54 protein-coding genes and 1 tRNA gene (1 of these 55 only partly in view) are annotated in these 56,220 nt (G+C 74.0%); 24 read left to right on the forward strand and 31 right to left on the reverse strand.

All coding sequences use genetic code 11. The annotated features are described in order from the left end of the window. The first annotated feature begins 362 nt into the window (after positions 1-362). From ectA to LEP48_RS05560, 3 genes are all read left to right on the forward strand, one after another. Complete coding sequence (gene ectA / locus LEP48_RS05550) at positions 363-914, forward strand: diaminobutyrate acetyltransferase (protein ID WP_225564584.1); 552 nt, start codon at positions 363-365, stop codon at positions 912-914. Positions 915-1,073: 159 nt separating this feature from the next. Then, a complete protein-coding gene (gene ectB / locus LEP48_RS05555; protein ID WP_225564844.1) occupies positions 1,074-2,381 on the forward strand; it encodes a diaminobutyrate--2-oxoglutarate transaminase in 1,308 nt (435 codons plus the stop codon). Further along, a complete protein-coding gene (locus LEP48_RS05560) occupies positions 2,378-2,782 on the forward strand; it encodes an ectoine synthase (protein WP_225564585.1) in 405 nt (134 codons plus the stop codon). Before ectB ends, LEP48_RS05560 begins: the two co-directional genes overlap by 4 nt. Before the next feature lie 78 nt (positions 2,783-2,860). On the opposite strand, the gene LEP48_RS05565 is transcribed toward LEP48_RS05560, so the two are convergent. The 7 genes from LEP48_RS05565 to LEP48_RS05595 form a co-directional block, all read right to left on the reverse strand. Then, the gene (locus LEP48_RS05565; protein ID WP_225564586.1) at positions 2,861-4,135 is read right to left on the reverse strand and encodes an RNA polymerase sigma factor; all 1,275 of its coding nucleotides are present in this window, start codon (positions 4,133-4,135) and stop codon (positions 2,861-2,863) included. Beyond that, positions 4,132-4,476 carry a YciI family protein gene (locus LEP48_RS05570; RefSeq protein WP_225564845.1) on the reverse strand — a complete coding sequence of 115 codons (345 nt, stop codon included), beginning with the start codon at positions 4,474-4,476 and terminating at the stop codon, positions 4,132-4,134. Before LEP48_RS05570 ends, LEP48_RS05565 begins: the two co-directional genes overlap by 4 nt. Beyond that, a complete protein-coding gene (locus tag LEP48_RS05575; protein ID WP_225564587.1) occupies positions 4,476-4,889 on the reverse strand; it encodes a YciI family protein in 414 nt (137 codons plus the stop codon). The genes LEP48_RS05570 and LEP48_RS05575 overlap by 1 nt, the downstream gene beginning before the upstream one ends. Beyond that, entirely contained in the window at positions 4,889-5,059 is a 171-nt protein-coding gene (locus LEP48_RS05580) for a hypothetical protein (RefSeq protein ID WP_225564588.1), read from the reverse strand. The genes LEP48_RS05575 and LEP48_RS05580 overlap by 1 nt, the downstream gene beginning before the upstream one ends. Before the next feature lie 102 nt (positions 5,060-5,161). Then, the gene (gene ilvA / locus LEP48_RS05585) at positions 5,162-6,382 is read right to left on the reverse strand and encodes a threonine ammonia-lyase (RefSeq protein ID WP_225564589.1); all 1,221 of its coding nucleotides are present in this window, start codon (positions 6,380-6,382) and stop codon (positions 5,162-5,164) included. Between the two features lie 2 nt (positions 6,383-6,384). Beyond that, positions 6,385-7,632: an AI-2E family transporter gene (locus LEP48_RS05590; protein WP_225564590.1), complete on the reverse strand. Its 1,248-nt coding sequence runs from the start codon at positions 7,630-7,632 to the stop codon at positions 6,385-6,387. 38 nt (positions 7,633-7,670) lie between these two features. Beyond that, positions 7,671-8,264: a YdeI/OmpD-associated family protein gene (locus LEP48_RS05595; RefSeq protein WP_225564591.1), complete on the reverse strand. Its 594-nt coding sequence runs from the start codon at positions 8,262-8,264 to the stop codon at positions 7,671-7,673. A 147-nt stretch (positions 8,265-8,411) separates the two neighbouring features. Between LEP48_RS05595 and msrA the strand changes: the two genes are divergently transcribed. After that, on the forward strand, positions 8,412-9,086 hold the full coding sequence (msrA, locus tag LEP48_RS05600) for a peptide-methionine (S)-S-oxide reductase MsrA (protein ID WP_225564592.1): 675 nt from the start codon (positions 8,412-8,414) through the stop codon (positions 9,084-9,086). A gap of 9 nt (positions 9,087-9,095) precedes the next feature. Here the strand turns inward: msrA and LEP48_RS05605 are convergent, their stop codons facing one another. Continuing rightward, positions 9,096-10,379 (reverse strand): acyltransferase family protein, encoded by a 1,284-nt coding sequence (locus tag LEP48_RS05605; RefSeq protein ID WP_225564593.1) that lies wholly within the window; start codon positions 10,377-10,379, stop codon positions 9,096-9,098. A gap of 110 nt (positions 10,380-10,489) precedes the next feature. Between LEP48_RS05605 and LEP48_RS05610 the strand changes: the two genes are divergently transcribed. Together LEP48_RS05610 and LEP48_RS05615 are read left to right on the forward strand one after the other, a co-directional pair. Then, positions 10,490-12,013 (forward strand): ATP-dependent DNA ligase, encoded by a 1,524-nt coding sequence (locus tag LEP48_RS05610; RefSeq protein WP_225564594.1) that lies wholly within the window; start codon positions 10,490-10,492, stop codon positions 12,011-12,013. A 197-nt stretch (positions 12,014-12,210) separates the two neighbouring features. Continuing rightward, a complete protein-coding gene (locus tag LEP48_RS05615; RefSeq protein ID WP_225564595.1) occupies positions 12,211-12,807 on the forward strand; it encodes a biotin transporter BioY in 597 nt (198 codons plus the stop codon). A gap of 87 nt (positions 12,808-12,894) precedes the next feature. Here LEP48_RS05615 and LEP48_RS05620 read toward each other — a convergent pair whose 3' ends face one another. Beyond that, positions 12,895-13,830, reverse strand: a complete 936-nt coding sequence (locus LEP48_RS05620; protein WP_225564596.1) for a LysR substrate-binding domain-containing protein — start codon at positions 13,828-13,830, stop codon at positions 12,895-12,897. Positions 13,831-13,881: 51 nt separating this feature from the next. On the opposite strand from LEP48_RS05620, the gene LEP48_RS05625 reads away from it, so the two are divergent. Then, positions 13,882-14,289: a DUF5997 family protein gene (locus LEP48_RS05625; protein ID WP_225564597.1), complete on the forward strand. Its 408-nt coding sequence runs from the start codon at positions 13,882-13,884 to the stop codon at positions 14,287-14,289. A gap of 78 nt (positions 14,290-14,367) precedes the next feature. Further along, positions 14,368-15,636 carry a class I SAM-dependent methyltransferase gene (locus tag LEP48_RS05630; RefSeq protein WP_225564598.1) on the forward strand — a complete coding sequence of 423 codons (1,269 nt, stop codon included), beginning with the start codon at positions 14,368-14,370 and terminating at the stop codon, positions 15,634-15,636. 98 nt (positions 15,637-15,734) lie between these two features. Here the strand turns inward: LEP48_RS05630 and LEP48_RS05635 are convergent, their stop codons facing one another. Both LEP48_RS05635 and LEP48_RS05640 read right to left on the reverse strand, forming a co-directional pair. Continuing rightward, positions 15,735-16,136 (reverse strand): FKBP-type peptidyl-prolyl cis-trans isomerase, encoded by a 402-nt coding sequence (locus tag LEP48_RS05635; protein WP_225564599.1) that lies wholly within the window; start codon positions 16,134-16,136, stop codon positions 15,735-15,737. Positions 16,137-16,245: 109 nt separating this feature from the next. Beyond that, positions 16,246-17,151 (reverse strand): LysR family transcriptional regulator, encoded by a 906-nt coding sequence (locus LEP48_RS05640; RefSeq protein WP_225564600.1) that lies wholly within the window; start codon positions 17,149-17,151, stop codon positions 16,246-16,248. Between the two features lie 85 nt (positions 17,152-17,236). Between LEP48_RS05640 and LEP48_RS05645 the strand changes: the two genes are divergently transcribed. Beyond that, positions 17,237-18,166 carry a DMT family transporter gene (locus LEP48_RS05645; RefSeq protein WP_225564601.1) on the forward strand — a complete coding sequence of 310 codons (930 nt, stop codon included), beginning with the start codon at positions 17,237-17,239 and terminating at the stop codon, positions 18,164-18,166. Positions 18,167-18,301: 135 nt separating this feature from the next. Here LEP48_RS05645 and LEP48_RS05650 read toward each other — a convergent pair whose 3' ends face one another. Then, positions 18,302-19,552 carry an RNA polymerase sigma factor gene (locus LEP48_RS05650; RefSeq protein WP_225564846.1) on the reverse strand — a complete coding sequence of 417 codons (1,251 nt, stop codon included), beginning with the start codon at positions 19,550-19,552 and terminating at the stop codon, positions 18,302-18,304. A 104-nt stretch (positions 19,553-19,656) separates the two neighbouring features. After that, a complete protein-coding gene (locus LEP48_RS05655; RefSeq protein WP_225564602.1) occupies positions 19,657-20,091 on the reverse strand; it encodes a YciI family protein in 435 nt (144 codons plus the stop codon). Between the two features lie 148 nt (positions 20,092-20,239). Between LEP48_RS05655 and LEP48_RS05660 the strand changes: the two genes are divergently transcribed. The 3 genes from LEP48_RS05660 to LEP48_RS05670 are packed head-to-tail and all read left to right on the forward strand — an operon-like array spanning position 20,240 to position 22,345. Then, entirely contained in the window at positions 20,240-21,091 is an 852-nt protein-coding gene (locus LEP48_RS05660) for an alpha/beta fold hydrolase (RefSeq protein WP_225564603.1), read from the forward strand. Then, on the forward strand, positions 21,084-21,677 hold the full coding sequence (locus tag LEP48_RS05665; protein WP_225564604.1) for a TetR/AcrR family transcriptional regulator: 594 nt from the start codon (positions 21,084-21,086) through the stop codon (positions 21,675-21,677). The genes LEP48_RS05660 and LEP48_RS05665 overlap by 8 nt, the downstream gene beginning before the upstream one ends. Next, the gene (locus LEP48_RS05670) at positions 21,674-22,345 is read left to right on the forward strand and encodes a hypothetical protein (protein ID WP_225564605.1); all 672 of its coding nucleotides are present in this window, start codon (positions 21,674-21,676) and stop codon (positions 22,343-22,345) included. The genes LEP48_RS05665 and LEP48_RS05670 overlap by 4 nt, the downstream gene beginning before the upstream one ends. Positions 22,346-22,466: 121 nt before the next feature. On the opposite strand, the gene LEP48_RS05675 is transcribed toward LEP48_RS05670, so the two are convergent. After that, on the reverse strand, positions 22,467-23,312 hold the full coding sequence (locus LEP48_RS05675; protein ID WP_225564606.1) for a Bax inhibitor-1/YccA family protein: 846 nt from the start codon (positions 23,310-23,312) through the stop codon (positions 22,467-22,469). A 258-nt stretch (positions 23,313-23,570) separates the two neighbouring features. Here LEP48_RS05675 and LEP48_RS05680 point away from each other — a divergent pair, with 258 nt between their 5' ends. Together LEP48_RS05680 and LEP48_RS05685 are read left to right on the forward strand one after the other, a co-directional pair. Beyond that, on the forward strand, positions 23,571-24,563 hold the full coding sequence (locus tag LEP48_RS05680) for an ABC transporter ATP-binding protein (RefSeq protein ID WP_225564607.1): 993 nt from the start codon (positions 23,571-23,573) through the stop codon (positions 24,561-24,563). A 59-nt stretch (positions 24,564-24,622) separates the two neighbouring features. Continuing rightward, complete coding sequence (locus LEP48_RS05685; RefSeq protein ID WP_225564608.1) at positions 24,623-25,438, forward strand: ABC transporter permease; 816 nt, start codon at positions 24,623-24,625, stop codon at positions 25,436-25,438. A 131-nt stretch (positions 25,439-25,569) separates the two neighbouring features. Here the strand turns inward: LEP48_RS05685 and LEP48_RS05690 are convergent, their stop codons facing one another. Next, entirely contained in the window at positions 25,570-28,920 is a 3,351-nt protein-coding gene (locus LEP48_RS05690) for an efflux RND transporter permease subunit (protein ID WP_225564609.1), read from the reverse strand. Between the two features lie 242 nt (positions 28,921-29,162). Here LEP48_RS05690 and LEP48_RS05695 point away from each other — a divergent pair, with 242 nt between their 5' ends. Both LEP48_RS05695 and LEP48_RS05700 read left to right on the forward strand, forming a co-directional pair. Continuing rightward, positions 29,163-29,771 carry a ClpP family protease gene (locus LEP48_RS05695; protein ID WP_225564610.1) on the forward strand — a complete coding sequence of 203 codons (609 nt, stop codon included), beginning with the start codon at positions 29,163-29,165 and terminating at the stop codon, positions 29,769-29,771. Next, complete coding sequence (locus tag LEP48_RS05700; RefSeq protein ID WP_225564611.1) at positions 29,771-30,379, forward strand: ClpP family protease; 609 nt, start codon at positions 29,771-29,773, stop codon at positions 30,377-30,379. The genes LEP48_RS05695 and LEP48_RS05700 overlap by 1 nt, the downstream gene beginning before the upstream one ends. Positions 30,380-30,492: 113 nt before the next feature. On the opposite strand, the gene LEP48_RS05705 is transcribed toward LEP48_RS05700, so the two are convergent. Together LEP48_RS05705 and LEP48_RS05710 are read right to left on the reverse strand one after the other, a co-directional pair. Beyond that, on the reverse strand, positions 30,493-30,900 hold the full coding sequence (locus LEP48_RS05705) for a helix-turn-helix domain-containing protein (protein WP_225564612.1): 408 nt from the start codon (positions 30,898-30,900) through the stop codon (positions 30,493-30,495). Between the two features lie 10 nt (positions 30,901-30,910). Continuing rightward, positions 30,911-31,843: an EamA family transporter gene (locus LEP48_RS05710; protein WP_225564613.1), complete on the reverse strand. Its 933-nt coding sequence runs from the start codon at positions 31,841-31,843 to the stop codon at positions 30,911-30,913. A gap of 77 nt (positions 31,844-31,920) precedes the next feature. Here LEP48_RS05710 and LEP48_RS05715 point away from each other — a divergent pair, with 77 nt between their 5' ends. After that, the gene (locus LEP48_RS05715; protein WP_308009986.1) at positions 31,921-32,856 is read left to right on the forward strand and encodes a LysR family transcriptional regulator; all 936 of its coding nucleotides are present in this window, start codon (positions 31,921-31,923) and stop codon (positions 32,854-32,856) included. On the opposite strand, the gene LEP48_RS05720 is transcribed toward LEP48_RS05715, so the two are convergent. The 7 genes from LEP48_RS05720 to LEP48_RS05750 all read right to left on the reverse strand — a co-directional run bounded on the left by LEP48_RS05720 (position 32,816) and on the right by LEP48_RS05750 (position 38,621). Further along, a tRNA-Leu gene (locus LEP48_RS05720) sits at positions 32,816-32,889 on the reverse strand. The genes LEP48_RS05715 and LEP48_RS05720 overlap by 41 nt on opposite strands. A 211-nt stretch (positions 32,890-33,100) precedes the next feature. Then, on the reverse strand, positions 33,101-34,567 hold the full coding sequence (locus LEP48_RS05725; RefSeq protein WP_225564614.1) for an NAD(P)/FAD-dependent oxidoreductase: 1,467 nt from the start codon (positions 34,565-34,567) through the stop codon (positions 33,101-33,103). Between the two features lie 76 nt (positions 34,568-34,643). Then, positions 34,644-36,122, reverse strand: coding sequence for a hypothetical protein (locus tag LEP48_RS05730; protein WP_225564615.1), 1,479 nt, complete (start codon positions 36,120-36,122; stop codon positions 34,644-34,646). Continuing rightward, positions 36,119-36,454 (reverse strand): PadR family transcriptional regulator, encoded by a 336-nt coding sequence (locus LEP48_RS05735; protein WP_225564616.1) that lies wholly within the window; start codon positions 36,452-36,454, stop codon positions 36,119-36,121. Before LEP48_RS05735 ends, LEP48_RS05730 begins: the two co-directional genes overlap by 4 nt. 121 nt (positions 36,455-36,575) lie before the next feature. Further along, entirely contained in the window at positions 36,576-37,541 is a 966-nt protein-coding gene (locus tag LEP48_RS05740) for a Ppx/GppA phosphatase family protein (RefSeq protein ID WP_422723801.1), read from the reverse strand. A gap of 66 nt (positions 37,542-37,607) precedes the next feature. After that, positions 37,608-38,135: a DUF501 domain-containing protein gene (locus LEP48_RS05745; RefSeq protein ID WP_225564618.1), complete on the reverse strand. Its 528-nt coding sequence runs from the start codon at positions 38,133-38,135 to the stop codon at positions 37,608-37,610. Positions 38,136-38,204: 69 nt separating this feature from the next. Next, the gene (locus LEP48_RS05750) at positions 38,205-38,621 is read right to left on the reverse strand and encodes an FtsB family cell division protein (RefSeq protein ID WP_225564619.1); all 417 of its coding nucleotides are present in this window, start codon (positions 38,619-38,621) and stop codon (positions 38,205-38,207) included. On the opposite strand from LEP48_RS05750, the gene LEP48_RS05755 reads away from it, so the two are divergent. Beyond that, a complete protein-coding gene (locus LEP48_RS05755; protein WP_225564620.1) occupies positions 38,590-38,859 on the forward strand; it encodes a hypothetical protein in 270 nt (89 codons plus the stop codon). The genes LEP48_RS05750 and LEP48_RS05755 overlap by 32 nt on opposite strands. Positions 38,860-39,019: 160 nt before the next feature. On the opposite strand, the gene eno is transcribed toward LEP48_RS05755, so the two are convergent. Then, positions 39,020-40,303 (reverse strand): phosphopyruvate hydratase, encoded by a 1,284-nt coding sequence (eno, locus tag LEP48_RS05760; RefSeq protein ID WP_225564621.1) that lies wholly within the window; start codon positions 40,301-40,303, stop codon positions 39,020-39,022. A 229-nt stretch (positions 40,304-40,532) separates the two neighbouring features. On the opposite strand from eno, the gene LEP48_RS05765 reads away from it, so the two are divergent. Beyond that, a complete protein-coding gene (locus LEP48_RS05765; RefSeq protein WP_225564622.1) occupies positions 40,533-41,222 on the forward strand; it encodes a hypothetical protein in 690 nt (229 codons plus the stop codon). A gap of 113 nt (positions 41,223-41,335) precedes the next feature. Here LEP48_RS05765 and mfd read toward each other — a convergent pair whose 3' ends face one another. From mfd to LEP48_RS05785, 4 genes are all read right to left on the reverse strand, one after another. Next, a complete protein-coding gene (gene mfd, locus LEP48_RS05770; protein WP_225564623.1) occupies positions 41,336-44,962 on the reverse strand; it encodes a transcription-repair coupling factor in 3,627 nt (1,208 codons plus the stop codon). A 226-nt stretch (positions 44,963-45,188) separates the two neighbouring features. Next, on the reverse strand, positions 45,189-46,421 hold the full coding sequence (locus tag LEP48_RS05775) for a DUF4190 domain-containing protein (protein ID WP_225564624.1): 1,233 nt from the start codon (positions 46,419-46,421) through the stop codon (positions 45,189-45,191). 158 nt (positions 46,422-46,579) lie between these two features. Further along, positions 46,580-50,032, reverse strand: coding sequence for an endo-1,4-beta-xylanase (locus tag LEP48_RS05780; protein WP_225564625.1), 3,453 nt, complete (start codon positions 50,030-50,032; stop codon positions 46,580-46,582). A gap of 261 nt (positions 50,033-50,293) precedes the next feature. After that, positions 50,294-50,986, reverse strand: a complete 693-nt coding sequence (locus LEP48_RS05785; protein WP_225564626.1) for a DUF4190 domain-containing protein — start codon at positions 50,984-50,986, stop codon at positions 50,294-50,296. A gap of 185 nt (positions 50,987-51,171) precedes the next feature. On the opposite strand from LEP48_RS05785, the gene lhgO reads away from it, so the two are divergent. Beyond that, the gene (gene lhgO, locus LEP48_RS05790; RefSeq protein WP_225564627.1) at positions 51,172-52,377 is read left to right on the forward strand and encodes an L-2-hydroxyglutarate oxidase; all 1,206 of its coding nucleotides are present in this window, start codon (positions 51,172-51,174) and stop codon (positions 52,375-52,377) included. On the opposite strand, the gene LEP48_RS05795 is transcribed toward lhgO, so the two are convergent. After that, complete coding sequence (locus tag LEP48_RS05795) at positions 52,292-53,521, reverse strand: glycosyltransferase family 4 protein (protein WP_225564628.1); 1,230 nt, start codon at positions 53,519-53,521, stop codon at positions 52,292-52,294. The two genes, lhgO and LEP48_RS05795, sit on opposite strands and share 86 nt — an antisense overlap. Positions 53,522-53,684: 163 nt before the next feature. Beyond that, positions 53,685-53,951: a PqqD family protein gene (locus LEP48_RS05800; protein ID WP_225564629.1), complete on the reverse strand. Its 267-nt coding sequence runs from the start codon at positions 53,949-53,951 to the stop codon at positions 53,685-53,687. A 185-nt stretch (positions 53,952-54,136) separates the two neighbouring features. On the opposite strand from LEP48_RS05800, the gene LEP48_RS05805 reads away from it, so the two are divergent. The 4 genes from LEP48_RS05805 to LEP48_RS05820 form a co-directional block, all read left to right on the forward strand. Continuing rightward, positions 54,137-54,256 (forward strand): lasso RiPP family leader peptide-containing protein, encoded by a 120-nt coding sequence (locus LEP48_RS05805; protein ID WP_225564630.1) that lies wholly within the window; start codon positions 54,137-54,139, stop codon positions 54,254-54,256. Positions 54,257-54,347: 91 nt separating this feature from the next. Further along, positions 54,348-55,463 (forward strand): asparagine synthase-related protein, encoded by a 1,116-nt coding sequence (locus LEP48_RS05810; RefSeq protein WP_225564631.1) that lies wholly within the window; start codon positions 54,348-54,350, stop codon positions 55,461-55,463. Beyond that, complete coding sequence (locus LEP48_RS05815; RefSeq protein ID WP_225564632.1) at positions 55,460-55,906, forward strand: lasso peptide biosynthesis B2 protein; 447 nt, start codon at positions 55,460-55,462, stop codon at positions 55,904-55,906. The genes LEP48_RS05810 and LEP48_RS05815 overlap by 4 nt, the downstream gene beginning before the upstream one ends. Beyond that, positions 55,903-56,220, forward strand: partial view of a hypothetical protein gene (locus tag LEP48_RS05820; RefSeq protein WP_225564633.1) — the start only. It continues 687 nt past the right edge of the window; the window shows 318 of its 1,005 coding nt (coding positions 1-318); its start codon is at positions 55,903-55,905; the stop codon falls past the right edge of the window. Before LEP48_RS05815 ends, LEP48_RS05820 begins: the two co-directional genes overlap by 4 nt.

Raw genomic sequence — 56,220 nt, forward strand, 5'->3', positions numbered from 1 at the left:
CGCCCGCCGGGCCCCCCCCCCCCCGGGGCCCCCCCCCCCCCCCCCCCCCCCCCCCCCGGGGGGGGGCCCCCCCCCCCCCCCGCCCCCCCCCGCCCGTCGTCGTCCGTACCGGGCCCCCGCTGTCGGCAATGCTGCCGGCGCCCGTACCCGCGCCCCCCGGTCGCACTGAGACCGCCGTCACTATGGACACCTTGCTTCTCGCCATGTGAGACGACATGACGTGGGAAATACCCGGGCTCGACGATCCGGGGGAAACCGTGACCTGACAACGATTCTTCCGGGGTGGAGCGCACCCCGTCGAGGCCGGTCGGTCATGAGAGAGGTGTTGCTCGGCCTCGAGAACGCCTATGGTCGATGGCGGTATGGACACGACGGACACCGCAACGACCGACCACCCGACCGACAGCACGACGCTCGAGCTGACCGTCCGGCCACCGACGACGGCGGACGGGGGCGCCATGTGGCGCCTCGCCCGCGACTCGGGGACCCTGGACCTCAACACCTCCTACGCCTACCTCCTGCTCGCGACGCACTTCGCCGACACGTGCAGGGTGGCGTTCGCCGGCGACGACGCGGTCGGCTTCGTGGCCGCCTACCGGCTCCCGCAGGATCCGAGCGCCCTCTTCGTGTGGCAGGTCGCCGTCGACGAGCGGCTCCGCGGCCGGCGTGTCGCAGCGCGGCTGCTCGACGCGGCCGTCGACGAGACCGACGGCATCACCCGGCTCGAGACCACCGTGACCACGGACAACGCCGCCTCGCGGCGTCTGTTCAGCCGCTGGGCGCAGCGGCGCGGCGCCGCGCTCACCGAGCGCGAGGGCTTCACCGCCGCGCACTTCCCGGACGGGCACGACGCCGAGCCCCTGCTCGTCATCGAGCCGCTGGTGCCGCTCGCCGGCGCCGATCCCGGGCACTGACCCACCTTCCTTCCTGACGGCGCCCGTCCTGGGCGCCCTCACGACTCGGGCTGCGCCGGTTCGGCGCGCAGGTGACGACGCAGCCCACCCCTCTCCCATCACCGCACCGGCGCGCACCACCCCATAGGAGGGTCCTTCGTGACCACCCCGACCGTCCCGATGACCGAGGCCGACGCCGCTGACGACCCGACCGGTTTCACAGCGCTCGAGTCCGAGGTCCGCAGCTACTCCCGAGCCTGGCCCGTGGTGTTCGACCGTGCCCAGGGCTCCACCGTGTACGCGGAGGACGGCACCGCGTACCTCGACTTCTTCGCCGGCGCGGGGTCCCTCAACTACGGGCACAACGAGCCGCGGCTCAAGCAGGTGCTGGTCGACTACCTCATGGACGACCGCATGGTGCACACCCTGGACATGCTGACGACGGCGCGCCGGGAGTTCCTCGAGACGTTCCGCGACCACGTGCTCGCCCCGCGGGGCCTGGACCACAAGGTCGTCTTCCCCGGCCCGGGCGGTGCCAACGCCGTCGAGGCCGCGCTCAAGCTGGCGCGCAAGGTGACGGGCCGCGAGTCCGTCATCAACTTCACCAACGCGTTCCACGGCATGACCCTGGGCGCGCTGTCCGTCACCGGCAACTCCATGAAGCGCGGCGGCGCCGGCATCCCGCTGGTGCACGCCACCCCCATGCCGTACGACGACTACTTCGACGGCGACGTCCCCGACTTCGTCTACCTCGAGCGGCTGCTCGAGGACGGGGGCAGCGGTCTCAACGAGCCGGCCGCCGTCATCGTGGAGACGGTGCAGGGCGAGGGCGGCATCAACGCGGCGCGCGCCGAGTGGCTCCGCGGCCTCGCGGACCTGTGCAAGCGCCACGGCATCCTGCTCATCCTCGACGACATCCAGATGGGCTGCGGCCGCACGGGCGGGTTCTTCTCGTTCGAGGAGGCCGGCATCGTCCCGGACATCATCTGCCTGTCGAAGTCGATCTCCGGCTACGGCCTGCCGATGGCCCTGACCCTGGTGCGCCCCGACCTCGACATCTGGGAGCCGGGCGAGCACAACGGCACGTTCCGCGGGTTCGCCCCGGCGTTCGCCACCGCGTCGGAGGCACTGCGCCTGTTCTGGTCGGACGACACGCTCGAGAAGGAGACCCTGCGCAAGGGTGCCTTCATCGAGGCGCACTTCAACTCGCTCGTCGCGCGCTACGGCGACGACCAGATGGTCGCGAAGGGCCGAGGCCTGGCGCGCGGGCTGCAGCTGTCCGACGGCGAGCTCGCCGACCGCGTGACCACCGAGGCGTTCGAGCGCGGGCTGCTGCTGGAGACGTCCGGCCCGCGGGGCGAGGTGGTCAAGCTCCTGCCGCCGCTGACGATCACCGACGACGAGCTGCAGCGCGGGCTGAAGATCCTCAGCGAGTCCGTCGGCGCCGTCCTGACCCCCCTCGCCCCCTACACGAAGGAGGACGCATGATCGTCCGCAACCTCGACGAGATCACCGACACCGACGCCGACGTCAAGAGCGAGAACTGGCGCTCCAAGCGCATCGTCCTCGCCAAGGAGGGCGTCGGGTTCTCGGTGCACGAGACGACCCTCTACGCGGGCACGGAGAGCTTCTTCTGGTACGCGAACCACATCGAGGCGGTGTTCATCACCTCGGGCGAGGGCGAGATCGAGGACCTCGCCACCGGTGAGGTGCACCAGCTGCGGCCCGGGTCGCTGTACCTGCTGAACGACCACGACAAGCACAAGGTGCGCCCGCGCACCGAGATCACGTGCGTCTGCGTCTTCAACCCGCCGGTCACCGGCCGCGAGGTCCACGACGAGAACGGCGTCTACCCGCTCGTCACCGAGCCGGAGACCGCCACCGTCTGACGGCGCCCCGCGCCCCTCGAGACGTGGTGAGCGGACGGCATGCCCTGTGACCGGTCGGTCACAGGACATGCCGTCCGCTCACCACGTTGTCAGGGCGGCCAGGCGGCGACGCAGCAGGCGGCGGTCGCCCTCGCGGTCGACCACGTCGAGCGCGGCCCGCAGAGCGGCGGCGGCCTGGTCGGGCCGGCCCGCCCGGGCGAGCAGCTCCGCCCGGACGGCGGGCAGCAGGTGGTAGCCCACGAGCGCCGGCTCCTCGGCGAGGTCGTCGATCGCGGCGAGCCCGGCCGCAGGCCCGTGGACCTCGGCGAGGGCGACGGCGCGGTTGAGCGCCACCACGGGCGACGGCGTCATCGCCAGCAGCACGTCGTAGAGCGCGAGCACCTCGGCCCAGTCCGTCGCGGCGGCCGTGGGCGCCCGGCAGTGCAGGGCCGCGATCGCCGCCTGCACCTGGTACGGCCCGGGCCGCCCGACGGCGAGGGCCGTGTCCAGCTCGCGCAGCCCGTCGGCGATCTCGTCGTCCCGCCAGAGCGACCGGTCCTGCTCGGCGAGCGTGCTCGTCGTGCCGTCGGGGCCGCTGCGGGCGTCGCGACGGGCGTGCTGCAGGAGCAGCAGCGCGAGCAGCCCGCGCACCTCCGGCTCGTCGGGCAGCAACCGCGTCGCGAGCCGCACCAGTCGTACCGCGTCGTCGGCCAGGGCTCGGCGCTCGACTCCCCCGGCGACGTCGTGGGCGGGCTCCGCCCAGGCGTCGTAACCCTCGGTGAACAGCAGGTACAGGACGACCAGGACGTCGGCGGTGCGCTCGCCCCGCAGTGCCGGCGGCGGCACGCGGAACGTGATGCCGGTGGCACGGATGCGCCGCTTGGCCCGCACCAGGCGCTGCGCCATCGTGGCCTCCGGGACGAGGAACGCCCGCGCCACCTGGGCCGTGGTCATGCCGGTGAGCGAGCGGAGCGTCAGGGCGACCCGCCCCTCGAGCGGCAGCGCAGGGTGGCAGCAGGTGTACAGCAGCCGCAGCAGGTCACCGTCGGGGTCGCTCGGGCCGTCGTCAGGGGCGGCATCCTGGAGCGGGGCCTGGAGCGGGGCCGCGAGCCGGGCCGCCGTCGCGGTCTTCTCGCTCTCCGTCCGGCGGCGGCGCAGCACGTCGATCGCGTGCCGGCGCGCCGTCGTCGTGAGCCACGCGCCCGGAGCGTCGGGGACGCCGTCGCGCACCCACGTGCGCAGCGCGGTCGCGAACGCCTCCTGCGCCGACTCCTCGGCCAGGTCCAGGTCGCCGGTGCTGCGCGCCACCGCACCGAGGACGCGCCCCCACTCGCTGCGGAACGCGTCCTCGGCGGCGGCGGCCGCCGCCGTCACTCCGCCCCGGCCTCCTCGGTCGGCCAGAACGGGTGCACCTCGACGGTCCCGCCGCCCCACGAACCGGGGTGCTCCGCGGCGATCGCGAGCGCCGCGGCGAGGTCGGGGGCCTCGACGACGTCGAACCCGCCGATCACCTCCTTCGCCTCGGCGAACGGCCCGTCGGTCACCACGGTCCGCCCGCCCGACACCCGCACCTGGCGGACGTCCGCGGCGGGCCGCAGCCGCTCCCCCAGCACGCGCGAGCCGTCGGCGTCGTGCCGGCGCACCCAGTCCTCGATGTCCGCGTCGGGCCCACGGTCGGGCGTGTCGGGCTCCCGCACCAGGAAGAGGTACCGCATCACGCGCCGCCCTTCCCCGCGCCGGCGGGTTCGCCGCCGGCCGTGACATCGCCGCCGGCCGCATCAGCGACCTCGAGGGGCCAGAACGGCCGGAGCTCGATCGCGCCCGCGTAGGCCATCGGGTGCTCGGACGCGATGGCGATCGCGGTGTCCAGGTCCGGCGCGTCCAACACGTCGAACCCGCCGATGGCCTCCTTGGTCTCGGAGTACGGGCCGTCGGTGACGACGACGCGCCCGCCCCGCACCCGCACGCCGACGGCGTCCTCCGGGGGGCGCAGGCGGTCGCCCAGCACGGCGGCGCCGCTGCCGTAGTGACGGTCCACCCAGTCCTCGATGCGGGGCACGCCGTCCGTGCCCTCGCTGCCCACCTCGGCGTCGTCCGGCGTGCTCAGCACCAGCATCAGGTAGCGCATCAGTCCTCCTGGGTCCCGGTCGTCGTGGGCCGGCGGAGCACCATCGGCCCGTAGAACGCCACGTCGGCGGCCTCGATGCCGTCGCCGACGACGCGCCCGTCACGGTAGCCGCCGCGCCAGCCCGGCCGCACGATGCGGTCGGCATCCAGGATCGCTTCCAGAAAGCTCATCGCGCACCCCTTCCCTCCTGCACGGCCCGTGCGGCCGTGTCATCAGGACGACGAACGGGGAGCGACCGGATCGACACCTCGCCGCTCACGAAGACAAAGAGCTCAGGCGACGTCGAAGCCGGCGCCTCGCAGCTTGTCGACGACCGCGGTGCAGTGCTCCAGCCCCTTGGTCTCGAGCTGGACGTTCACGAGCACCTGCGACACCGTCAGGGACGTGTCCGTCCGGGTGTGCTCCACCTGCACGATGTTGGCTCCCGTGCCGGCGATGGTGTCGAGCAGGACGGCGAGGGAGCCCGGCCTGTCGTCGATACGCACGTGCAGCTGCAGGTACCGGCCGGCGGCCACCAGGCCGTGCTGCACCACCCGCACGAGCAGGAGCGGGTCGATGTTGCCGCCGGTGAGGACCGGGACGACGGTGCCCGGCAGCGACCCCGGCTCGGCGGCCACCACGGCCGCGACCCCCGCCGCCCCCGACGGCTCGACGATCTGCTTGCCCCGCTCCGCGACGAGCAGCAGCGCGCGGGACATCTGCTCCTCGGAGACGGTGCGGACCTCCACGCCGAGGCGCACCAGCACCTCGAACGGCACGTCGCCCGGGGTCCCGATGGCGATGCCGTCCGCCATGGTCGTGCCGAGGGACGCGGACAGCGGGCGGCCGGCCGCGAGCGACGCCGGGTACGCCGCGGCGGACTCGGCCTGGACGCCGATGACCCGCACGTGCGGCGCGGCCTCGGCGAGCACGGTGGCGATGCCCGCCACCAGGCCACCGCCGCCGAGCGGCACGACGACCGTGCCGACGTCGGGCACCTGCTCCAGGATCTCGAGCGCGACCGTGCCCTGCCCGGTGACGACGTCCAGGTGGTCGAACGGGTGGATGAGGGTGCGTCCGGAGCGGGCGGCCTCGGCCCGGGCCGCGACCAGCGCCTCGTCGACGCTGGTGCCCACCTGGCGCACCTCGGCGCCGTAACCGCGCGTGGCGACGAGCTTGGGCACCGACGCGTCGGTCGGCATGTACACGATGGCGTGGATGCCGAGCATCTGCGCCGCGAGCGCCACGCCCTGGGCGTGGTTGCCGGCGCTGGCGGCGACCACGCCGCGTGCCTTCTCCTCGTCCGACATGCGGCTCAGTCGCGTGTACGCGCCGCGGATCTTGAACGACCCGGCGCGCTGGAGGTTCTCGCACTTGAGGACGACGGGCGCCCCGGCGATCTCGGACGCGGCGCGGAACGGCTCGATCGGCGTCCTGGTGATGACGCCGTCCAGCAGCCGGGCCGCGGCCCGCACGTCGTCGAGGGTGACTCGGTCGATCGGGGGGTGGTCCACTACTACCTGTTCTCTCCTGGGTTGCCCGCGTCAGGGGCGGGCGCGGCAGCGGCGCCGTCCCGAGGGCCCGCCGTGTCGCCCGGCGCGTCGCCGCGCGACGTCGACCGCCCTGACCAGAGCAGGGTACCGGGCAGCTGGGGTCTTCTCCGGAGCAGCGGCAGATGGTCCTCGGTGCCGAGCTCGGGGAACTTGTCGTGGCCGTGCAGGTAGAGCAGCACGGTGTTGAGCACGGCAGCGACCGGCACGGCGAACAGCGCCCCGACGATCCCCGCGGCCAGCGAGCCCGCCGCCACCACGAGCACCACGGCCACGGGGTGCAGCGACACGGCGTGACCCATGAGGAACGGCTGCAGGATGTGGCTCTCCGCCTGCTGCACCAGCAGCACGATGCCGAGCATGATCAGGGCGGCGACCCAGCCGTTGGCCACGAGCACGACGGCGGTGGCGATCGCGCCGGTGACGATCGCGCCGATGATCGGCACGAACGACCCGATGAAGACGAGGACGCCGATCGGCAGCGCGAGCGCCGGGACGAAGAACGCAGAGCCGACCCCGATGCCGACGGCGTCGACGAAGGCCACGAGGATCTGCGTGCGCACGTAGGCGGACAGCGTGACCAGGCCGCGACGGCCCGCCTGGTGCACGGGCTCGCGGGCCCCCACGGGCAGCAGGTTGACCAGCCAGGTCCAGATGCTGCGGCCGTCGAGCAGGAAGAAGATCGTGCAGAACAGCGCGATGAGCGCCCCCACGAGGACGTGCCCCACGGTCGTGGCGGCGCCCAGGGCGCCGGAGACCAGGCCGGAGCCCGCCACGGCGGAGTCCTGCAGCTGCTGCCCATACTCGGAGATCTGCTTGGAGTCCAGGCTCAGCGGGCCTTCGGCGAGCCAGGTGGTGAACTGCTCGAAACCGGCGACCGCCTGGTCGGCAAGGTCCTGGAAGCCCCCCACGATCGACCGGCCGGCGAGCGTGATCAGGGCGCCGACCAGCACGATGAGGCCCACGACCGCGATGGCCGTGGCGAGGCCCCGCCGCACGTGCCAGCGCTCCAGCGTCCGGCGCGCCGGCGCGAGCAGGACGGTGAGCAGCAGCGCGATGGCCACCGGCACGACGATCGTCTTGAGGACCGCCAGCAGCCACAGCACCCCGGCGACGGCCGCGGCGATGAGCAGCAGCCGCCAGGACCACCCGGCCGCGGCACGGACGCTTCGCGGCACGGTCTCTTCGCCCGAGGACGTCGTTGGTGCGTTCACGTGCCACACCTTAAGCGGCAAGGTCAGGGCGACGCCCGTCAGGTGCGGCGCGGCGGGTGCGGGGTCTCGCCCCGCTCGAGCATGGCGACGTACTTGGCGATGTTGCGGGTGCGTGTCTCCGGCTTCTTCGCCGTCGCCAGGCGGTACAGGATCGCGTACCGGTTCTGGGACGACAGCGCGGCGAACGCCTCCTGCGCCACCGGGTTCTCCCCGAGCGCCTCCGCCAGCTCCGGCGGCACCTCGATGGTCGCCGGCCCCTGGTACGCCGCCTCCCAGCGCCCGTCCTCCTGCGCGCGGGCGACCTCCGCCAGGCCGCGAGGCCGCATCCGGCCCTCCTCGGTGAGCCGGCCGACGATCTCCACGTTGCGTGCCGACCACCGGCTGCGCGACCGGCGCGGGCAGAACCGCTGGAGCATCGTGTCGGCGCCGAGGCCGCGACCCTGCGCGTCGATCCAGCCGCTGCACAGCGCCTCCGCGAGCGCGGTGGCGTGCGTGAGCGTCGTCGGTGCCGGGCGCCCCTTCTTGGCGAGCACCAGCCACACCCCGTCGGGGCAGGTGTCCTCGTGCTGGTCGAGCCACGCGCGCCACGCCGCGGCGTCCGGCAGGACCAGCTGGTCCGGGAGGTCTGTCACGTGCGTCACGCTAGCGGACGGCGACCTCGTCGGGCTCGCGGTTCCGGCAGGCACGCACCGCTCGGAACATCCGGGCCGACGACGCCGTTGCGACTGTCGGGCCCGGAGTGCGCTTCCGGCCCCTGGACGACCTATGGAGGTAACGCGATGAGCTCGATCTTCGACCAGCTGCTCGGCCGTTCCGGCAGGACCACGATGATCGCGCCCGAGGACGCTCTGCCCGGCCGCGCGTCGCCGGTGCTGCCCGCCCCGCGCCCGCACACGGTGCTGGGCACGTCGATCACCGGCCCGTGGCCCGTCGGCACGCGCGTGCTCTACCTGGCGATGGGGTGCTTCTGGGGCGCCGAGGAGATCTACTGGCAGGTCCCCGGCGTCGTGACCACCGCCGTCGGGTACATGGGCGGCGCGACGCCGAACCCGACGTACGAGGAGGTGTGCAGCGCGCGCACCGGACACGCGGAGACCACGCTCGTGGCGTACGACCCCACGCAGGTCACCGAGGCAGAGCTGCTCAAGCTCTTCTGGGAGCGGCACGACCCGACGCAGGGCTACCGGCAGGGCAACGACGTCGGCACCCAGTACCGGTCCGCCGTCTACTGGACCACGCCCGAGCAGGAGCAGGCGGTGCGCGAGACCGCGGAGACCTACGCCGAGGTGCTCGCCGCGAAGGGCTACGACCCCATCACCACCGAGCTGCGTCCGGCCGCCGAGGCGGGGCCGTTCTACTACGCCGAGGACGCCCACCAGGAGTACCTCGACAAGAACCCGCACGGCTACCGGTGCCACGCCACCACGGGCGTCCCGTTCCCCGACGCCGCCTGAGCCGCGGGCTCAGGGGCGCATGCCGAACGCCCGGCGTGTGACGCGCCAGCGTCGCACGCCGAGGTCGTACACCACCAGCAGGACGGCGGAGGACGCGAGCACGACGACCGCCAGCTCGACGGCGATCGGGGCCCGCCACGGGACGACGAGCGCGGCCACGCCCACCACGACCGGCTGGTGCAGCACGTACAGCGGGAGGACGGCAGCGAGCAGGTAGGCGTACGCGCGCCCGCTCGTGCCGGGCCGGTACCCCGCCGCGTCCTCCGCCGCTCCCTGGGCCCCTCCCTCCGCCGCGGAGATCCGCGCGGCCGAGCGGCGCAGGGCGCGGCGGTCCAGGCCGCCGAGGATCGCGACGACGAACAGCCAGCCCGCGGCGCCGAACAGCGCACGGAAGGCCACGGACGCCCCGGCGTCGCCGGTGAACGGGTCGGAGCCTGCGGCGTCGGCCGTGAGGAACGCCGCCAGCCCGCCGCCGTACACGACCGCGCCCGCGGCGCCCGCGAGCGCGGCGTCCCGGCGCAGCACCGCCCGGAGCCGCTCGTCGCCGCCCAGCACGACGCCCCCGGCGAAGAACGCGAGGTAGGTCCAGCGGGGCCAGCCGGCGTACTCCTGCTCCAGGCCCCCGACCGCGCACACGAGCGCCAGCACCAGGGCCGGGAGCAGGACGGCGCCGCGCGTCCGCACGGCCCGCACCACGCCGTCGTGCCCGCCCGGGGCCGCCAGCCGCGGAACCACGGCGACCGCGAGCGCCAGCAGCGACGACCACGCGAGCAGCAGCACCACGAACCACAGGTGCCCCGACTCGAAGTGCTCGCCCTGCACGACGAACGGCGCCTCGGCGAGCTCGACCCGGACGTCGAAGAACCGCGGGTAGAACTCCGGGTAGGACAGGTCGGAGGCGGACCGCGTGCGCTCACGCACCCACACCGGGAACGGCAGCAGCAGCACGGTCGCGACGAGCAGCGGTACCCCGAGCCTCAACAGGCGCTCCCGCACGAACCCCGCCGTCGTCCGGTGGGCCAGCGAGCGTCGCGCCGCCCAGCCCGAGACCGTGAACAGCGCGGGCATCGCCCACACCACCACCAGGCCCGCGAGCACGGTCGTGACGTCGGTCGTGGTCTCGTTCTTGACGTAGAAGTCCGGGTCGCTCGCGTCGAACACCAGGGCGGAGTGGAACAGCACGAGCCCCAGCACGACGACCGCCCGCAGCGCGTCGAGCTCCGGTCGCCGCGCGGGTGCCCGGACGGACCCGTCGGCGGCCGCGCCGGGGACCACGCCGTCCGGTGGCTGCACGACAGCCATCGTCCTGCACCGCTCGTCGTGCGAGCAAGAGCCGCCACCGGCCCGGTGTGGCGAGGACCACACGACGCGACGTTGTCGGGTGCCGGTGCGACGATCGACGCGTGCTCCTCTCCGAGGTCGTCACCACGCACGCCGCCGTCGCCGCGACGCGCTCGCGGCTGCGCAAGCGCGAGCTGCTCGCCGGTGCGCTCCGGTCGGCCGACCCGGGCGACGAGGTCGAGGTGGTCGCGGCGTTCCTGTCCGGGCGCCCGCGGCAGCGGCGCACCGGGCTCGGATGGCGGACGCTGGCCCGGCTCCCCGCCCCGGCCCTCGAGCCGTCGCTGAGCCCGCTCGACGTCGACGAGGCGCTGTCGCGGTTCGCCGCGTTCGCGGGCGCGGGCTCGCAGACGGCGCGGTTGGCCGCCGTCGCCGAGCTGTTCGCGCTGGCCACCGCCGACGAGCAGGACTTCGTACGTCGGCTCGTCCTGGGCGAGCTGCGCCAGGGCGCGCTCGACTCGCTCCTGCTCGACGCGATCGCCGCGGCGGCCGAGGTGCCCCTCGCACGGGTACGGCGGGCGGCGATGTTCAGCGCCTACTCCGGGCCCATCGCCCGGGCCGCGCTGGCGGGGGGCGCGGACGCGCTCGCCGCGTTCCGGCTCGAGCCGGGGCGCCCGGTCCGGCCCATGCTGGCGTCGTCCGCGCCGGACGTCGCGGCCGCGCTCGAGCGGTTCGGCGGCGCACAGGTCGCCGCCGACACCAAGCTCGACGGCATCCGGGTGCAGGTGCACCGCACCGGGGACGACGTCGCCGTCTTCACCCGCTCGCTGGACGACATCACCGAACGCCTGCCCGAGGTGGTCGCGCTCGCCCGGTCGCTCGACGTGCGCGCGGTCGTGCTCGACGGCGAGGCGCTGCTGCTCGACGACGCCGGCCGCCCCCGGCCGTTCCAGGACACGGCGGCACGCACCGGCACCCACGAGACGGACGGCGTCACGACCATGCCGCTCACCGTCCGGTTCTTCGACGTGCTGCACCACGACGGCACCGACCTGATCGACGCCCCCACCTCCGAGCGGCTGGCGGTGCTGGACGACGTCGTGCCGCCCGACGCGATCGTGCCGCGGCTGTTCTCCGCCGACCTCGACGACCTCGCGGAGTACTTCACGGCGACCGTCGCCGCCGGCCAGGAAGGCCTGGTGATCAAGGCCCTCGACGCGCCGTACGAGGCCGGGCGCCGCGGCACCGCGTGGGTGAAGGTCAAGCCGCGGCACACCCTGGACCTCGTCGTGCTCGCCGTCGAGTGGGGCTCCGGGCGCCGGCAGGGGTGGCTGTCGAACATCTGGCTGGGTGCGCGCGACCCCGCGTCGGGAGACTTCGTGATGCTCGGCAAGACGTTCAAGGGCATGACCGACGAGATGCTCACCTGGCAGACCGAGCGGTTCCTGGGGCTGGAGACGCACCGCGAGGGGCACGTCGTGCACGTGCGGCCCGAGCAGGTGGTCGAGATCGCCTTCGACGGCGTCCAGCGCTCCACCCGCTATCCCGGCGGGATGGCGCTGCGGTTCGCCCGCGTGCTGCGCTACCGCGACGACAAGCCCGCCGCCGAGGCGGACACGCTCGACACCGTGCGAGCGCTGGGCTCCTGAGCGAGCCCGGAGCCACGTGGTGGATCCCCACAAGCAACGTCGGCGCCGGTGGTGGGGGCCGCACCAAGACCGTCCTCACCGACAACGAACGGGGTCGAAGCCAGGAGGTTCTCCACTCGTGACCTGGGGCGTCACGGTCGCTAGCGTCGAGGGGTCGGCGCCCGCCGGCGGCCACAGTCCCCACCGAGAGGCAGCCCGTGACCACGATCGCCCAGCACCCCGCCCTGCTCGCCGACCGGGTGCTCCCCCGGTCGCTCGCCACCGACGCCGGCCTCGTGCTGGGCGGAGCGGCGATCACCGCCCTCCTCGCCCAGGTCTACGTGCCCCTGCCGCTGGTCCCGATCACCGGTCAGACGATGGCCGTGCTGCTCGTGGGAGCCACGCTCGGCGCCACCCGCGGCGCGATGTCGATGAGCGTGTACGCGCTGCTCGGCCTGGTCGGGTTCCCGGTCTTCTCCGAAGGATCCAGCGGCATGGCCGTGGTGCTCGGGCCCACGGGGGGCTACATCGTCGGGTTCGTCCTCGCCGCCGCCCTCGTGGGTCGGCTCGCCGAGCTCCGCTGGGAGCGCACCTTCGCCAAGGCGCTCCTGACGTTCGTCGCCGGCACCGGCGTCACCTTCCTCGTCGGCCTGCCGTGGCTCGCCGCGGTGGCCGGGCTCGACCTGCAGGCCACGCTGGCGGCGGGTCTCTTCCCGTTCGTCCTGCCCGGCCTGGTCAAGGCGGCCATCGTCGCCGGGCTCATGCCCCTGGCGTGGAAGGGCGCCGAGGCGATCACCGCGCGCCGGGACCGCTGAGCCGCCGCTGATCCCCACGCCGCCCGACGGCGCGCGGCCGGGCAGCGTGGGGACCGGCCAGCGTGGAGACCGGCCAGCAGCCGCCGGCTAGCGACGGCCGCGGGGCGGCTTGCCGCCGGACCGCATGCCCGGCTTGCCACCGGACCGCCCGCTCGGCGGACGCCCGCGGCCCGCACCTCGCGCCTGCGGCCTGCCGCCGGGCTGTCCTGCCCGCGGCTCGCGGACCTTCTTCGGCACCGCCGCGGCCGCCGCGGCCGCCTCCTCGGCCCGCGCCCGACCCGCCCGGCCGCGCGAGCTGTTCGCCGTGCGGCCCCGCACGATGCCGACCAGCTCCTCGACCAGCTCCGAGGTCTCGTCGTCCAACCCGTCCACGAGCCAGCCCAGACCCACCGGAGCGGTGGGGCCGCCGTCGAGCACGCGGAACGTCACGTCCTTGCGGTGGTGCAGCCGCGCCAGCGACATCGGTACCACGGTGACGCCGACCCCGGTGGCGACCAGCGCGATCGCGTCCGCCGTGGTGGCCGGCCGCTCGGGCTGCGTCACCCCACCCGCGCCGTCGTCGTATCCCTCCGGGGCCCGGCCGGGCACGGGGCCGCCGCCGGCGAACAGGACGTCGTCGAGAGGCAACCACACGACGTCGTCCGCCAGGTCCGCGGGCGCGACCGTCTCGTCCTCGCCCGCGGCGGCCAGCAGGTGGTCGCGCGAGACCACCACGACCGGCAGCTCGTCGTACAGCGGGATGGCGTGCAGCACATCCGGGTCCACGGGCAGCCGCAGGATCGCCGCGTCCGCGCGTCGCTCGGCGAGCTCGGCCGCGACGTCGTCGGCGGGCACCTGCACGAGGTCCAGGTAGACGTCCGGCAGCCGGTCCCGCCAGGTCCGCGCCCATTTTCCGGGGGTGGCGCCCGGCACGTACGCCAGCCGGAACACGCGCCGTCCGTCGTCGCGTGCGGCGTCGGCCGCCCCCTCACCGGTGGCGTCGTCGTCGGCGGGGAGGTCGGCACCCGTGGGGTCGTCGGTCACGGGATCAGGCTACGGCGCTGCGGGACGGACGCTCCCGACTACCCTGTACCCATGGCCGGAACCCCCTTCTCTCAGCAGGTCCTCAAGCCGACGAACGCGGCGAAGAAGCTCGGGGTGTACCTGCCCGCGACACCCTCCGAGTTCCAGGAGCACGGGATCACCCGCGCCCAGCTCGAAGAGCTCGAGACCGACCCGCCGCAGTGGCTCGCGGACCTGCGCCGCAACGGCCCGCACCCGCGTCCCGTCGTCGCCGGGCGGCTCGGCATCTCCATCGCCGGGCTCGCGCGCGGCGGCATCACCGACCCGCTGACCACCGAGCAGATCGACGAGCTGCGCCAGGACCCGCCCGCGTGGCTGGTCACCGAGCGCGAGGTCGCGGCGAAGGTGCGCGAGGAGGAGGACCGCCTGACCACCCGGGCGGCCGAGCAGGCGCAGCGCGAGGCGCGCAAGGCGCGCTGACCCCCGCTGACCGCCGCTGACCGCGTGGTCCGGCGGCGACTGCGCGCCGCGCAGGGTCGCGTCGGGGAGACTGGTGCCGTGCACCCTCACCCCGACCCGTCCGCCACGCCGCCCGCCACGCCGCCCGCCACGCCGTCCTCGGCCGACCGGCTCGCCGCCGTCCTGGACGCGATGGCCCCCTGGCCGGAGGACGGCTCGCGGCCCGACGGCCCCGTCGCCGTCGACGCGACCGACCGGCTGCTGCTCGACGAGGCGGCCCCCCTGCTCGCGACGGCCGGGCCCGGCGACGTCGTGGTCCTCGGTGACCGGTTCGGCGCGCTCACGCTCGGGGCCGTGACCCTCGGCGCCCCGGACGTGCGGTCGTGCGTCGACACCGTCACCGCCGAGGCCGCCGTCGAGCACCACCTGGCCGACGCCGACCTGCTCGACGTCGCGCGCGGCGGGCGCGAGACCGCCGAGGTCACGCTGCACGACACCCTCGACGAGGAGCTGCTCGCCGGTGCGCGCGTCGTCCTGCTGCAGCTGCCGCCGTCGCTCGCGGAGCTCACCGAGATCGCGGAGCACGTGGCCCGGTACGCCGCCGACGACGTCACCGTCCTCGCGGGCGGGCGCGTCAAGCACATGACGCGCACGATGAACGAGGTGCTGGCGGCGTCGTTCACGGACGTGCACGCCACGCTGGCCCGCCAGAAGTCGCGCGCGCTCGTCGCGACGGGCGTCCGGCCGGGTGCTCGCGACGCCGCACCGACCTATCCCGCGACCGCGCGGCTGACCGACGCCGAGCTGGTCGACGCGTCCGGGGCACCGTACGTCGACGTGGTCGCACACGGCGGGGTGTTCGCGGGCACCGGGCTGGACCTGGGCACGCGGTTCCTGCTGACGACGGCCGACCGGTGGCCGGCGCCCGACCGCGTGCACGACGCCGTCGACCTGGGCAGCGGCTCCGGACTGCTCGCCGCCGTGCTGGCGCTGCGCTACCCCGAGGCCAGGGTCATCGGCGTCGACAGGTCGGCGGCCGCGACGGCCTCGACGCGTGCGACCGCTCGGGCGAACGCCGTCGGCGACCGCGTGCAGGTGCTGCGCGACGACGCCGGCACCGCCCTGCCCCGCGCGGGCGCGGACCTGATCCTGCTCAACCCGCCGTTCCACGACCGTGCCGCCGTGCGCACCGACGCCGCCCATAGGATGTTCCGCGCGGCGGGCAAGGCGCTGCGCCCGGGCGGCGAGCTGTGGTGCGTCTTCAACACGGCGCTGCACTACCGGCAGGCGCTGCAGCGCGACGTCGGGCCCACCGTCCACATCGTCCAGAACCCGAAGTTCACGGTCACCCGGTCCCGCCGCCGCTGACCCCCTGAGCGACGCACAGGTGGCCGGCGCCGGTCTGCGGCCTCACGAGGCGGCAGAGCGGTGCCGACCACCTGTGCGGCGATCGGAGGCGGTGCGGGTCAGCGCACGTCGACCACGTCGACGACGAAGACGAGCGTCGCACCGCCCGGGATGCCGGCCTGCGGAACGCCGCGCTGGCCGTAGCCGTGCTCGGCCGGGATGGACAGCAGCACGCGGTCGCCCACGTTGCGGCCCACGAGACCCTTGTCCCAGCCGCCGATGACGGCGCCGACGCCGATCGGGAAGTCGATGGTGGCGCCGCGGTCGTACGAGTTGTCGAAGACGCCGCCGCCCCAGGTCTGGCCGAGGTAGTTCACGACGATGGTGCGGCCGGCGTCGACCACCGGGCCCGTGCCCTCCTCAAGCACCTGCACCTGCAGGCCGGCGGGCGCGTCGGGGGTGGGGAACGTGATCTCAGGCTTGTCGCCAAAGCTGCCGGTGGCGGTGGGGAGCGTGGTCACGGAGGTACCTCATCTTCGTCCGGGGGCCGCCGGTTCCCCGGCGGCGGTGCGCCGTCAAGCCTACGCGGACACGTCGGCGAGCACGTCGGCGAGCACGCCAGGCGCCACGTCAGGCAGCGACGCGCACCGACGTCCGCGCGGCGTCCCGCAGGGCGGCGAGCGCCGTCCGGACGGGCGGCGTGTCGGCGACGGCGTCCTGCACCAGCGCGTAGATGGACCGCACGGGGACCGGGCGCTCCACCGGGACCGCCACCGTGCCGGGTGCCGGGTGCGCCGCCCCGAGCGCGGGCAGCACGGTGATGCCGATGCCCGCCGCGACGAAGGCGACGGCCGTCGGATAGTCGTGCGCCTCGACCGCGAACGACGGCGCGAAACCCGCCGACCGGCACGCCTCGAGCAGGTTGCGGCGGCACCAGCCCCGCGCGAAGTCGTTGTCGATCCACCGCTCGCCCACCAGCTCGACGAGCTCGATCTCGGACCGGCCGGCCAGCGGGTGCGTCCGCGGCAGGACGGCGACGTACGGGTCGTCGAGCAGGTGGTGCGCCGTGGTGCCCGCCGCCGCCACGAAGCCGGACGAGGCCACGCTGAGCTGCAGGTCGGCTCGCCGCGCGGGGTCGCTCGGGATCTCCTCCGTGAGCTCGAGGTCGAGCCGCACGCCGGGATACCCCGCCGTCAGCGCGCTCACCACGGACGGCAGCCAGGCCGCGCCGACGGACGCGAAGTACGCGATGGACAGGCTGCCCGAACGCCCGGAACGCAGGTCCGCGACGAACGTCTCCACCTCCCCCAGCCGTGCCAGCAGGCCGTCCGCCTGGGCGGCGAGCGCCGTGCCCGCCGCCGTCGGGCGCACGCCCCGTCCGTGCCGGGCCAGCAGCTGGAGCCCGGTCTCGCGCTGCAGGGCCGTCACGTGCTGGCTCACCGCCGACGGCGTGTAGCCGAGGTTGGCGGCCGCGGCGGCCACCGAGCCGCTGGCGACGACCGACCGGAAGATGCGGAGCCTGTGGACGTCGATCATGGGTCACGACGTTACAGCGCGACTGAACGATGCAGTAGATATATGAACTGGTGCTCACGCATGCGGTGGATGGAGGATCGTCGTCATGACAACCATGCCCACGCCCACGCAGCAGGGGACGGCGAGCCCTCGCACCTCCGGCAACGCGCTCACCGTCATCGCGATGGCGGTCACGGTCGTCCTGTGGGCGTCGGCGTTCGTCGGCATCCGGGCGGTGGGGCACGACCTGGACGCCGGGGCCCTCACCCTGGGCCGGGTCGCCGTCGGCACGCTCGCGCTCACCGTGATGCTCGGGGTCGTGCACCTGCGCCGCGGCACCCCGGTGCGCCTCCCGCGGGGCCGCGTGCTGGCGCTCGTCGTCGTGTGGGGCGTGGCGTGGTTCGGCGGGTACAACCTGGCGCTCAACGCCGCCGAGCAGCACCTCGACGCCGGCACCACCGCCCTGCTCGTCAACCTGGCGCCGATGCTGGTCGCCGTCCTCGCCGGGTTCCTGCTCGGCGAGGGCTTCCCCCGCCGGCTCCTCGTCGGGATGGCCGTGGCGTTCGCGGGCGTCGTCGTCATCGCCGTCGCGACGTCGGCCGGCCGCTTCGACGCGGTCGGCGTCCTCCTCGGCATCGCCGCTGCCGTGCTCTACGCGGGGGCCGCCACGCTGCAGAAGCGCCTGCTGCCCCGCCTCGACGCGCTCACCATGACCTGGCTGGGCTGCCTGGCCGGCACGGTCGCGTCGCTGCCGTTCCTCCCGGGGCTGGTCAGCCAGCTCTCGGTCGCCCCGACGTCGTCCGTGCTGGGCGTGGTCTACCTCGGCATCTTCCCGACGGCGATCGCCTTCAGCACGTGGGGCTACGTGCTGACGCGCGCCAGCGCCGGCCGCACCGCGGCGTCGACCTACGCCGTGCCCCCGCTGGTGGTGCTGATGTCGTGGGTGCTCCTCGACGAGGTCCCCACGCCGATCGTCCTCGGGGGCGGCGTGCTGGCCCTCACCGGCGTCGCCATCGCCACCCTGCGCCGCCGTTAGCCCCCGGGCCGGCGAGCTGTCAGGACCAGGTGCACCGCACCGTGCACGTGGGCCTGACAACTCCCGAGCCCGGCGAGCTGTCAGGACCAGGTGCACCGCACCGTGCACGTGGGCCTGACAACTCCCGAGCGCGGCTCAGAGTGCAGCGGCCTTGCGCACCAGCACGCCGCGCTCGCGCTCGTTCTCGCACAGGCTCGCGGCGAGCTCCAGCTCACGGCGGGCCTCGGGCGCACGCCCCAGCCGCGCCAGCAGCTCTCCGCGCACGGACGGCAGCAGGTAGGACCCGCGCAGCGCGTCGCGCGCGACCAGGTCGTCGACGAGCGGCAGGGCCGCGGCCGGGCCGTGCGCCATCGAGACGGCCACCGCGCGGTTGAGCTCCACGACCGGCGACGGCGCCACCCGGCCCAGTGCCTCGTACAGCACGACGATGCGGTCCCAGTCGGTGCCCGGCACCGACGGCGCCACGTCGTGCTGCTCCGCGATGGCGGCCTGCAGACCGTACGGCCCGAGGCCCCTGCCGACGGCCACCGCCCGCGCCAGGGCGGCCCGCCCCCGCTGGATCGCGGACCGGTCCCACCGCCGACGGTTCTGGTCGGTGAGGAGGATCGGCTCGCCGTCCGGCCCGGTGCGCGCCGGGAACCGCGCGGCCGTGAGCTCGAGCAACGCCAGGAGCCCTTGCGCCTCGGGCTCGTCAGGGGCGAGCCTCGTGAGCACGCGCGCGAGCCGGATCGCCTCGGACGCGAGGTCGGTGCGCATCCACTCGGACCCGCCGGACGCCGTCGACCCCTCGGTGAAGATCAGGTACAGCACGTTGAGGACGGAGCCGAGCCGCTCGGCGCGGTCCTGCGCGGCGGGCACCTCGAACGGCACGCGCGCGGCCGCGAGCGTCTTCTTCGCCCGCGTGATGCGCGCCTGCACGGTGGGCACCGGGACCAGGAACGCCCGCGCGATCTCCTCGCTGCTCAGGCCACCCACGACCCGCAGCGTCAGCGCCACCCGTGCCTCCTTGGACAGCACCGGGTGGCAGGCGACGAACAGGAGCGCGAGTCGGTCGTCGCCGATGCGGTCCGGGTCCCACAGCAGGTCGGGATGGTCGTCGGCGCGTGCCGCCGAGCCCGGCCCTCCGGTGACGACGCCGCCCTCCCCGAGATCGCGGGCGAGGGCTGCGTAGCGCTCGTCGCGCCCGGCACGGCGCCGGAACGCGTCGATCGCCCGACGCCGCCCGGTCGCCAGCAGCCACGCGGTGGGGTCACGCGGGACCCCGTCGCGCGGCCAGGCGACCAGCGCCTCCGCGAGCGCCTCGGACGCGACGTCCTCGGCGAGCGCGAAGTCGTTCGTGTACCGGGCGAGGGCACCGACGATCCGGCTGGACTCGATGCGCCACACCGCCTCGACGGCGCGACGGGAGGCCGCGTCGTCGACGACGCGACCTCCCTCGTCCGGGTCAGGCCCGGAGGCCGGCTGCGCAGTGCTCACGACGCTCACGACGCTCACTGGGCGCGCTGCGCCTGCTCCTGCTCCTGGCGCCAGCCCTCCTCCTTGGCGATCCACTCGTCGTCCTGGGGGAAGTCCTCCGGGCCGTTGATCCGGCGCACCTCGAGCTTGGTGCCGGGGCCGCTGAGCGGGGCACGCTTGGCCCACTCGATCGCCTCCTCCTTGGTGGCGACGTCGACGATCCAGAAGCCGTTGAACAGCTCCTTGGTCTCGCCGTAGGGGCCGTCGGTGACGACGGGCGTCTCGGAGGAGAAGTCGACCACCGACCCCTCGGAGGCGTCGGAGAGCCCCTCCCCGGCGGCCAGGACGCCGGCGTCCATCATCGACTCGTTGTAGCGGCCCATGTCCGCGATGACCTGGGCGAAGTCGAGCTGCTCGTAGGCCGCCGCGCCCTCGTCCGTGGCCCGCATGATCAGCATGTACTTGCTCATCGTCCTGCTCCCTGTCGTGGTCGCGGTCACCCTTCTGGTGACCTTCTCATCCCCAGGTCGAACGGGGAACCGCGGGATCGACACCGGCCCAGAGCTTTTTTCAGATCCGCTCTTGCACTCTTTGGCTAATGGTGTTAGCTTCACGGCTATGGATACGACCCGGTACCTCACCCGCCCCGAAGGACGCCTCGCCTACACCGATGCCGGTACAGGACCGCTCGTGGTCGCCGTCCCCGGGATGGGCGACCTGCGTTCCACCTACGACGACCTGGTCCCCGCGCTCGTCGCCGCGGGCCACCGCGTGGTCGTCACCGACCTGCGCGGCCACGGCGACTCCGACACCACCTTCACGACGCACGGGGACGTCGCGACGGGCACCGACCTCCTCGCCCTCGTCGAGCACCTCGACGCCGGGCCCGCGGTGCTGGTCGGCAGCTCCATGGGCGGTTCGGCCGCCGTGTGGGCCGCCGCCGAGCGTCCCGACCTGGTGCGCGGGCTGGCCCTCGTCGCCCCGCACCTGCGCGAGCCGTCCTCGCCGGCGATGATGCGCGTCCACCGCCTGCTGTACCGGGCGGCGTTCGCCCGCCCGTGGGGTGCCGCCGCCTGGTCCCGGCTCTACACCTCGATGTTCTCCAAGGGGCGCAAGGGGCCCCGGCACACAGAGCACGTGGCCGCGATCCGGCACAGCATGGCCGACCCGGCGCGCCTGCGCTCCTTCCGCGACCTCGCCCTCGCGCTCGACCACTCCCCCGTCGAGCCGCAGGTGGCCCGGGTCCAGGCCCCCGCGCTCGTCGTCGTCGGCGAGCTGGACCCCGACTACTCCGACGCCGCCGTCGCCCTCGCCGAGATGCGCGACGCGCTGGGGGCGCAGGGCGTGCTGGTGCCGGGCGTCGGGCACTACCCCCAGCACCAGGCGCCCGACGTCGTGACCCCCGCGGTCCTCGACTTCCTCGCCGGTCTTCCCGTCGCCGTGGCCGACGAGCGGAGCACCCGTGCCTAGGGCCGGACTGTCCCAGGACGCCGTGGTACGCATCGCCGCCGACCTGGTGGACGCCGGCGGCCCCACCGGGCTCGCCGACCTCACCCTCGCGAAGGTCGCCGCGACCGCAGGCGTCGCGACGCCCAGCCTCTACAAGCACGTCGGCTCCCTGGCCGCGCTGCGGCGGCACGTGGCGCTCGTGGCCCTCGCGGACCTCACCACCCGCAGCGCCGCCGTGACGGTCGGGCGCTCCGGCCCGGACGCACTGCGGGCCCTCGCCCGCGAGTGGCGCGCGTTCGCGCGCCAGCGCCCGGGCCTGTACGCCGCCGTCCAGCTCGCGCCGGACCCGGACGCCCCCGAGGAGGCCGAGCACCGCGCGGCCGCGGCCCGCGTCGTCGCCCTCGTCGCCGCCGTGCTGCACGGTTTCGACCTGGCCGACGACCGCATGATCGACGCGATCCGTGCCGTCCGGGCGGGCATCCACGGCTTCGTCGTCCTCGAGCTCGCGGGCGGGTTCCGCCTGCCCGAGGACCTCGACCGCAGCTTCGACACGCTGATCGACATGCTGGTGGCCGGCGTCCTGAAGCTGGGGGGCGACGACGCATGAGCGCCACCCGCTCGGCCCGCTGGACGGCCTCGGGAGCCGTCACCGCCGCCGTCCTGCTGCTCCTGTTCCCCGCCCTGCGTCCGTGGCCCGACGAGACGGTCGCGAGCCTCGCGCTCGCCGACGGTTTCGCGTCCGGCCGCTGGGTCGCCGCGCACCTGTGCGGGATCGCCGGGCTCACGCTGCTCGCACCGACCTTCCTCGGGCTGCGGCAGGTGCTCGCCGCCCGGTCCACGACGACGGCGCACCGGCCCCCCGGCGTCCGGGCGGCGTCGGCGGCGACCTGGACCGCCTGGGCGGGCGCCGCGCTGTGCGCGCTGTACTTCGGCGCGGAGACCTTCGGCATCCGCACCGTCGCGCAGGCCGCGCTCCGCGCCGGCGACCCCGCGATGCTGGCCGACGTCGACGTGCTGCGCAACCAGCCGGTGGCGCTGGCCACGTTCGGTGCCGGGCTCGCGCTCCTCGCGGCGTCGGGCGTCCTCGTCGCCGTCGCCGGGTGGCACGGGCGTGGGCTCCTGCGCTGGGCCGGGCTCGTCGTCGCCGCGGGGCTCGTGCTGTACCTGCCGCAGTTCTTCGGCCCGCCCGCGGTGCGGGTCGGGCACGGGGTCCTGCTTGCCCTCGGCCTGCTGGGGCTCGCGCGGGCGGTCGTCCGCGGGCGGCCGCCCAGGTGACGGAGCCCGCCCGGCCAGGAGACGGGCCCGTGCGGGCACGACGACGGCCGGCCACCCCGAGGGGTGACCGGCCGCGTGATCCGGGGTGAGGCCCGGACGTCGCACCGACCCGCGGTGCGGGTCAGTCGCTGTTGAAGATCGCCAGGAGGCGCAGGAACTCCAGGTACAGCCACACGAGGGTGACGACGAGGCCGAAGGCCGCCGTCCAGGCGAACTTCGCCGGCACGCCCTGCTCGACGCCACGCTTGATCGCGTCGAAGTCGACGATCAGCGACGCGGCGGCCAGGCCGACCGCGAACAGGCCGACGGCGATGCCGAGCACGCCGCCCCGCATGCCCCAGCCGTCAAGCACGCCCGTCCACGTGAGGACCACGTTGACCAGCGAGAAGACGAGGTAGCCCACCATCGCGATGAGCAGCCAGCGCGTGAACTTCGGGGTGACGCGCACCTTGCCGGACTTGAACAGGAAGAGCGCGGCGACGAAGGTCGCCATCGTCGCGACGATGGCCTGGAGCACGATCGACGTCAGCGGCGTGCCCGAGCTGCCGACGGCCATCTGGGCGAACGCGATGCTGATGCCACCCAGGAACACGCCCTGCGCCACCGTGTAGGCGACGATGAGCGCCGGGCTGGGATTGCGCTTGAACGCGTTGACGAGACCGAGCACCAGGCCGGCGATCATGCCGATCGGCCACAGCTGCGGCGCGAAGTTCCACGTCGCCGCCGCGACGACGACGAGCAGCGCGAGCAGCCCGCCCGTCTTGATGATGACGTCGTCATAGGTGAGGCGCTTGGTGTCGGCGGTGGTGGCCGCCGGCGCGCTGTACATGTTCTCGAGCGACGCGGCGTCCGCGGCCTGCGTACCGGTGGTTCCGGCCATGTGCCCGTACTGCGGGGCCGTGGCCGTGCCACGGCCCCGGCGGGGCTCGCCGAAGACGTCGCTGTTCCTGAGGACGGGGTTGGTCATGAACTCCTCCTGGTCGCGGCTGCCGGGTGCTCGGCGACGGGTTGTCGCACGCGCAGGGCCGGGTCGCTGGCCGTTGCGATCCATCGTAATGAACGCGCCAGGCTCCCGGGACGTTCCCGCGCCCGCGAATCTCTCCCGGCCGCGGCCGGATCACCCGGTCAAACCCGGTGACTGCCCCCGGACCTGCCGCTAGGCTCGCTACGACCCGTGAGACGCCGACCCGGCCGCCCGACGCGGCGGCCACCCGTGAGGGGCGCCATGATCGAAGCACGTGGCCTGACCAAGCGCTACAAGGACAAGCTCGCCGTCGACGACGTGTCGTTCGTGGTGCGCCCGGGCGTCGTGACGGGCTTCCTGGGCCCGAACGGGGCCGGCAAGTCCACGACGATGCGCATGATCGTGGGCCTGGACCGCCCGACGGCGGGCACCGTCACCGTCAACGGGCAGTCGTACGCCAGGCACCGCGCCCCGCTCGCGGAGGTGGGGGCGCTGCTGGAGGCCAAGGCCGTCCACCCCGGGCGCAGCGCACGCCAGCACCTGCAGGCCCTCGCCGCCACGCACGGCATCGCGACCAGCCGGGTGGACGAGGTGATCGACCTCACCGGGCTGACGGCCGTCGCCGGCAAGCGGGTGGGCGGGTTCTCTCTCGGGATGGGCCAGCGGCTCGGGATCGCCGTCGCCCTGCTCGGCGACCCGCGCACCCTCATCCTCGACGAGCCGGTCAACGGCCTGGACCCCGAGGGCGTGCTGTGGGTGCGCAACCTGGCGAAGCACCTCGCCGGTCAGGGGCGCACCGTGTTCCTGTCGAGCCACCTCATGAGCGAGGTCGCCCTCACCGCGGACCACGTCATCGTCATCGGCAAGGGCCGGATCCTCGCGGACATGCCCGTCACGGAGCTGGTCGACGGCGCCTCGCGCCGCACCGTGCGCGTCCGCTCGCCGCAGCAGGGCGACCTCGCGGACGCCCTGCGCCGTGAGGGCGGCGAGGTCACCGCCGCCGACGACGGCGCGCTCGAGGTCACCGGCCTCGACGCCGCGCAGGTGGGCGAGACCGCGGCCGCGGGCGGCGTCGTCCTGCACGAGCTCACGCCCCTGGCTTCGACCCTCGAGGAGGCCTACATGGCCCTGACCGCCGACTCCGTCGAGTACCATGCGGGCGACCTCGCCGACGTCGTCGGCAGCGCCGGCGGCCCCGCAGGGCGGTCCGCCGGGCCGGACGCCGGCACCCAGGCCGAGGCGGGCACCCGATGAGCGCCGCCGCACCGGCGACCCGGCACGACGGTCCGCCGTCGACGCCGACCGTCCGTCCCGTGACCTTCCCCCGGGTGCTGCGTTCCGAGTGGATCAAGTTCCGCACGCTGCGCTCCACCGTGTGGACGACGGTGATCACGGCCGTCGTCATGGTCGGCTTCGCCCTCATGATGGCGTCGCTCCTGCGGCTCGCCACCGACACCCCCGAGATGGCCGAGGGGATGGCGCAGGACCCGGGCATGCAGGCGGCCGGCATGACGGGCACCTTCGCGATCACGCTCGGCTACTCGTTCGCCCAGCTCGCCGTCGCGGTGCTCGCCGCGCTCGTCGTGACGAACGAGTACTCGACGGGGATGGTCCGCTCCACGTTCGCCGCCGAGCCGCGCCGGCTGCCCACGCTGGGGGCGAAGCTCGTCGTCATCGTCGTGACGGTCGTCGTCGTGATCACGGTGGCGCTGGCCGTCGCGTACCTCGTGACCCTGCCGATCCTCGACGCGGCGGGCATGAGCGTCGACCTGTCGGACGCCGAGCAGGTCCGTGCGCTGCTGGGCTGCGTCCTCTACCTGGCGACGGTCGCCGCGTTCTCGCTCGCCGTCGGGACGCTGATGCGCCACTCGGCCGGGGCGATCTTCACGCTGGTGGCGATCTTCTTCGTGCTCCCGATCATCTTCTCGATCGTCACCGCGGCGTCGGACGCCGTCTGGGCGGAGTGGGTGAACAAGCTGCTGCCGAGCGTCGCCGGCGAGCGGATCATCTCCACCGGGCCGACGCCCGACACCCTGCTCGAGCCCTGGACGGGCTACGCCGTGCTGGCCGGGTACACCGTGGCGCTGCTCGTCGCCGCGGCAGTGACCCTCCGGCGCCGCGACGCCTGAGCCGAAGGCCGGGTGGCCGGGCGCGTCCGCGCCCTCGGTCGCCGCGCCTGATCCCCCCGAGAGAACCCGTTGTGAGCGGGCTATTGGCCCTGTTCCCGTAGGGGAACAGGGCCAATAGCCCGCTCACAACGTCAGGCGGGGTCGCTGCTGGCGGCCTTCGACTCCGCGAGCCGGGCCTCCACCCGGTCCCGCTCCGCCTTCTCCGCCGCACGGGTCGCAGCCTTCTCCGCCCGTCGGGCGGCGCGGGCCTCCTGCTTCTCCCGGCGCCGGTCGCGGCGTCGCTCGATCAGCGTGTACAGCACCGGCACCACGAACAACGTGAGCAGCGTCGAGGAGATCAGGCCACCGATGACCACCAGGGCCAGCGGCTGGCTGATGAACGCCCCGCCACCGGTGAGTCCGACGGCCATCGGCGTCAGCGCGAAGATCGTGGCGAGCGCCGTCATCACGATGGGCCGCAGCCGCTTGCGCGAGCCCTCGCGCACGGCCTCGTCCAGCGACCGGGGGTGCCCCTTCGCCGGGTCCCGGTACTGGTTGATGAGGTCGATGAGCACGATCGCGTTCGACACGACGATGCCCACGAGCATCAGCACCCCGATGAGCGCGGGCACGCCCAGCGGGGTGTCCGTGGCCAGCAGCGCCAGCAGCGCGCCCGTCGCCGAGAACGGCACCGACACCAGCAGGATCAGCGGTTGCACCAGCGAGCCGAACGTCGCCACCATGACGAGGTACACGATCGCGATCGCCGCGAGCAGGGCGAGGCCGAGGTCGGCGAACGCGTCGGCCTGGTCCGCCGCGACGCCACCGATCTCCACGTTGGCCCCGGCGGGCAGCTCGAGGCCGTCCACCGCCGCGGTGATGTCGGCGCTGAGCGTGCCGACGTCCTGCGTCTCGGGGGTCACCGAGACGGTCGCCGAGCGCTCGGAATCGGTGCGCGAGATCGACGTCGGGACGTCGACCTTCTCCACCGCGGCGACGTCGGTGAGCGGGACCATGCCTGCTGCGGTCGGGACCTCGAGGTCCTCGATCTCGGCCTGCGTCGCCGGGGCCTCGCCGGACACCACGACCACGTCCGTGGGTCCGTCGCCGAGGTCGACCTCGCCCGCGGTCTGCTCCGGGCTCATGGCGCCCGCCACGATGCCGGAGACCTGCGTCTCCGTGAGGCCGAGCTCGGCCGCCGCCTCGCGGTCGACCGTCACCTGCACGACCTGCTGCGCGGCGGCGAGGTCGTTGCTGACCTCGGCCACGCCGTCCAGGTCGGTCACCGCGGCGGTCACCTGGTCGGCGGCGTCCGCGAGCGCGGCCTCGTCGTGCGACGTCACCACCAGGTCGACGCTGGAGCTGCCGAAGCCGCTGTCCCCGCCGGCGACGCTGACGTCGGTCGTGACGCCGCCGACGAGCGGCTCCACCGCGGCGCGGACCTCCTCCTGCGCGGCGACGCCGTCGGCGTCCGGGTCGAGCGTGATCGAGAAGCTCGCCGTCGGGGTGGAGCCGCCGCCGAAGAACGCGGCCTGCGCCGCGTCCGCCGTGCCGACGGTGGTCTGCACGCCGGCAACGGCGTCGACGTCGGCCAGCGCGTCCTCGACCTCCGTGGCGGCGGCGTCCTGCGCCTCCAGGGAGGCACCCGTGGAGAACGTCTGCGTGACGGTGACGGTGTCCTGGCCGCTGTCGCCGATGAAGTTCGTCTCCAGCCGCGGGACGAGCGCGAGCGTGCCGCCCAGGACGGCGACGGCGACCACCAGGGTCACCCAGGGCAGGCGCAGCGCGGCGCCCAGCGTGGGCACGTAGGCCCGCTGCCACAGCCCGCGGCGCTCCTTGGCCTCGGCGGCCTCGCGCACCTGCTCGGCCTCGGCCTGCGAGGCGGCGACCGCCGGCGTCTTGACGAACCAGTACGCGAGCACCGGCACGATCGTCAGGGCCACCACGAGCGAGGCGAGCATCGCGATCGCGACCGTCATCGCGAACGGCCGGAACAGCTCGCCGACCATGCCGCCGACGAGCGCGATCGGCGCGAACACCGCCACCGTGCAGATGGTGGACGCCGCGATCGCGCCGCCCACCTCGCGCACGGCCGTGAGGATGGCGGCCTTCTTCTCCTCGCCGTACGACAGGTGCCGCTTGATGTTCTCGATGACGACGATCGCGTCGTCGACGACGCGGCCGATCGAGATGGTCAGCGCGCCCAGCGTGAGGATGTTGAGCGTGTAGCCCGTGACGTTCATGACGAGGAACGTGGCCGCCAGGGACACCGGGATCGACACCGCGGAGACCAGCGTGGAGCGCAGCGACATCAGGAAGAACAGGATGACGAGCACCGCGAAGACGAGCCCGAGGCCGCCCTCGGTCGCCAGGCCCTCGATCGACTCCTCGATGAACGGCGCCTGGTCGAAGACGACGGCGGTCGTCACGCCCGCGGCGGACAGCTCGCCGGCGAGGTCGTCGAGCGCGTCCTGGACGGCGTGCGACACCTCGACGGTGTTGCCGTCCGGGGTCTTGGTGATGGCGACGCCGAGCGACGGCTCGCCGTCGAGCCGGGAGAAGGAGGTGGCCTCGACGGGCGCGACCTCGACAGTCGCGACGTCCTCGAGGGCGACGGGCTCGGGGGCCTGCGGGACGCGGGGATCCGTGGGCGGCGCCGCCTCCCCGTCACCGGTCTCGCCCGTCGTGCCACCGGTCGCGTCGCCGGTCGTGTCACCGGCGGTGGCTGCGCCGGCCGCGGCGGCGGCGGCCGGGTCGACGACGAGCGGCAGCGCCCTGAGGTCCGCGAGGCTGTCGATGCCGGAGCCCGCCTGCACCGAGTAGGTGACGTCGTCGGCCGTGATCGTCCCGGCGGGGAGCACGACGCCGTTGTCCTTGAGGACGTCGGCGACGTCCTGCGTCGTCAGGCCCGCCTCGGCGAGCTTCTCGGTGTCCACGTCGACCAGGACCTGCTCGGTCTCGCCGCCCGTCACCGCGACGGAGCGCACGTCGTCGAGGTCCTCGAGCGCGGGCACGACGACGGTCTCCACCGTGTCCGCCAGGTCCGCGGGGTCCAGGGAGTCGTCGGCGCCGGCGGCCGCGAGCTGGATGACCGGCAGGTCGTCGAGCGACCCGGTGACCACCTGCGGCTCGACGTCCTCGGGCAGCTGCGACTGCATGCGCGTGATCGCCGTCTGCAGCCGCTGCGTGGCCGAGTCCATGTCGGTGCCGTACACGAACTGCACCGTGGTCACGGAGCTGCCCGTGGACGCCGTCGAGCCGAGGGACTCGATGCCCTCGACCGACTGGGCGGCGGCCTCGATCGGCTCGGTGACGCGCTCCTCGACGACCTCCGGGGAGGCCCCCGGGTACACGGCGACGACCGCCCCGGCGGGCAGCTCGAGGGACGGGATGAGCTCCTGCTTGAGGGAACCCAGGCTCATCACCCCGAAGACGAGGATCGCCATCGTCGCCAGGGCGACGACGGCGCGGTTCGCCAGGGACAGGCGGGCAAGTCGGAACACGCTCACTCCAGACAGGGCGGTCGGCAGGTCGGGCACGACTCCGCTGTCGTGACGCACGGCAGAACGGACGATACGCCCTCGAAGTTCCGGTCGCCGCGTCCGCGCGTCCACGGAGCCCTTCGTCACTCCCCGCCCGAGGGGCCACGCCGACACGAGGTCGCCGCCGGCATCTCTGCCCTCGGCAGATGCGCTGCGGGCAGAGAACCCTTCTTTGCCGCCGTCCGACGGCGGACGGTGGGCTCATGAGCACACCACCAGTGACCCAGGCACCCTTCGACGACCAGCTCGCCGCCCGGCTGCTCCACCAGCGCATCGTGGTGGTCGGCGGCGAGATCGACGACGCCGTCGCACACCGCGTGGTCGCGCAGCTCCTGCTGCTGTCCGCCGAGGACCCGCGCGCCGACGTCGCCCTCTACATCAACTCCCCCGGCGGCTCCGTGACGGCAGGGCTCGCCGTCTACGACACGATGCGGCTGCTCCCGGGCGACGTCGCGACGGTCGGCTTCGGCTTCGCCGCCAGCATGGGCCAGTTCCTGCTGACCGCGGGCACGACGGGCAAGCGGTACTCCCTGCCGCACACCCGCGTGATGATGCACCAGCCGTCGGCGGGCATCGGCGGCACCGCCGTCGACATCGCCATCCAGGCAGCAAACCTGGAGCACACCAAGCGCGTCGTGCACGAGCTCACGGCGCAGCACACCGGCCGCACCGTCGAGCAGATCACCGCCGACGCCGACCGCGACAGGTGGTTCACCGCGCCCGAGGCGCTCGAGTACGGGCTGGTGGACCGCATCGTGGAGTCCGTGGACGACGTCCGGCCGTCCGCGGCCGGCCGGAAGGCGGGGCTGTGATGACCGGCTACACGATCCCCAGCGTCGTCGAGCGCACCCCGATGGGCGAGCGCTACTCCGACGTCTTCAGCCGGCTCCTGCGCGAGCGCATCGTGTTCCTCGGCACGGAGGTCGACGACGGCGTCGCGAACGTCGTCAACGCGCAGCTGCTGCACCTGGAGTCCGAGGCGCCCGACCAGGAGATCAACCTCTACCTCAACTCCCCCGGCGGCTCCGCCACCGCGATGACCGCGATCTACGACACGATGCAGTTCGTGCGCTGCGACGTCGCCACCACGTGCATGGGCCAGGCGGCCTCCGCCGCCGCCGTGCTGCTGGCTGCCGGGACCCCGGGCCGGCGCTCGATGCTCGAGCACTCCCGGGTGCTGCTGCACCAGCCGTCGGGGCAGGGGCAGGGCACCGTGTCCGACCTCGCGATCCAGGCGCGCGAGGTGCTGCGCCTGCGGGCCGAGACCGAGTCGCTCCTGGCCCGGCACACCGGCCAGACGGTCGAGCGGCTGCGCGCCGACACCGACCGCGACCTCATCCTGTCCGCGCACGAGGCCGTGGAGTACGGCGTCGCCGACGCCGTGATCACGTCGCGCAAGCAGCTGGCGTCCGCGGCCTGAGCGTGCCGCGCGTCGGCCGCGAAGCTCGGCGGCGCGGTGGGGCCACGAGAGGCGGCGGCACGCGCCGTCGCGGCCGGGCGGTGGTCCGTGGTCCGTGGGCCGCGACCCGCGGCTCAGGCAGCGAGGAGCAGTGCCTCGCGCGGGTCTTGGGCCGTGCGTGACGTGACGGACGCACGGTCCACGACCCGGCGGCCCACCGAGGTGAGCACCCGGACACGGCGGTCGCCCGCGGCCTGCTGCTCGATCGTGGCCGCGAGCGCGTCGTGCGCCTGGCCGACCAGGTCCACGAGGCGGATGCCCAGCGCCCCGCACACGGCGGCCAGCACCTCGGACGACGCCTCCTTGCGGCCTCGCTCCACCTCGGACAGGTACGCGGTGGACATCCGGGCGGTGGCCGAGACCTCCTGGAGCGTGCGGCCCTGACGCAGCCGGGCCCGGCGCAGGATGGCGCCGACGAGGTGGCGCAGCAGGGGCTCGCGCACGTGCTCCGTGCCGGTCTCGACTCGCGTGGGCGTCGTCATGCGGTCGACGCTACCCGCGCGGGACGCCGGAGGGCTCGGGCTCGGGCACCGAAGACGGCCGTTCTGCTGACGGCAGAAGGCGCCGGCGCCCGCTCGCCCAGAGCACCCCGCCGACCACCAGCACGGCGCCCGCGCCCTCCAGGAGGGTGACGCGCTCGCCCAGCACCCACCAGGCCGCCGTCATCCCCACGACGGGCACGAGCATCGAGAACGGCGCGACGACGCCGGCGGGGTGCCGGGTCATCAGCCACGTCCACACACCTGACCCCGCCACCGTGCCGACGAGCACCGTGTAGGCCAGCCCCACGAGCGCGCCGACGGCCCCCGGCTCGTCGAACGACGTGAGCGACGCACCGATCCGGTCCGGGCCCTCGACGGCGAGCGCCAGCGCGAGCATGGGCAGCGGCGGCACCACCGACATCCACAGCGTGAGGCGCAGAGGGCTGGCCGGGCGGGCCTGCCGGTTGCAGACGTTGCCGATCGCCCAGCCGAAGGCACCCGCCAGCGTGAGCAGGAACGGGATGACGCTCGCGTGCTCGGCTCGCTGCCACGCCACGAGCGTGAGCCCGCCGACGGCGACGAGGATGCCGAGCACCTGCCGCCCGCTCACCCGCTCGCGCAGGAACGTCGCGCCGAGCAGCACCGTGAACGGCCCCGACATCTGGAGCACCAAGGAGGCCAGCCCCGCGGGCATCCCGGCCGCCATCCCCCAGTACAGGAACAGGAACTGCAGGGTGCCGAAGCCCAGCCCGTACCCCACCAGCCAGCGCACCGGGACCTGCGGCCACGGCACGAACAGCACGGTGGGCACGGCGATGACTGCGAACCGCAGCGCCACCAGGAAGAACGGGGGGAAGTGCGCGAGCGACGCGTCGATCGCGATGAAGTTCAACCCCCACATCACGGCGACGAGGACGGCGAGCAGTCGGTGGCGGATCGGCATGGACCCAGCGTCGTTCCCCTGGGGTTTCAGGACAAGCAAAATCTCCTGCACTGTCTCTGTAGCCTGGCTTCATGGACATGCGTCACCTGGAGCTGTTGCGAGAGCTCGCCGACCGCGGCACCATCACCGCCGTCGCCGCGGCCACGCACCGCACCCCGTCCGCCGTCTCCCAGCAGCTGCGTGCCGCGCAGCGCGAGCTGGGCGCACGGCTCGTGGAGCCCGCGGGGCGCGGGCTGCGCCTCACCGACGCCGGGATGCTGCTGGCCGACGCCGCCGCGGGCGTCGCGGCCGCCGTCGAGCAGGCGCAGGCGCGGTGGGACGAGTTCCGCGGAGAGCCGGCGGGCGTCGTCTCCGTCGCGTCCCTGCCCAGCGCGGCGGCATTCCTGCTGCCGGCCGTGATGCGCGACCTCGCCGAGACCGCCATCGAGCTGCGGTGCACCGACACCGACATCGCCGAGGCCGAGTACGGCGGGCTCACCGCCGACCACGACGTCGTCGTCGCCCACAGCCTCACCAGCGTGCGGCCCGCCGGGACCGACGGCCTCACCGTCGTCCCGCTCGCCCGCGAGCCCCTCGACATCGCGATGGCCACCCGGCACCCGCTCGCCCGGCGCGACGTCGTGCGGCCGGCCGACCTGGTGGACTGCGACTGGATCGGCGTCCCGCGCGGCTTCCCGTTCGACACGGTGCTCCAGACCGTCGCGCGCGTCACCGGTGCCGAGCTGCGCGTCACCCAGCGGCTGCGCGACAACCGGCTCATCGAGGCGCTCGTCGCGGCCGGGGACCACGTCGCCGTCCTGCCCCGGTTCACCACGCCCACCGGCGCGGGGCTGGTGCTCCGGGAGCTGGCGGACGTCGCGTCCGCGCGGCACGTCTCCGCCGTCCTGCGTCCCGACAGGGCCGAGCGGCTCGCCGTGCGCCACGTCGTCGAGGCGTTCCGGCGCGCCGGGGCCGCGGCACAGGCCGGCAGGGTGCCCCCGCCCGGGTTCGAACCGGGACTGGACCGGGTTTAAGCCGGCTGCCTCTGCCAGTTGGGCTACGGGGGCCACGCCGAGATAGAGAGGGTCTCACGCCGAGATAGAGAACCTCCCCGCCGAGATAGAGAACCCCGCCGAGACGCAAGGCGGACGAGGCCGCCGCGGCCTCGTCCGCCTCTCGGTGCCCGCCCTCTATCTCGCGGGTCCGCGTTCTCTATCTCGCGGGTCCGCGCTCTCTATCTCGCGGGTCCGCCCTCTCTATCTCGGCGAGGTGGCCGCCTCAGCCCTTCTCGGCGGCGGCCGCCGAGGACTGCGCCTTCTGCTCGACCTTCTCACCGGCGGGCTTCGGGGGCACGGACGCGTTGCGGAACTCGTCGCGCGGGTCGTGCAGCGACCCGAGCGAGACGATCTCGCGGCCCATGACGAACTGCCCGATCCAGCCGATGAGGATGCGGAGCTTGCGGTTGCCCGTCGGCATGGCCATCACGTGGTAACCCCGGTGCGCCAGCCACGCGAGCGGGCCGCGGAGCTTGAGGAAGCCGAACAGCTCGGCCACGCCCTTGTACAGGCCGAGCGACGCGACGACGCCGACGCTCTTGTGCTTGTACTCCACCGGGGCGCTGCCCTGGTACTGGGCGACGATGTTGTCCGCCAGGCGGTTCGCCTCACGGATCGCGTGCTGGGCGTTCGGGGGGCAGAACTTGCCCGGGTTCAGCAGGTCCGGCACGGCAGCGCAGTCGCCCGCGGCCCAGGCGTCCGGGACGACCTCGTTGATCGAGCCGTCCTCGTTCGTCGTCGCGACCTGCAGCGTCGCCGAGACGGTGATCCGCCCCATCCGGTCCACGGGGAGGTCGGAGGCGTCCTTGATCACGGGGTTCGCCTTCACGCCCGCGGTCCACACGATCGTGTCGCTGTCGAACTCGACGCCGGTCGACAGCACCACGTGGCCGTCGACGCACGACGACAGGAACGTGCTGAGGTGGAACTCGATGCCGCGCTTCTTCATCTCCTCGAGCGCCCACTGCCCCATCGGCTCGGACACCTCCGGCAGGATGCGGCCCGAGCCCTCGACCATCACGAAGCGCAGGTCCTCGGAGTCGATCGTCGGGTAGTTCCGCGTGGCGTAGCGCGCCATGTCCTCGATCTCGGCGAGGGCCTCGATGCCCGCGAACCCACCGCCGACGAACGTGAACGTGAGCATCCTCTTGCGCAGGTCCGCGTCCCAGGTGGACGACGCCACGTCCATGCGGTTCAGCACGTGGTTGCGGACCGCGATGGCCTCCTCCACGTTCTTGAAACCGATCGCCGTCTCCGCCAGGCCCGGGATGGGCAGCGTGCGCGACACGGACCCGAGACCGACGACGAGCTGGTCGTAGGAGACCTCGTAGTCCGGCCCCTCCTCAGGGCGGATCGTCACCTTCTTGTCGGCGTGCGCGATGTGCACGACCTTGCCCTGCAGCACGTCGACGCCCTTGAGCGCCTTGCGGTGCGGGGCGACGACGTCACGGGCGTCGATCGACCCTGCGCCGGCCTCAGGCAGGAACGGGGCGTAGGTCATGTACGGCCGCGGGTCGACGACGACGATCGCCGCCTCGCGCTTGGCCAGCTTGCGGCGCAGGCGACGCGCCACGTAGAGGCCGACGGAACCGCCGCCGAGGACGACGACGCGCGGGGTCTTGCGGGGTCGGGCTGCCGGCGCCGGCGCATCCTGGGCATGGGTGTCCGAAGACAGAACGTTCTGAGGCATGCACTCAGTCTACGACCGCCTCCACCACTCGCAGGCGGAAGGTCCACTGTGCGGCCGCTCACCACGGACCGGCCCGTCAGCCTGCGGGTTCGACGGCCGTGGCGGTCGTGCGTGCCCCTGGCGCGACGTCCTTGGACGACGGTGCGGTGGACGCGCCGGACCCGCCGTCACGCTCCGGCGACGAGCCCGCGGACGACTCGTCGGTCGACGTGCCCTTCGCCGTCTCCTCCGGCTCGTCCTTCGGCGTCTCCTTCGACTCGTCGGTCGGCTTCGACGACGGCTCGGACGACGGGTCGGACGACGGGTCGGACGAGGCCGCGCCCCCGGAGGTGAACGATGTCGGCGCCTTGAGGAACGGCCACGGCATGGCCTCGGGCTGCACGCCGACCTGCGGTGCCCACAGGCCGGTGTCGTCGGACCATTCCATGCCGCCCTCCGGCACCGCGCGCAGCGGGTACACGTTCCAGCGGTCCCGACCGTCGTCGGCCGTCATCGGCCGGAAGTACCAGCTGCCCTGGACGTCGGGCACCGCCCACGCCTGCTCGCCGCCGCCGTCCGTGACCGTGCGCACGGCGCGGCCGCGGTCGTCGAAGACCTGGACGTCCTTGATCGGGTCACCGTTCGCGTCGTAGACGAACAGGTTCGACACCTGCATGCCGTCCACCCAGACCCCGTCCTCGCCCCAGCTGTCGCCGTACGCGACGTTGCGGGCGTCGTCACGGCCCGCGGCGTAGCCGGCGTCGTACGACCCGCCGCCCGACCACGGGTCCGCCCCCGCCACGGACTCCCGGTACGTCGTGCCGGCGACGGCCGGGACGAGCAGCACGGCGACGACCGACGCCGCGACCGTGGCCCGCGGCTGCCAGCTGCCCGGGATCCAGCGGCCACGCGCCCACTGCACGCTCACGAGGGCGCCCAGCGCCATCACCAGCAGCTCGCCCGCCCCCTCGGGGACCACCGAGGGCCGTCCCCCGCCGAGCACGGTCACGAGGAAGGCCCCCACGATCCAGCCTCGCGCCACCCACCAGAAGGGTCGGACGTCGCGACCCAGCCCGCGCAGCCGCTCCCACTGCGGCGTGCTCGTGACCGGGCTCCAGGCCCGCTGCCAGCGCTCGGCGAGCCGGGCTCCGCGCGCGGCGAGCGTGCGGCGCGACCTACGACGCCCGTCGCTCAGGACGCGAGGCGGCAGCCCCGCAGCGGCCCGCAGCTCGGCCGCGTAGGCGTCCGCCGGCCCGAAGTGCGTCCCGAGGTCGAGCGTGACGTCGTCCTGCGGTGCCCTGCCGACCGCCGTCTCGAGCGGGGCCGTGGCGTCGGCGAGCGCGTCGACGAGGTCCGCCTCGAGCCCGTCGGTGAGGTCCTCGACGACGTCCGGGCCGAGGTCCGCCAGGTGTAGCCGCACCGCCTGCGCGTAGCCGCGGGCGTGCGCGTCGAGGACGGCGCCGAGCGACGGGCGGACGCCGGCGGCCCCGGCGGCGACGGGCTCGGTGGCGCCGGTGTCGGTGCCGGTGCCGGTGCCGGTGCCGGTGTGCGTGGTGCTGTTGTCGGTGCTGGTCATCTCGCGCTCTCGTCCCTGCTCCCGAGGAGGCCGCCGACGGTGCCGGTGAACTCCTGCCACTCCTTGCGCTGGATCGCGAGCATCTCGCGCCCGTGGGCGGTGATGCCGTAGTACTTGCGGTGCGGGCCCGTCCCGGACGGCACGACGTAGCTGGTCAGCGCCCCCGCGGAGTACAGCCGGCGCAGCGTGCCGTACACGGAGGCGTCGCCCACCTCCTCGAGCCCGCGGGCACGCAGTCGCCGCACGATGTCGTACCCGTAGCCGTCGTCGTCCTCGACGACGGCGAGCACCGCCGCGTCGAGCACCCCTTTGAGCAGCTGTGTGGTGTCCACGAACCTCTCCCTCGCTCCTGTGCGAGGAACACTAGTGCGCAATGCGTAGTACGTCCATCACCCCACGCCCCTCCCGCCGCGGCAGCCGGCGCACCCACCGTCCCACCGCCCGCTCACAACGTCAGGCGAGGGAGAGCGCGATGCCGTCGAGGATGTCGGACTCGCTGGTCACGACCTGCGTGAGCTCGCGGCCCTCCGCGGCGACGTCGGCACGCACGCGCGCCACGACCTCCGACCACACGAGCACGCCCGCACCGATGACGTCCGCACGCCCGGGGTGCATGAAACCCAGGGCGAGGCGCCGCGCCCGCGACCGGTGCAGGAGGTCGTCGCACGCGGCCAGCACCTCCTCGACGCCGAGCACCGCGCCGTGCACCCGCTCGCGCTGGTAGCTCGACAGGCCGAGCGCGTGCGCCGTCGCCGACGTCACCGAGCCGGCGAGGCCGACCAGCGTGACGGTCCTGCCGAACGGGACGACCTCACCCGCACGGTCGAGCGCCGCGCGCACGTCGGCCCGGGCCGCGTCCTCCTCGCCCGGCGTGGGCGGGTCGGAGTGCAGGTGCCGCTCCGTCATCCGCACCGACCCGACGTCCAGGGACAGTACGACGTCGGGCGACGTCGTGCCGAGGACGAGCTCGGTGGACCCGCCGCCGAGGTCGACGACGAGGTACGGGCCCGCGTGCCGCGCCGCGACGCCGGCGACCGCGCCCCGGAACGACAGCGACGCCTCCTCGTCACCCGAGGCCACCTCCGGCTCGACGCCGATCGCCGCGCGGACGCCGTCGGCGAACTCGGCACGGTTGCGGGCGTCGCGCGTGGCGGAGGTGGCGACGAAACGCACCCGCGTCGCGCCCGTCTCCGCGATGACGCGGGCGTACTCGCGCGACGCGGCGAAGGTGCGCTCCAGCGCCTCGGGAGCCAGCCGGCCCGTGCGGTCGACACCCTGGCCGAGCCGCACGATCTGCAGCCGGCGGTCGACCTCGACGAGCGTGCCGTCAGGGCCGACGTCGGCGACCAGGAGCCGGATGGAGTTGGTGCCGCAGTCCACGGCGGCCACGCGGGTGGTGGGGCGAGATGTCACCGGCACACTTTCTCACTCCCCACCGACGATGCGCTTCCAGCGAGCCGGAGGGCGTGCGGGGCGGAGGCGGGGTCAGCAGCTGCAGCGGTCGGGGCGCCACTGGTCGCGGACCAGCGCGAGCGCCTCGTCGCCCAGCGGGTTGACGCCCGGCCCGGCGGCCAGCGCGTGCCCCATGAGCACGTGGATGCACTTGACCCGCGTGGGCATGCCGCCCGCGGAGATGCCGTCGATCTCGTCGACGTGCCCCAGCTCCTCGCGCTGCGCGAGGTAGTGCTCGTGCGCACGCCCGTAGGCGGCGGCGAGCTCCGGGTCCTCACCGATCCGCTCGGTCATCTGCTTCATCACGCCCTCGGCCTCCAGGCGCGACGCCGCCGCGACCGCGCCGGGGTGCGTCAGGTAGTACGTCGTCGGGAACGGCGTGCCGTCGGGCAGGCGCGGCGCGGTGCGCACCACGAGCGGGCGGCCGCACACGCAGCGGGCGGCGATACCGACGACTCCTCGCGGCGTACGACCCAGCTGCTCCGCGAGCACCCCCAGATCACGGTCGGTGACGGCGGTGGGGTCGTCGGTCGTCGGGTCCACGGCGGGCTGTTCGGTCACGGGTTCCTCGGGGCGTTCGGGTGCGGGTCAGCACCCATTGTCCCCCGACCACGACGGCGGGGCCGCCGGTCAGTCGGCCGAGCCGTCGGCGACCTGCACGGACTCCCAGATCGACTGGTACCAGGGCACCGCGCCGCCGCCCGCCGTCCCGACCGGGCCGGCGGTGACGGCCTCGCCGGTGACGGGGTCGACGTCCTCGGGAGCCACCGTGTCGCCGTCGACCACGCGCCACACCGTGTCCGAAGGCATGACGTAGAAGAGCCGGGACCGCGCCTGCTCCTCGACGTAGGACCGGTCCTCCCAGCGGCCGAGCTCGACCGTGAGCCGGTCCCGCTCCGCCTCGTGCTGGGCGAGCTCGGTGCGCAGCCGGTCGAGCTCGGACTCCTGCTGCACCGCGCCGCGTACCGTCGGCAGCACGAGCACCGCGGCCAGGAGCACCACCACGGACAGCACGATGAGCCGGACGGTGAGGACCTCGGGCAGCACCAGACCCAGCCTGCTGCGGCGCCTGTCCTCGCGGGCCGGGCCCGGCGGGCGCCGCGGCGCGGTCCGACGACCGGCCGACGACGTCGGCGACCTCGGGCTGGACGCCGTCGTCGAGGACTTCGGCTTCGACCTCGGGGTCGAGGAGCCGGACGCCCGCGATCCTCCGCGCGACCCGGAGGGTCGCGACGCCGGGCGGCGTGACGAGGGTGCGGCGGGGCGGCGGGAGGACACGCCCTGATTCTGCCGACCGGCCGCGCCCTCGCCCGGGACCGTCGTCGGCGCGCCCCTCGTCCGAGACAGAAGGCGGACCCGCGAGAGAGAAGGAGCTCCGCGCACGATGCGTGCGCGGAGCCCTCTCCACCTCGCGGGTCCGCTCTGTCTCGGCGCCCGGAAGGGTGTCAGGCCTGGAAGCGCGGGAACGCGCTGCGACCGGCGTAGCGACCGGCGTCGTCCAGGGCCTCCTCGATGCGCAGGAGCTGGTTGTACTTGTTGATGCGCTCGCCGCGGGCGGGCGCACCGGTCTTGATCTGGCCGGCGTTGGTGGCCACGGACAGGTCCGCGATGGTGGTGTCCTCGGTCTCGCCGGAGCGGTGCGAGGTCATCGTGGTGAAGCCGTTGCGCTGCGCGAGCGTGACGGCGTCGAGCGTCTCGGTGAGCGTGCCGATCTGGTTGAGCTTGACCAGCAGCGAGTTGGCGGACTTCTCCTGGATGCCGCGCGCGAGCCGCTCGGGGTTGGTGACGAACAGGTCGTCGCCGACGACCTGGACCTTGTCGCCGACCTCGGAGACGAACTGCGTCCAGGCGCCCCACTCGTCCTCGGACAGCGGGTCCTCGATGGACACGATCGGGTAGTTCGCGACCATGTCCGCGTAGAGCTTGATCATGTCCTCGGTCGAGTGCGTCTCACCGTTCTTGAAGCGGTACGCACCCTCGGAGAAGAACTCGGTCGCCGCGACGTCCATCGCGATGGCGATGTCGGTGCCCGCGGTGAAGCCGGCCTTCTCGATCGCCTCGAGGATGAGGTCGAGCGCGGCGACGTTCGACGGCAGGTCGGGGGCGAAGCCGCCCTCGTCGCCGAGGCCCGTGGAGTAGCCCTTGGCCTTCAGCACGCCCTTGAGCGCGTGGTAGACCTCGGTGCCCGAGCGCAGGGCCTCCTTGAAGGTGCTCGCCCCGATCGGGGCGATCATGAACTCCTGGAAGTCGACGGTCGAGTCGGCGTGCGACCCACCGTTGAGGATGTTCATCATCGGCACGGGCAGCACGTGGGCGTTCGGGCCGCCGACGTAGCGGAACAGGTCCAGGCCCGCGCTCTTCGCGGCGGCCTTCGCGACGGCGAGCGAGACGCCGAGGATGGCGTTCGCGCCGAGCTTGCCCTTGTTCGGGGTGCCGTCGAGCTCGATGAGCGTCTGGTCGATGAGGCGCTGCTCCTCGGCGTCGTACCCGATGAGCTCCGGGGCGATGTCGTCGATGACGGCGTTGACCGCGCCCTCGACGCCCTTACCCAGGTAACGGCCCTTGTCGCCGTCACGACGCTCGACGGCCTCGAAGGCACCGGTCGACGCGCCCGACGGGACCGCGGCGCGGGCGAACGTGCCATCATCCAGCGCGATCTCCACCTCCACGGTGGGGTTGCCGCGCGAGTCCAGGATCTCGCGTGCTCCAACGGCTTCGATGCTTGCCACAGGTGCTCCTTCAGACGGGGCTCGCAGGCACCTCGCAGCCGGCCCGGACGCGTGCCCGGGACCGCGGACGCCCGCGACGGTGCTGGGTTGACGCCCCCAGCCTAGACCGGCCTCCGCCTTGGGTCTCCCGCGACCACTGGTCGGGCTGCCTGAGACCTTGCGTCCCGGGCAGGTCCTGGGAACGGAAAGGCGGGACCACCGCATCCCTTGTCCCACTACCGTGAGGCAGGTGGACGGTTTCTGGGACTTCGTCGGGTCGTACTGGTGGTTGGTCTTCCCGCTGAGCGGCATCGCCGGCGGATGGGTCCGGGGCGCCCAGAAGTGGGACGAGCGCCGCCGCCGCGACAAGCTCGAGATGTACCGCATCAAGCACGCCGGCGCGCAGGCCGCGAAGGAGTCCGAGGAGGCCCTGACCAGCGAGATCGAGCGCACGATCGCCGAGCACGACGAGACCGAGCGCCGCTGGCTCGACTACGAGCTCGACGCCGTCAAGGTCCTCGAGTACCCCGTGATGACCGACATGCGCGAGCAGGTGACCGTCGACTTCCACCGCGCCCGGCGGGACGCCGAGGGGCTACGGCCCGCCGACCTCGAGGAGCTCCGCGACCGGCGCCGCCTCGACCGATACCGCGAGGCCGTGCGGGAGTACCAGATCCGCTTCGACGTCGCCGAGCGCGAGGCCCGGCGCCGCCGTGCCTCCGACTTCACCCCTGCCGAGCGGGAGTCCCTGGAACGGGCGAAGAAGCTGCTCGCCCTCGCCGACGACGGCGGGGCCTCGCACGCCGAGCGGCAGTCCGCGTACAAGCGGGCGGTCAAGGAGCTCGAGGGCATCCTCGTGCTGCCCGACGCCGCCACCGACGCCATCGAGCACCGCATCGCGGGGCTGCTCGACCAGCCCACGGACCACCACGAGCACTGACCGAGCGCCCACAGAGCATCGACCGAGCGCCGACCGGCGCCCTCAGGCCGGCGGCAGCTTCTCGCCGGCCATCCGCCGGACGGGGGCGGGCAGCCGTGCTGCCGGACGACCGGTCAGCGCGTCGTCGTCCCCACGGCCGCCGCGGCGGAGACCTCCCCGAGCACGACGGCGTCGATGAGCTGGCGCGCCCACGTCAGCACCTCGGCGCCGCGCAGCGGACGCCCGCCGATGCGGGCCGTCGTCGGGAACGGCACGAGCACCGCGCGGATGGCGGGCTTGAGGACGGTGCCCGGGTACAGCCGCTTGAGCCGCAGCTGGGTGGACTCGGCGAGGTCCACCGGCGCGAACCGCACGTACTTGCCCTGGGCGGTGACGTCCGCGAGGCCCGCGCGCCGGGCGTGGTTGCGGAAGCTCGCGACGTCGAACAGCGCGGAGGCGACGTCGGGGAGCTTGCCGTAGCGGTCGGTCAGCTCGGCGCGGATCTCCGCGAGCGCCGCGGCGTCGTCGGCCGACGCGATCTTCTTGTACGCCTCGAGGCGCAGCCGCTCGGTGGCGATGTATGTCTCGGGCAGGTGCGCGTCGACGGGCAGCTCGATGGTGACCTCGGGCTGCTCGGCCTCGCGGTCCCCGCGGAACGCCGCGACGGCCTCGCCGACCATGCGCACGTACAGGTCGAACCCGACCCCCGCGATGTGCCCGGACTGCTCACCGCCCAGCAGGTTGCCGGCGCCGCGGATCTCCAGGTCCTTCATGGCGATCTGCATGCCGGCGCCGAGGTCGGTGTGCGCCGCCATGGTGGACAGGCGGTCGTGCGCGGTGTCGGTGAGCGGGCGCTCCGGCGGGTACAGGAAGTAGGCGTACGCGCGCTCGCGCCCGCGGCCCACGCGGCCGCGCAGCTGGTGCAGCTGGGACAGGCCGAGCATGTCGGCCCGCTCCAGGATCAGGGTGTTCGCGTTGGAGATGTCGAGGCCCGTCTCGATGATCGTGGTGCAGACGAGCACGTCCAGCTCCTTCTCCCAGAAGGCGCGGATCACCTGGTCGAGCTGGTGCTCGCTCATCTTGCCGTGCGCGACGCCGACCCGGGCCTCGGGGACGAGCTCGCGCAGCCTGGTGGCCGTGCGGTCGATGGTCTCCACCTTGTTGTGCACGTAGAAGACCTGCCCCTCGCGCAGGAGCTCGCGCCGCAGGGCGGCCGAGATCTGCTTCTCCTCGTACGCGCCCACGTACGTGAGCACGGGGTGGCGCTCCTCGGGCGGCGTGGCGAGGGTAGACATCTCGCGGATGCCGGTGACCGCCATCTCGAGCGTCCTCGGGATGGGGGTGGCGCTCATCGCGAGGACGTCCACGTTGGTGCGCAGCTGCTTGAGCGTCTCCTTGTGCTCGACGCCGAACCGCTGCTCCTCGTCGACGATCACGAGGCCCAGGTCTTTGAACCGGACCGACCCGGTGAGCAGGCGGTGCGTGCCGATGACGATGTCGACCGTGCCCTTGGCCAGCCCGTCGACCGTCTCCTTGGACTCCTTGTCGGACTGGAACCGGGACAGCGCCCGCACCGTCACGGGGAAGCCGCCGTACCGCTCGGAGAAGGTGTCGAAGTGCTGCTGCACCAGCAGCGTCGTGGGCACCAGGACGGCCACCTGCTTGCCGTCCTGCACGGCCTTGAACGCCGCCCGGATGGCGATCTCCGTCTTGCCGTAGCCGACGTCGCCGCACACGAGGCGGTCCATCGGCACGGACTTCTCCATGTCGGCCTTGACCTCGTCGATCGTCACGAGCTGGTCCGGTGTCTCCACGTACGCGAACGCGTCCTCGAGCTCACGCTGCCAGGGCGTGTCCGGGCCGAACGCGTGCCCCTGCGTGGCCATGCGGGCGGAGTACAGGCGGATGAGCTCCCCCGCGATCTCCTTGACGTGCTTGCGTGCCTTCGCCTTCGTGTTCTTCCAGTCCGCGCCGCCCATCTTGGACAGCGACGGCGACTCCCCGCCCGTGTACTTGGTGACCTGGTCGAGCTGGTCCATGGGCACGAACAGCCGGTCGCCGGGCTGGCCCCGCTTGGAGGACGCGTACTCGATCACGAGGTACTCGCGCGTTGCCGCGTTCGCCCCCGCGCCGAGCGTGCGCTGCACCATCTCGACGAACCGCCCGACGCCGTGCTGCTCGTGCACGACGAAGTCGCCGGCCTTGAGCTGCAGCGGGTCGACGACGTTGCGCCGCCGGCTCGGCATCTTGCGCATGTCACGCGTCGTGGAGCCCTGGCGGCCCGTGAGGTCGGACTCGCTGAACACCGCGAGGCGCAGGTCGGGGGCGACGAACCCCTGGCCCACCAGCGCCGGAGCCACGAGGACGACACCGCCCGTCGGCTCCTCGCCGAGCTCGGCGACCAGCCGGGCCGCCGTGTCCTCGGCGGAGAGCTGCTCCACCATCCGCTTGGCCGGGCCGTGGCCTTCCGTGGTGAGCACGAGCCGCCAGCCCGCGCGTTGCAGGGTCTTGACGTCGTCCAGCGCGCGCTGCAGGTCGCCGCGGTAGTGCTCGACGTCGCGCGCGCCGACCGTGAACGTCGTGACGCCGTCGACGTCGGCGCCCTGCACGACTGCCGTGTCACCGTCGGCCTCGCCCTCCGTCTCGCCCGCGGCGTCGAGCACGAACGACGACAGCGTCCACCAGCCCAGCCCGCGGCGGGCCGCGACGTCGCGTACCTGCGTGAACGTCTCGAACGACGCGGCGGACAGGTCGATCGGGGCCGCTCCCCCGGCGACCGCGCCGGTCCACGCGGCGGCGAGGAACTCCTCGGTCGTGGCCACCAGGTCGTGGGCACGGCGCCGGACCCGCTCCGGCTCGTCGATGACCAGCAGCGCGTCGTCGGGCACCAGCTCCAGCACCGGCACCATCCGGTCCACGAGCACGGGCGCGAGGGACTCCATGCCCTCGACCGCGACGCCCGCGGCGAGCTTGTCGAGCATCTCGACGGCCCCCGGGAGCCGCTCCACGAGCGCCCCGGCGCGCTCCCGCACGGTGTCGGTGAGCAGCATCTCGCGGCACGGCGGGGCCCACAGGCCCTGGTCGGCGATCTCCAGCGACCGCTGGTCGGCGATCGCGAACCAGCGGATCTCGGTGACCTCGTCGCCCCAGAACTCGATGCGCAGCGGGTGGTCCTCGGTGGGCGGGAAGACGTCGAGGATGCCGCCGCGCACGGCGTACTCCCCGCGGCGCTCCACCATGTCGACGCGCGTGTACGCGGCGGCGGTGAGTCGCTCGGCGACGTCGGTGAGATCCGTCGTCGTGCCGGTGTGCAGCTCGACCGGAACCAGCTCCCCCAGCCCGTCGACCACCGGCTGCAGCAGCGCCCGCGCCGGCATCACCAGGATCCGTACCGGCCCGGCCTGGCCGCGCTCGACGGCGGGGTGCGCGAGGCGCCGGAACACCGCGAGCCGCTTCGCCACCGTGTCCGCGCGCGGCGACAGGCGTTCGTGCGGGAGCGTCTCCCACGCCGGCAGGACGGCGACGTCGTCCGCACGCTCGTCCGGCAGGTAGGCGCGCAGCGACGCGGCCAGCTCGTCCGCCTCTCGACCGGTGGCGGTGACGACGACGACCGGGCGCCGCTCGGCCGCCGCCGCGAGCAGGGGCGCGCGCACGCCGCGGGGGCCCACGACGTCGACCTCGCCGCGCAGCGCGACGTGCTCCAGCGCCGCGGCGGCGCCGGGGTCGGAGAGCAGGGCGGGGACGATGCCGGTGAGGTTCATGCGGGTCCTTCGGGGCGAGGCGGGCGGGCGGTGCAGGGCTGCGCGCGGGCACGACGACAGGCCCAGCTCACCCCGGGACGCACGTGGTGCCTCGGACCTGTGCGGGCCGGGGCACCGTGCGACCGGCGGGGTGCCGGGCGTGCTCGCCCAGACTACGCCCGCCCTCCGACACCCGTCGCTGCGGTCGCCGCCGGTCCCTGGGAGGCGGTCTACCTCAGCTGTCACCTCAGGGGAGGAACGCCTCCGCGTCGTCGGGGACCAGGCTGTCAGGCACCTGGCCGAGCAGGTCCTGGCACGCGGAGGTGTCGCCCACCTGGCACTGGTCGGCCAGACCCTTCAGCTCGTCGGCCGAGCCCACGGTGCCGGCGAGGTCGCGCAGGTCGTCGAAGGACATCCCGCCGGTGAGGGCCTCCAGGGCGACGCCCGGTACGGAGAGCTCGAGCTGTGTGAGCTCCTCGGCCTGCGCGAGGGTCCGCTCGATCGCGTCGCCGTACGCGTTCCAGAAGATCATGCCGCCCACCACCACGACGGCCGTGAGGACCACCTGGACCGACCCGAGCGTCAGACCGGTGGCCGCCATCCCCCGGCCGCCCGTCCCCCGTCGCCGGGTGCGCTCCATGCCGATCCCGCCGAGCACCACGGCGAGCACCCCGACCAGCGGCACCACGATGCCCAGCAGCCCGGTGAGCAGCGCCCCGACCGCCGTCGGCTCCGTGCCCCGGCGCGCCGGTCGCTCCCCCGGCGCCTCCGGCCGCGCCTGCGCCGGCCGCGCCTGCTGGACGTGGGGTCGGGACTGCTGCACCTCGGGCCGGGACTGCTGGGGCCGCGCCTGCTGCACCTGCGCCCGGGACCGCTCGAGCTGCGGTTCGGCGCGCTGTGGCGGCTGCGGGCGGGTGTAGTGCGGGCTCGGCTGCCGATCGGGGAACGACGTCGGCTGCGCCTGGCCGTGCTGCTGGGCCGGCTGCGCCTGGCCGTACGAGGCGGGCTGCTGGAGCTGTCGCGCCGACGGGCGCACCGGCGCGTGCGGCGGCGGCGCGGCCGTTGCGTACGACGGCCGTCGCTCCGGCGCGCCGGGCACGGGCGCCGGAGCGGGCGCGTCCTGCCGGGTGCGCAGGACCTGCGTCGCCTGGGCCTCCGGCCGCGCCGCGGGCAGCGTCCGGGCCTGCGGGGGAAGGACCTGCGTCTGCGGCACCTGCGACGAGGCCTGGGCGGAGAGCACCTGTGTCGCCCGGACCCCGTCATCGGCAGCCGCGCCGCCAGGCACCGCCTGAGCCGAGAGCACCTGCGTCGCGTCACCCTCGGCGAGCACCTGCGTCTGCGGCACGGCGGCCGAGAACACATGCGTCGCGTCACCCTCGGCGTCGTGCGCCACGACCTGCGTGTCCTGGCCGGCCGGCAGGACCTCCGTGGGCGGGACGGCGGCGCGTCCGGGATCGTGCGACGGGCTCGGCTGGGTCATGGATCTCCCGGGTCGATGGCGGAGTACCGATGCTACCGACCCGGTGCACGTGCCGAACAGGCGGTCGACGTCATGGACGCAGGTCAGAGCCTGCTCTCACGGCGTCGACCGCCTGTGCGGCGCCACCCGGGGGCACGGGTCCGGGTGGTGCGTCGGCCCTAGAAGGGCCAGTCGAAGCGGACCCTCACCACGTCGGAGGTCACGGACACGGGGTCCGCACCGTCGACGTGGGCCGTCACCCTGACGCTGACCTGCTGACCGAGGTCGAACAGCGTGGTGCGGTAGGTGACGTCGTCCGCGGCCCAGAACCTGCCGAGGCGGATCTCGTGCCCGCCCCGCAGCCACTGGTAGGTGAAGCGGGGCTCGACGGCCTCGCCGTCGAGCGTCCACGTCCCCGTGGTCGCCGTCAGCCGACCGGCGGGCCAGACGGTCGAACCCTGCACGGTCGGAGCGACGGTGCTGACCAGACCCTCCGGCGCGGGCGCCACGACGAGCTGCCCCACGCCCCAGCGGGCGGTGGACTGGTAGCCCGTGCCGGTCGGGTCCGCCCAGTCGCGCACCGCGGTGCGAGCCCCGGCCGTGGCGTCGTTCACCTGGAAGTCGAGGCCGTGGAACGTCCCGGCCCCGCCGGTGCCGAGCAGGTCGATCGCGGCCTCGACCACGTAACCTCCGTCGACCCGCGCCGTGGCGGAGGTGAGCCGTGCCGCCTGCGCCGCCTCGTCCCCGGTGCCGAACGACGTGACGTTGTCGGCGTTGATCCGGATCTGCGTGTCGACGTCGCGGTAGGCGCCGTTCTTGGCGTTGCCGGCGTCGAGGAAGATCTCCACCGAGTCCTGCACCCACGGGTCCGAGCCGGTGAGGTCGACCTCGGGGTCAGCCACCTCGGCGAGCACGTAGAGGGTGTCGTCGGACCACAGGGTCCGCACGGTGGCGACCGCACCGCCGTCGCCCTCGATCTGCTGGTCGGTGGTCACCGAGCCGGCCGCCGACCAGGCGTCGTCCACCTCGCCGTCGACCTGGACGGCGGCGGGCGCCTGCGCGACCTCCAGGTAGCTCAGCTCCTCGAGCAGCGTGAGGGTGCCGAGCGCGCCGGGCGTGTTCCACCCGGACTCGGTGCCGCCGTCCGACACCCGCACGTCCAGGCCGACGGTGTCGCCCTGGGCCGCGCCGCCGGGCAGCGCGCCGTCCAGCGGCAGGTGCGCGACGACGGTGTACCCGCCGTCCGTCTCGGTGACGACGGCGGTGGCGCCGTCCTGCGCGACGCTCCCGTCGCGACCCACCACGACCGCCTGGCCGTCGACGTCGAACGTCACGGCGTCGTCGCCGTCCGCCGTGCCGTCCAGCACGGCGACGTGCGCCGTGAGGTGGTCGGGCGCCCAGCGGAGCTGGAAGTCGGCGACCCGCTCGCCGGCCGTCGCGCCGCCGGCCGTGATCGTCTGGCGCGGCAGGCGGTCCCACACGGGCGAGCCTGCGGCGTCGTCGTCGAGCGGCACGTCGCCCGCGAACACGTTCGCCGACTGGAGGCGGGCCGGCAGGTCGCCGTCGACGACGCCGTGGTAGGCGGGCTTGGCCTGCATCCGGTCGTCGAACAGCAGCGGGGCGCCGCTGTCCGCGCGCCAGGACCGGCCGTCGGTCAGGCCCCAGACCGTGACGGAGAAGAGATCGTCGGCGTGGTCGCGGAACATCGCGAACGCGTCGCGGAACCAGTAGCCCTGCTCGACGAGGTTCGCGTCCGTCTCCGGGGAGCCGATCGTCACGTCGAGCTCGGTGACCGCCTGGGTCACGGGGAGGTCGGCGAACCGGTCGAGCGCCGTGGTCAGCGCGCTGACCGGCATCGACAGCGAGACGTGGAACTGGTGGCCCACGCCGTCCACCGGCACGCCGCGCTCCAGCAGCCGCTCCACGAGGGCGCGGTACCGGTCCTGCTTGCCCGACTGCTCGGTGTTGTAGTCGTTGATGAAGAGCTTGACCGGCCGGTCGGCGCCCGTGGCCGCGTGGGTGGTGTTGAACGCCTCGTCGGCGTACTGGAACGCGAGGTCGATGAAGTCCTCGCCGAGGATCCGATACCACTCGGAGCGCCGCAGCCCGTCGTCGGGGTCGCTCGTCGCGCCGTCGTTGACGACCTCGTTGACGACGTCGAAGGCGGTGACCGGGTTGCCCGCGCCGAACTCGCCGTAGGTGTCCGCGAGCCAGCCGGCGACGTCGTCGACGTGCGTGCGCAGGCGCTCGCGCAGGATCTCCTGGTCCGTGGCCGACGTCGTGAGCGGCGTCCCGTCGGCGGCCTGGAAGAACCAGTCCGGTGTCTGGCTGTGCCACACCAGCACGTGCCCGTACACGTCCAGGTCGTTCGCCACGGCGTAGTCCATCAGCGCGACGGCCTGCGGGTGCGGGCGGAAGCTGCGGTCCTCGTCGTACCAGGCCTCGGGCTTCATGTGGTTCTCGGCCGTGATCTGGTCGAAGTGCCGCAGCAGCAGCTCGGACGCGGGGCCCGTGGTCTCGCGGTCGTCGATCGCCACGCCCATCGGGAAGTCGGTGGTGTCCTTGATCGGCAGCAGGTCCTGCACCGGCGACGGCGCGGGCATCTCGACGACGACGTCGTCCACCAGGAGGTCGCTCGTGTTCGTGGTGTTGTAGTCCGTCTCCAGGTACAGGTACGACTGCTCCGCCTCGGGCACCTGGAAGGTCGCGGTGACCTGCGTCCAGCCGTCCGCCGTCACGTCGGAGAACTGTGCGAGCGTCGCGTACGACGTCTCGCCGCCCGTGGTGCTCGCCAGGGACAGCCAGACCGAGTCGGTGGCCTGGCCCGGGGCGAACCGCACCCATGCGGTGAGGTCGTGGGCGGTGCCGGGGGCGAGGACGCCGGTGACGTCGCGCCCGATGCCGTCGCCCTGGCTGTCGCGTCCGGTCAGGAGGGCGGACTGCGCCCCGCCGTGGGCGTCGTCCGTCGTCACCTCGACGCTCGGGTCGGTGGCGTCGCCGGCGCGCGGTCCCCAGCCGTCCAGCCCGGCCTCGAAGTCGGTGCTCAGCACCACCTCCGAGCCGACCGGGTCGGTGCCCGTGACGGCGAGGTCGTCGACGAGGAACGACGGGTGCTCCCCGTCGACCGGTGCCGCCTCGACGTAGAGCTGCGCGGCGGTGAGGCCGTCGGGCATCGTGTAGTCGCCGCCGATGCGCACCCACTCGCCGGCGGTCGCGTCGACCGCGCCGCCCACCCACGTATAGGCATCGCCGTCGGCGGAGGTCTCCTGGACCGTGAAGTGCAGCGCGGTGGAGCCCTCGGTCCCCGCGGGGAGCTTGACCCAGGCCTCCACGGCGTAGTCGCTGCCGGGCGTGAGGAGGTCGTCGACGGCCGTCGACGGGCCGTTCCACTCGGCCGTCCGGCCGGTCACCGCGAGCGCGCCGGCACCGGTGCGTGCGTCGTCAGTGATCTCCAGCGTCACGGCCCCGCGCGGGCCCCAGGGCTCGAACGTCGTGTCGAAATCGTTTTCCAACAGGACGGAGCCCGCCCCCGCCGCCATGCTCGCACCCACGACGCCGGTCACCACCGCCCCGCCGCTCATCACGGCGACCGCCGCCGCCGCGGCGACCGCACCTCTCACCCGCTGCCTCATCGTCGCTCCCTCGCGATCGGTGGGGCCCTGTCGCCGGCTGGAGCCGACCCTCGGGGCCGACGGCACGTCCGTTGTGCCGCTGGGCGTCAGGCTAGGGGGTGGGCCAGATTAGGCGCAACGGTTGAACGAATCGAATACTTTCGAGCTCCACACCGCATCGAGCGCCGAGCACGGGGTCGGCCTCGGTACGGCGTGCCATACCGAGGCGACCCCGTGCTCGGCACGAGGGTGAACCGACGCACGAGAACGGGCGCGCGAGGGCTACTGCTGGGACTGGGCGAAGTCCTCGTACTCCGAGCCGTACGGCGCGTCCCAGTAGAGCTCCGTGCAGGACGCGGCGTCGCCCTCGGCGCAGGCGTCGTACAGCGCGTCGAGCTGCGGGTCGTCGCCGTACTGCTGCACGGACGAGTCGTAGGTGCCGGTGCTCAGGTCGTCGAGCACGCCCTGGCGGTCCATCTCGTTGAACACCGCGACGCTGAAGATGATGAGCAGCGCCCAGCCGATGATGCTCAGCGCACCCAGCACGATGCCCGCGATCGCCAGCCCCTTGCCCGACTGCCCCGTGCGCTTGATGCGGTTGAGGCCCACGATGCCCAGGACGATCGGCACGACGGTCATCATGAGCACGCCCGTGACGAGCGCCGCGATGGAGAAGCCGTCGGTGCCCGCCGACGGCGGCGGGTACTGCCCGTACGGCTGCTGCGGGTTCGCGCCACCGGGGTAGCCCGGCGCCTGCGGGTAGCCGGGCTGCGAGTACGGCTGCTGCTGCCCCTGCCCGCCCGCGCCCTGCTGGTACGGGTCGGGCTGCTGGTACGGGTCCGCCTGGTACGGGTCCGGCTGCGTCGGCCCGCCGGGGCGGTCGCCGCCCTGCTGGTACGGGTCGTGCGCGTAGGGGTCGGACCGCGGCGTGGGCGGCTCGTACGGGTCCGGCTGCTTGCTGTCGTCCTGGCTCATGGCCCGTCTGCTCCCTCGTCGCCCGTGCTCGTGTCGCGGGGCACCGTCGTGCCCACCAGGGACAACTATGCCCGAACCAGGGCCCTCGTTCCCCCGACTTCACCCGGCGCGGGGCCCGCGGCCCGTCCCCGGGGACGACGACGGCTGGCATCCTGACGGGACAGGTCGAGCACAGAGGGGGAAGGGTGCGCGTACTCGTCGTCGGCGCCGGGATCATCGGTCTCGCCACGGCCGCGCGCCTCGCCCGCCGCGGCGACGAGGTCACCGTGGTCGACAAGGAACCGTCGCTCGCGAGCCACCAGACGGGCCGCAACTCCGGCGTCGTGCACTCCGGCCTCTACTACGCCCCCGGGAGCCTCAAGGCCCGCCTCGGCACCGCGGGCGCGGCGTCCATGACGAGGTTCGCGGCCGAGCACGGCGTCCGGGTCGCCACCACCGGCAAGCTCGTGGTCGCGTCCGACGCCGCGGAGCTGGACCGGCTCGGCGAGCTCGCCCGCCGCGGCGCCGCCAACGGCGTCCCGGTGCGCGAGGTCAGCCCCGTCGAGGCACGCGAGCACGAGCCGGAGATCGCCTGCGTCGGCGCCCTGCGCGTGGAGACCACCGGGGTGGTGGACTACCGCGGCGTGTGCGACGTGCTCGCCGGCCAGGTGCGCGACGCCGGTGGCACCGTGCTGCTGGGCCGCGCGTTCGCCGGCGCCCGCACCGCCGGCGCGGGAGTGCGGGCCGTCGTCGCGGACGTGACCACCGGCGAGGAGCACGAGCTCGTGGCCGACGCCCTCGTGGTGTGCGGCGGCCTGCACGCCGACCGGCTGGCCCGTGCCTGCGGCGTCGACCCCGGTGCGCGCATCGTCCCGTTCCGGGGCGAGTACTTCGACCTCGCGCCCGACGCCGCACGCCGGGTGCGCGGCCTCGTGTACCCCGTGCCCGACGCGCGGTTCCCGTTCCTGGGCGTGCACCTGACCCGCGGCGTGGAGGGGGGCGTGCACGCCGGGCCGAACGCCGTGCTCGCGCTCGCGCGCGAGGGCTACCGCCGACGCGACGTCTCGCTGCGCGACCTCGCCGACGCCGGCACCTGGCCGGGGCTGTGGCGGCTGGCGGGCCGGAACCTCGTGCCGGGGGCCCAGGAGGTGGCGCGCTCGCTGTCGCGCACCCTGTTCGCGGCCGCCGTCGCCCGCCTGCTGCCCGGCACCACCGCCGACGACCTGCACCCCGCGCCCGCCGGCGTGCGCGCCCAGGCGCTGCGGCGCGACGGCGCGCTGGTCGACGACTTCCTGGTGCGCACCGCCCCGCGGCAGGTGCACGTCATCAACGCGCCGTCGCCCGCCGCGACCGCCGCGCTGGAGATCGCCCGGCACCTCGAGGCCGAGCTGGACCGGGTGCTGGCCGCCTAGATCCCGCCACCGAGGCGAAGAGCTCGCCCAGCCGCGCGGCGACCTCGGCGTCGGTCGCGATCCCCGGGGTCCGGGCCGCGGCGACCGCCAGCCGGCCGCGCAGGCCGTCGTCGTCGCGCAAGCGGGCGAGGGCTGCCGTGAGGGAGTCGACGTCGCCCTGGTGGAAGACGAGCCCGTTGGCGCCGTCGGTCACCCACTCCGTCGGCCCGCCCGCGTCCGCGACGACGGTGGGCCGCCCGAGCGCGAGGTACTGCAGCACGTTCTGACCCAGCGGCTCCGGCCGCAGGGACGCCTGGACGCACACGTCGAGCGAGGCGATCTGGGCGGCGACGTCGTCCACGTGACCGGTGAGATCGACGCGGTCCGCAACCCGCAGCTCGGCGGCCCGGCGACGCAGCCCGGCCACGTAGCCCTCCTCCCCGAACTGGGCGGCACCGACCAGCCGCAGCCGGACGTCGGAGCCCGCGAACGCCCGCGCGAACGCCTCCAGCAGCAGCAGCTGACCCTTCCACGGCGCGAGCCGCGCGACCATGCCGACCGTGCGGACCGGACCCACCCGGCCGTCGTCGCGACCTTGCGCCGAGAACTCGCCGAGGCCGAGCGGGCTCTGCAGGACGAGCGCCGGCGTCCCGGGGCGCAGGTAGGGCCGTGCCGTGTCCAGCGTGGCCCGCGAGTTCGCCACCACCGCGTCGGCGCGGGGCAGCACGACACGCTGCAGCGCGACCGCCCCGAAGCGCCCCGCACCCTCTGCCGTCACGAGGTCACGAAGATGGACGACGAACGCCTGCTCGCCCCGGCGCACGGCCAGGGCGCCGTACAGCGCCGCCCGTGAGGTGTTCGCGTGCACGACCTCGGCGGCGCGGAAGGCCGCCGTGGCACGCAGCGCCCGGGCCGTGCCGGCGACCGACGCGAGACCGCCCACCGCGCGGCGCAGCCCGGCGCCCTCGCCGAGCCCCGCGGGCTGGGCGGGCCCGACCGGGACGACCTCCACGCCGTGGTCGCGCAGACCCGCGAACGGGCCGTCGTCGCCGTCACCGTCCGACGGGAGGACGACGGTCGGCTCCCAGGGCGCCTGGGCCAGCAGCGTGCGCCGCAGCGCGAGCTCGGCCCCGCCGAACGCTCGCGAATGGTCGAGGTGGACCACGCTCGGAGGACGACCGCCGACCATCACCATTCTCCTGTCGCACAGAAAACTTGGGGTGGCACAAGTTCTTGCCGGGTGAAATGCGCCGGGACCGCGGGTGAAACGGAAAGCCCCCCGCCGACAATGGCGTCCGCGGCATTCACGAGAAGAATGCGCAGGGCGACTACTTGCTCTCGCTCTCGAGGAGCAGGTCGCGGGAGCGCAGCTGCTCCAGGAAGTCGTCGACGTCACCGGCCGCGCGGGCCTCGTCGATCCCGTACTCGCCGACGAGCGCCGCCACCAGGTCGCCGCGCTCCGCCCCGTCGACCAGCACCTTGGCGAGCAGGCTGCCGGCCGCGTTGGTGGTCAGGTAGGCGGAGGTCGAGAGGTCCAGGAGCACGAGCTCACCGTCGATCTCCTGCCACGTGACGCCGTCCGACCGCATCTTCATGTCCGCATCCTTCGCTCGCCCGTCACGTCGGCAAACTGATATGCCGCACCAACGATCAAAGCACGTGTTCACCCGCGCGGACGCCCTCCGGGCGGAGACTTCACCCCCTTTTCAGCCACCGGTGCAGGGGGTCGCGGACCCATACTCATGATGTCCATGTAGGAACACACGGAAGGACTTGTCCCATGTACGAGTCACCGCGCATCACCGAGGTCGGCACCGTTCGCGACCTCACCCAGCAGAACCTCTTCCAGGGCCTCCACGACTCCGACGGCTGGATCCGTGGTGGCGAGAACTACTCCTGATCTCGGGAGTGCCGCCCGGGGCTCCGTCGAGCCCCGGGCGGTTCGTCTGTCCGGGCCGGCCGGAGAGCCGTACCACCCCACCCCGCTGGAGGTGGCGTGGTCCTGGCTGCCCGGGGTCGAGCCGGACGCCGCCGTCCGCGCGGTCCCTCGCGACCCCCTCGACGTGCTCACCGACGTGCTGGCCCCGCACCTGATCGAGGGCCCGTGCTTCGTCGCGTTCTCCGGCGGGCGCGACTCGTCGGCCGTGCTCGCCGCCGCCGTCCGCGCCGCGCGGACCCTCGGCGCCCCCGACCCGGTGCCCGTGACCCTCACCTACCCGGGACTGCCCGCCACCGACGAGTCGGACTGGCAGGAGCTCGTCGTGCGCCACCTGGGCCTGACCCGGTGGCTCCGCCTCGACGCGACCGGGCAGACCGAGATCCTCGGCCCGTCCGCGCGCGAGAGCCTGAGCCGCCGCGGCCTCCTGTGGCCGGCGACCATGCACACCAAGGACTTCCTGCTGAGCCGGATCGGCCCGGGCACCCTGCTCACGGGCGAGGGCGGCGACGAGGTCTTCTCCGCCAACCGCGTGCGCCCGTTCGCCGAGCTCGCCTCGCACCGCCGGCCCGACTCCGACCTCGCCCGCAGGTGCGCCCGCGCCCTCCTGCCCCGCGGCGCCCGCGCGGCCCGCGAGGCCGGCGCGCTGGCGCACGTCGCCCAACCGTGGGTGCACGCCGAGGTCCAGCGGGACCTGCACCACCGGATCGCCGCCGACAACGCCACGGAGCCCCTGGCCTGGCACCGGGCCCTCGGCTGGGTCCGCGGGCGGCGCGTCGCCTCCGTGCTCGCCGCCACGCACTCCGCCATCGGGCGGGAGCACGGGGTCGACGTCGTCGCCCCCCTGCTCGACCGCGGCTTCCTCGGCGCCCTCGTCGCGCGGCACCGCACGCTCGGGTACCCGTCACGGCGGGCGGCCATGCACGAGGTCTTCGGGTCCGTCCTGCCGCGCAGCGTCGTCGAGCGCACCACCAAGGCGTACTTCAACCACGCCTACCTGGCCGACGCGACACGGACGTTCGCGCAGCAGTGGGACGGCTCAGGAGTGGACGAGGCGCTCGTCGACCCCGCGCTGCTCCGCGCGGAGTGGCTCGCCCCGACGCCGTCGGGCCTCAGCTCCCTCCTGCTCCAGCAGGCCTGGCTCGCCTCGACCTCGACGAGCCCGCGATGACGGCCCGCGACGTGCTCCGCACGCTCCGCGTGACCGAGCTCCCCGAGCTGCTGCGCAGCACGTTCGTCGCCGCGCGCATGGAGCTGTGGCTGCGTCGCGCCCCGCTCGACGCCGTCGCCGGCCGGATGGGCGCCCGGCTGTGCCTGCGGGCCGCCCCCGAGACCGGCACCGCCGCGCTGGCGCTCACCGCCGCGGAACGGGCCCGGCTCGGCACGGCGCGGCGCGTCACCCGGCACTGGCCGTTCGGCGACACCTGCCTGCGGCGCTCCCTCATGACCGCGTACCACCTGCGCGACCGCGAGCCCGAGCTCTACGTCGGGGTCGCCAAGAAGGACGGCGAGGTCACCGCCCACGCGTGGCTGGTGGTCGACGGCGTCAACCTCGACCCGACCGGGTCGGCACAGTTCCAGACGCTCGAGAAGGCAGGGAGCAGGGCACGATGACGGATCGCCGGATGCTGTACGGGCTCGTCGTCGAGTCCGAGATCGACCTGCACCAGGACCGGGAGGCGCCCCCGGCGGGACCGCCGGACGTCGTCGTGGTGCGCGGCGACGACGTCGCGACGCTCGAGCCTCCGGACGGCCGGGTCCTCATCCGGCTCGGGGACGACGACGCGCCCCTGTACACGATGGTCGAGTCGCCGGACGGCGGGTACCTGCTGCGGTTCTTCCACGCCTGCGACGTCGCCGTCTCCGCCGACCTCTCCCGCATGACCGTGTCGCGGCACGTCGACGCCGTCCCCGGCCTCGAGGCCGTG

This window comes from Isoptericola luteus, assembly GCF_020297055.1.
Classification (GTDB): Bacteria; Actinomycetota; Actinomycetes; order Actinomycetales; family Cellulomonadaceae; genus Isoptericola; species Isoptericola luteus.

What these genes read in the sequence shown, in the direction of transcription:
- ectA (WP_225564584.1), top strand. Translation starts at nt 363, where the DNA reads ATGGACACGACGGACACCGCAACGACCGACCACCCGACCGACAGCACG.
- ectB (WP_225564844.1), top strand. Translation starts at nt 1,074, where the DNA reads ATGACCGAGGCCGACGCCGCTGACGACCCGACCGGTTTCACAGCGCTC.
- LEP48_RS05560 (WP_225564585.1), top strand. Translation starts at nt 2,378, where the DNA reads ATGATCGTCCGCAACCTCGACGAGATCACCGACACCGACGCCGACGTC.
- LEP48_RS05570 (WP_225564845.1), bottom strand. Translation starts at nt 4,476, where the DNA reads ATGCGGTACCTCTTCCTGGTGCGGGAGCCCGACACGCCCGACCGTGGG.
- LEP48_RS05575 (WP_225564587.1), bottom strand. Translation starts at nt 4,889, where the DNA reads ATGCGCTACCTGATGCTGGTGCTGAGCACGCCGGACGACGCCGAGGTG.
- LEP48_RS05580 (WP_225564588.1), bottom strand. Translation starts at nt 5,059, where the DNA reads ATGAGCTTTCTGGAAGCGATCCTGGATGCCGACCGCATCGTGCGGCCG.
- msrA (WP_225564592.1), top strand. Translation starts at nt 8,412, where the DNA reads ATGAGCTCGATCTTCGACCAGCTGCTCGGCCGTTCCGGCAGGACCACG.
- LEP48_RS05625 (WP_225564597.1), top strand. Translation starts at nt 13,882, where the DNA reads ATGGCCGGAACCCCCTTCTCTCAGCAGGTCCTCAAGCCGACGAACGCG.
- LEP48_RS05640 (WP_225564600.1), bottom strand. Translation starts at nt 17,151, where the DNA reads ATGATCGACGTCCACAGGCTCCGCATCTTCCGGTCGGTCGTCGCCAGC.
- LEP48_RS05645 (WP_225564601.1), top strand. Translation starts at nt 17,237, where the DNA reads ATGACAACCATGCCCACGCCCACGCAGCAGGGGACGGCGAGCCCTCGC.
- LEP48_RS05655 (WP_225564602.1), bottom strand. Translation starts at nt 20,091, where the DNA reads ATGAGCAAGTACATGCTGATCATGCGGGCCACGGACGAGGGCGCGGCG.
- LEP48_RS05660 (WP_225564603.1), top strand. Translation starts at nt 20,240, where the DNA reads ATGGATACGACCCGGTACCTCACCCGCCCCGAAGGACGCCTCGCCTAC.
- LEP48_RS05670 (WP_225564605.1), top strand. Translation starts at nt 21,674, where the DNA reads ATGAGCGCCACCCGCTCGGCCCGCTGGACGGCCTCGGGAGCCGTCACC.
- LEP48_RS05675 (WP_225564606.1), bottom strand. Translation starts at nt 23,312, where the DNA reads ATGACCAACCCCGTCCTCAGGAACAGCGACGTCTTCGGCGAGCCCCGC.
- LEP48_RS05680 (WP_225564607.1), top strand. Translation starts at nt 23,571, where the DNA reads ATGATCGAAGCACGTGGCCTGACCAAGCGCTACAAGGACAAGCTCGCC.
- LEP48_RS05695 (WP_225564610.1), top strand. Translation starts at nt 29,163, where the DNA reads ATGAGCACACCACCAGTGACCCAGGCACCCTTCGACGACCAGCTCGCC.
- LEP48_RS05700 (WP_225564611.1), top strand. Translation starts at nt 29,771, where the DNA reads ATGACCGGCTACACGATCCCCAGCGTCGTCGAGCGCACCCCGATGGGC.
- LEP48_RS05705 (WP_225564612.1), bottom strand. Translation starts at nt 30,900, where the DNA reads ATGACGACGCCCACGCGAGTCGAGACCGGCACGGAGCACGTGCGCGAG.
- LEP48_RS05710 (WP_225564613.1), bottom strand. Translation starts at nt 31,843, where the DNA reads ATGCCGATCCGCCACCGACTGCTCGCCGTCCTCGTCGCCGTGATGTGG.
- LEP48_RS05715 (WP_308009986.1), top strand. Translation starts at nt 31,921, where the DNA reads ATGCGTCACCTGGAGCTGTTGCGAGAGCTCGCCGACCGCGGCACCATC.
- LEP48_RS05725 (WP_225564614.1), bottom strand. Translation starts at nt 34,567, where the DNA reads ATGCCTCAGAACGTTCTGTCTTCGGACACCCATGCCCAGGATGCGCCG.
- LEP48_RS05730 (WP_225564615.1), bottom strand. Translation starts at nt 36,122, where the DNA reads ATGACCAGCACCGACAACAGCACCACGCACACCGGCACCGGCACCGGC.
- LEP48_RS05755 (WP_225564620.1), top strand. Translation starts at nt 38,590, where the DNA reads ATGAGCCGGACGGTGAGGACCTCGGGCAGCACCAGACCCAGCCTGCTG.
- mfd (WP_225564623.1), bottom strand. Translation starts at nt 44,962, where the DNA reads ATGAACCTCACCGGCATCGTCCCCGCCCTGCTCTCCGACCCCGGCGCC.
- LEP48_RS05775 (WP_225564624.1), bottom strand. Translation starts at nt 46,421, where the DNA reads ATGACCCAGCCGAGCCCGTCGCACGATCCCGGACGCGCCGCCGTCCCG.
- LEP48_RS05780 (WP_225564625.1), bottom strand. Translation starts at nt 50,032, where the DNA reads ATGAGGCAGCGGGTGAGAGGTGCGGTCGCCGCGGCGGCGGCGGTCGCC.
- LEP48_RS05785 (WP_225564626.1), bottom strand. Translation starts at nt 50,986, where the DNA reads ATGAGCCAGGACGACAGCAAGCAGCCGGACCCGTACGAGCCGCCCACG.
- LEP48_RS05800 (WP_225564629.1), bottom strand. Translation starts at nt 53,951, where the DNA reads ATGAAGATGCGGTCGGACGGCGTCACGTGGCAGGAGATCGACGGTGAG.
- LEP48_RS05805 (WP_225564630.1), top strand. Translation starts at nt 54,137, where the DNA reads ATGTACGAGTCACCGCGCATCACCGAGGTCGGCACCGTTCGCGACCTC.
- LEP48_RS05815 (WP_225564632.1), top strand. Translation starts at nt 55,460, where the DNA reads ATGACGGCCCGCGACGTGCTCCGCACGCTCCGCGTGACCGAGCTCCCC.